The organism is Streptomyces sp. NPDC026515, assembly GCF_055567595.1.
On record NZ_JBVHQD010000001.1, the window covers coordinates 115343 to 171097 of the forward strand.

Annotated in this window: 51 protein-coding genes, 3 pseudogenes and 1 riboswitch (1 of these 55 running past the window's edge); of the genes and pseudogenes, 33 read left to right on the forward strand and 21 right to left on the reverse strand. The window is 72.0% G+C overall.

Annotation, left to right across the window (positions count from 1 at the left end):
• A complete protein-coding gene (locus ACZ4O3_RS00465; protein WP_362718320.1) occupies positions 1 to 1059 on the forward strand; it encodes an ABC transporter substrate-binding protein in 1059 nt (352 codons plus the stop codon).
• 6 nt (positions 1060 to 1065) lie between these two features.
• Here ACZ4O3_RS00465 and ACZ4O3_RS00470 read toward each other — a convergent pair whose 3' ends face one another.
• The 5 genes from ACZ4O3_RS00470 to ACZ4O3_RS00490 all read right to left on the reverse strand — a co-directional run bounded on the left by ACZ4O3_RS00470 (position 1066) and on the right by ACZ4O3_RS00490 (position 7366).
• Positions 1066 to 1746: a response regulator gene (locus ACZ4O3_RS00470; RefSeq protein ID WP_467720660.1), complete on the reverse strand. Its 681-nt coding sequence runs from the start codon at positions 1744 to 1746 to the stop codon at positions 1066 to 1068.
• On the reverse strand, positions 1743 to 3398 hold the full coding sequence (locus ACZ4O3_RS00475; protein WP_467720661.1) for an ATP-binding protein: 1656 nt from the start codon (positions 3396 to 3398) through the stop codon (positions 1743 to 1745). Before ACZ4O3_RS00475 ends, ACZ4O3_RS00470 begins: the two co-directional genes overlap by 4 nt.
• A 118-nt stretch (positions 3399 to 3516) precedes the next feature.
• Entirely contained in the window at positions 3517 to 4461 is a 945-nt protein-coding gene (locus tag ACZ4O3_RS00480; protein WP_467720662.1) for a sucrase ferredoxin, read from the reverse strand.
• Positions 4462 to 4526: 65 nt separating this feature from the next.
• Positions 4527 to 5789 (reverse strand): citrate/2-methylcitrate synthase, encoded by a 1263-nt coding sequence (locus ACZ4O3_RS00485; protein WP_467720663.1) that lies wholly within the window; start codon positions 5787 to 5789, stop codon positions 4527 to 4529.
• A 203-nt stretch (positions 5790 to 5992) separates the two neighbouring features.
• Positions 5993 to 7366 carry an NAD(P)-binding domain-containing protein gene (locus ACZ4O3_RS00490; RefSeq protein WP_467720992.1) on the reverse strand — a complete coding sequence of 458 codons (1374 nt, stop codon included), beginning with the start codon at positions 7364 to 7366 and terminating at the stop codon, positions 5993 to 5995.
• Positions 7367 to 7606: 240 nt separating this feature from the next.
• On the opposite strand from ACZ4O3_RS00490, the gene ACZ4O3_RS00495 reads away from it, so the two are divergent.
• Together ACZ4O3_RS00495 and ACZ4O3_RS00500 are read left to right on the forward strand one after the other, a co-directional pair.
• Positions 7607 to 7972, forward strand: a complete 366-nt coding sequence (locus tag ACZ4O3_RS00495) for an ArsR/SmtB family transcription factor (RefSeq protein ID WP_362728962.1) — start codon at positions 7607 to 7609, stop codon at positions 7970 to 7972.
• A 331-nt stretch (positions 7973 to 8303) separates the two neighbouring features.
• On the forward strand, positions 8304 to 8483 hold the full coding sequence (locus ACZ4O3_RS00500) for a hypothetical protein (protein WP_467720664.1): 180 nt from the start codon (positions 8304 to 8306) through the stop codon (positions 8481 to 8483).
• A 24-nt stretch (positions 8484 to 8507) separates the two neighbouring features.
• Here ACZ4O3_RS00500 and ACZ4O3_RS00505 read toward each other — a convergent pair whose 3' ends face one another.
• The 3 genes from ACZ4O3_RS00505 to ACZ4O3_RS00515 are packed head-to-tail and all read right to left on the reverse strand — an operon-like array spanning position 8508 to position 10647.
• Positions 8508 to 9566 (reverse strand): ArsO family NAD(P)H-dependent flavin-containing monooxygenase, encoded by a 1059-nt coding sequence (locus ACZ4O3_RS00505; RefSeq protein ID WP_467720665.1) that lies wholly within the window; start codon positions 9564 to 9566, stop codon positions 8508 to 8510.
• Positions 9563 to 10342 (reverse strand): aquaporin, encoded by a 780-nt coding sequence (locus ACZ4O3_RS00510; protein WP_467720666.1) that lies wholly within the window; start codon positions 10340 to 10342, stop codon positions 9563 to 9565. The genes ACZ4O3_RS00505 and ACZ4O3_RS00510 overlap by 4 nt, the downstream gene beginning before the upstream one ends.
• On the reverse strand, positions 10339 to 10647 hold the full coding sequence (locus tag ACZ4O3_RS00515) for an ArsR/SmtB family transcription factor (protein ID WP_362727015.1): 309 nt from the start codon (positions 10645 to 10647) through the stop codon (positions 10339 to 10341). Before ACZ4O3_RS00515 ends, ACZ4O3_RS00510 begins: the two co-directional genes overlap by 4 nt.
• 88 nt (positions 10648 to 10735) lie before the next feature.
• On the opposite strand from ACZ4O3_RS00515, the gene ACZ4O3_RS00520 reads away from it, so the two are divergent.
• The 6 genes and pseudogenes from ACZ4O3_RS00520 to ACZ4O3_RS00545 all read left to right on the forward strand — a co-directional run bounded on the left by ACZ4O3_RS00520 (position 10736) and on the right by ACZ4O3_RS00545 (position 15458).
• Positions 10736 to 11149, forward strand: coding sequence for an arsenate reductase ArsC (locus tag ACZ4O3_RS00520; protein ID WP_362727017.1), 414 nt, complete (start codon positions 10736 to 10738; stop codon positions 11147 to 11149).
• Positions 11146 to 12132: pseudogene (locus tag ACZ4O3_RS00525) on the forward strand (NAD(P)/FAD-dependent oxidoreductase). The gene ACZ4O3_RS00520 and the pseudogene ACZ4O3_RS00525 overlap by 4 nt, the downstream one beginning before the upstream one ends.
• Positions 12129 to 12394 (forward strand): annotated as a pseudogene (locus tag ACZ4O3_RS00530) (thioredoxin family protein); the annotation flags it as partial. The pseudogenes ACZ4O3_RS00525 and ACZ4O3_RS00530, both read left to right, overlap by 4 nt.
• Before the next feature lie 520 nt (positions 12395 to 12914).
• Entirely contained in the window at positions 12915 to 14276 is a 1362-nt protein-coding gene (locus tag ACZ4O3_RS00535; RefSeq protein ID WP_467720667.1) for an MBL fold metallo-hydrolase, read from the forward strand.
• Positions 14277 to 14328: 52 nt separating this feature from the next.
• Entirely contained in the window at positions 14329 to 14715 is a 387-nt protein-coding gene (locus ACZ4O3_RS00540; protein WP_467720668.1) for a rhodanese-like domain-containing protein, read from the forward strand.
• On the forward strand, positions 14712 to 15458 hold the full coding sequence (locus ACZ4O3_RS00545) for a sulfite exporter TauE/SafE family protein (protein WP_467720669.1): 747 nt from the start codon (positions 14712 to 14714) through the stop codon (positions 15456 to 15458). Before ACZ4O3_RS00540 ends, ACZ4O3_RS00545 begins: the two co-directional genes overlap by 4 nt.
• Positions 15459 to 15477: 19 nt before the next feature.
• Here ACZ4O3_RS00545 and ACZ4O3_RS00550 read toward each other — a convergent pair whose 3' ends face one another.
• Positions 15478 to 15765 (reverse strand): metal-sensitive transcriptional regulator, encoded by a 288-nt coding sequence (locus tag ACZ4O3_RS00550; protein ID WP_384993015.1) that lies wholly within the window; start codon positions 15763 to 15765, stop codon positions 15478 to 15480.
• 81 nt (positions 15766 to 15846) lie between these two features.
• On the opposite strand from ACZ4O3_RS00550, the gene ACZ4O3_RS00555 reads away from it, so the two are divergent.
• Positions 15847 to 16434 (forward strand): rhodanese-like domain-containing protein, encoded by a 588-nt coding sequence (locus tag ACZ4O3_RS00555; RefSeq protein ID WP_467720670.1) that lies wholly within the window; start codon positions 15847 to 15849, stop codon positions 16432 to 16434.
• Positions 16435 to 16658: 224 nt separating this feature from the next.
• Here ACZ4O3_RS00555 and ACZ4O3_RS00560 read toward each other — a convergent pair whose 3' ends face one another.
• The 4 genes from ACZ4O3_RS00560 to ACZ4O3_RS00575 form a co-directional block, all read right to left on the reverse strand.
• Positions 16659 to 18551, reverse strand: coding sequence for a phospholipase C (locus ACZ4O3_RS00560; protein ID WP_467720671.1), 1893 nt, complete (start codon positions 18549 to 18551; stop codon positions 16659 to 16661).
• Between the two features lie 186 nt (positions 18552 to 18737).
• Positions 18738 to 19961, reverse strand: coding sequence for an iron uptake transporter deferrochelatase/peroxidase subunit (gene efeB, locus ACZ4O3_RS00565; RefSeq protein WP_467720672.1), 1224 nt, complete (start codon positions 19959 to 19961; stop codon positions 18738 to 18740).
• Entirely contained in the window at positions 19958 to 21217 is a 1260-nt protein-coding gene (locus ACZ4O3_RS00570) for an EfeM/EfeO family lipoprotein (protein WP_467720673.1), read from the reverse strand. The genes efeB and ACZ4O3_RS00570 overlap by 4 nt, the downstream gene beginning before the upstream one ends.
• 118 nt (positions 21218 to 21335) lie before the next feature.
• The gene (locus ACZ4O3_RS00575) at positions 21336 to 21590 is read right to left on the reverse strand and encodes a hypothetical protein (protein WP_467720674.1); all 255 of its coding nucleotides are present in this window, start codon (positions 21588 to 21590) and stop codon (positions 21336 to 21338) included.
• Positions 21591 to 21662: 72 nt separating this feature from the next.
• Here ACZ4O3_RS00575 and ACZ4O3_RS00580 point away from each other — a divergent pair.
• Both ACZ4O3_RS00580 and ACZ4O3_RS00585 read left to right on the forward strand, forming a co-directional pair.
• Positions 21663 to 21845: pseudogene (locus ACZ4O3_RS00580) on the forward strand (citrate/2-methylcitrate synthase); the annotation flags it as partial.
• 86 nt (positions 21846 to 21931) lie between these two features.
• Positions 21932 to 22999: a CobW family GTP-binding protein gene (locus ACZ4O3_RS00585; protein WP_467720675.1), complete on the forward strand. Its 1068-nt coding sequence runs from the start codon at positions 21932 to 21934 to the stop codon at positions 22997 to 22999.
• Here the strand turns inward: ACZ4O3_RS00585 and ACZ4O3_RS00590 are convergent.
• Positions 22996 to 25452, reverse strand: coding sequence for a DNA gyrase/topoisomerase IV subunit A (locus ACZ4O3_RS00590; RefSeq protein ID WP_362725142.1), 2457 nt, complete (start codon positions 25450 to 25452; stop codon positions 22996 to 22998). The two genes, ACZ4O3_RS00585 and ACZ4O3_RS00590, sit on opposite strands and share 4 nt — an antisense overlap.
• A gap of 280 nt (positions 25453 to 25732) precedes the next feature.
• Here ACZ4O3_RS00590 and ACZ4O3_RS00595 point away from each other — a divergent pair, with 280 nt between their 5' ends.
• The 4 genes from ACZ4O3_RS00595 (at position 25733) to ACZ4O3_RS00610 (ending at position 30543) form a co-directional block, all read left to right on the forward strand.
• Positions 25733 to 27127 carry a M16 family metallopeptidase gene (locus ACZ4O3_RS00595; RefSeq protein WP_467720676.1) on the forward strand — a complete coding sequence of 465 codons (1395 nt, stop codon included), beginning with the start codon at positions 25733 to 25735 and terminating at the stop codon, positions 27125 to 27127.
• The gene (locus tag ACZ4O3_RS00600; RefSeq protein WP_467720677.1) at positions 27124 to 28512 is read left to right on the forward strand and encodes a M16 family metallopeptidase; all 1389 of its coding nucleotides are present in this window, start codon (positions 27124 to 27126) and stop codon (positions 28510 to 28512) included. Before ACZ4O3_RS00595 ends, ACZ4O3_RS00600 begins: the two co-directional genes overlap by 4 nt.
• A 192-nt stretch (positions 28513 to 28704) precedes the next feature.
• Positions 28705 to 28868, forward strand: a riboswitch (cyclic di-AMP (ydaO/yuaA leader).
• Between the two features lie 12 nt (positions 28869 to 28880).
• Positions 28881 to 29636 (forward strand): M23 family metallopeptidase, encoded by a 756-nt coding sequence (locus ACZ4O3_RS00605; protein WP_384992995.1) that lies wholly within the window; start codon positions 28881 to 28883, stop codon positions 29634 to 29636.
• A 211-nt stretch (positions 29637 to 29847) separates the two neighbouring features.
• Positions 29848 to 30543 (forward strand): GntR family transcriptional regulator, encoded by a 696-nt coding sequence (locus ACZ4O3_RS00610; protein WP_362717592.1) that lies wholly within the window; start codon positions 29848 to 29850, stop codon positions 30541 to 30543.
• A gap of 287 nt (positions 30544 to 30830) precedes the next feature.
• Here the strand turns inward: ACZ4O3_RS00610 and ACZ4O3_RS00615 are convergent, their stop codons facing one another.
• Positions 30831 to 31112: an HPr family phosphocarrier protein gene (locus ACZ4O3_RS00615; RefSeq protein WP_351326770.1), complete on the reverse strand. Its 282-nt coding sequence runs from the start codon at positions 31110 to 31112 to the stop codon at positions 30831 to 30833.
• Positions 31113 to 31288: 176 nt separating this feature from the next.
• On the opposite strand from ACZ4O3_RS00615, the gene ACZ4O3_RS00620 reads away from it, so the two are divergent.
• From ACZ4O3_RS00620 to ACZ4O3_RS00635, 4 genes are all read left to right on the forward strand, one after another.
• On the forward strand, positions 31289 to 34183 hold the full coding sequence (locus tag ACZ4O3_RS00620) for a bifunctional acetate--CoA ligase family protein/GNAT family N-acetyltransferase (RefSeq protein ID WP_467720678.1): 2895 nt from the start codon (positions 31289 to 31291) through the stop codon (positions 34181 to 34183).
• 87 nt (positions 34184 to 34270) lie between these two features.
• A complete protein-coding gene (locus ACZ4O3_RS00625) occupies positions 34271 to 34858 on the forward strand; it encodes a DUF5998 family protein (protein ID WP_362728005.1) in 588 nt (195 codons plus the stop codon).
• The gene (locus ACZ4O3_RS00630) at positions 34858 to 36051 is read left to right on the forward strand and encodes an alkaline phosphatase family protein (RefSeq protein WP_362728003.1); all 1194 of its coding nucleotides are present in this window, start codon (positions 34858 to 34860) and stop codon (positions 36049 to 36051) included. Before ACZ4O3_RS00625 ends, ACZ4O3_RS00630 begins: the two co-directional genes overlap by 1 nt.
• A gap of 40 nt (positions 36052 to 36091) precedes the next feature.
• Complete coding sequence (locus ACZ4O3_RS00635; RefSeq protein WP_362728001.1) at positions 36092 to 36739, forward strand: thymidine kinase; 648 nt, start codon at positions 36092 to 36094, stop codon at positions 36737 to 36739.
• A gap of 1 nt (position 36740) precedes the next feature.
• Here ACZ4O3_RS00635 and ACZ4O3_RS00640 read toward each other — a convergent pair whose 3' ends face one another.
• Positions 36741 to 37544 (reverse strand): VOC family protein, encoded by an 804-nt coding sequence (locus tag ACZ4O3_RS00640; RefSeq protein ID WP_467720679.1) that lies wholly within the window; start codon positions 37542 to 37544, stop codon positions 36741 to 36743.
• Between the two features lie 311 nt (positions 37545 to 37855).
• Between ACZ4O3_RS00640 and ACZ4O3_RS00645 the strand changes: the two genes are divergently transcribed.
• Positions 37856 to 38698 (forward strand): sulfurtransferase, encoded by an 843-nt coding sequence (locus tag ACZ4O3_RS00645; protein ID WP_467720680.1) that lies wholly within the window; start codon positions 37856 to 37858, stop codon positions 38696 to 38698.
• Positions 38699 to 38758: 60 nt separating this feature from the next.
• On the opposite strand, the gene sepH is transcribed toward ACZ4O3_RS00645, so the two are convergent.
• Positions 38759 to 39796, reverse strand: coding sequence for a septation protein SepH (gene sepH / locus ACZ4O3_RS00650; protein WP_384992976.1), 1038 nt, complete (start codon positions 39794 to 39796; stop codon positions 38759 to 38761).
• A gap of 520 nt (positions 39797 to 40316) precedes the next feature.
• Between sepH and ACZ4O3_RS00655 the strand changes: the two genes are divergently transcribed.
• Positions 40317 to 41057 carry a hypothetical protein gene (locus ACZ4O3_RS00655; RefSeq protein ID WP_467720681.1) on the forward strand — a complete coding sequence of 247 codons (741 nt, stop codon included), beginning with the start codon at positions 40317 to 40319 and terminating at the stop codon, positions 41055 to 41057.
• Here the strand turns inward: ACZ4O3_RS00655 and ACZ4O3_RS00660 are convergent.
• Together ACZ4O3_RS00660 and ACZ4O3_RS00665 are read right to left on the reverse strand one after the other, a co-directional pair.
• The gene (locus ACZ4O3_RS00660; protein WP_362728410.1) at positions 40981 to 42309 is read right to left on the reverse strand and encodes a D-arabinono-1,4-lactone oxidase; all 1329 of its coding nucleotides are present in this window, start codon (positions 42307 to 42309) and stop codon (positions 40981 to 40983) included. The two genes, ACZ4O3_RS00655 and ACZ4O3_RS00660, sit on opposite strands and share 77 nt — an antisense overlap.
• Positions 42269 to 43507 (reverse strand): MFS transporter, encoded by a 1239-nt coding sequence (locus tag ACZ4O3_RS00665; protein ID WP_467720682.1) that lies wholly within the window; start codon positions 43505 to 43507, stop codon positions 42269 to 42271. Before ACZ4O3_RS00665 ends, ACZ4O3_RS00660 begins: the two co-directional genes overlap by 41 nt.
• 162 nt (positions 43508 to 43669) lie before the next feature.
• On the opposite strand from ACZ4O3_RS00665, the gene ACZ4O3_RS00670 reads away from it, so the two are divergent.
• Together ACZ4O3_RS00670 and ACZ4O3_RS00675 are read left to right on the forward strand one after the other, a co-directional pair.
• The gene (locus ACZ4O3_RS00670) at positions 43670 to 44797 is read left to right on the forward strand and encodes a ferrochelatase (RefSeq protein WP_467720683.1); all 1128 of its coding nucleotides are present in this window, start codon (positions 43670 to 43672) and stop codon (positions 44795 to 44797) included.
• 8 nt (positions 44798 to 44805) lie between these two features.
• Complete coding sequence (locus ACZ4O3_RS00675) at positions 44806 to 45621, forward strand: inositol monophosphatase family protein (RefSeq protein ID WP_467720684.1); 816 nt, start codon at positions 44806 to 44808, stop codon at positions 45619 to 45621.
• A 153-nt stretch (positions 45622 to 45774) separates the two neighbouring features.
• On the opposite strand, the gene ACZ4O3_RS00680 is transcribed toward ACZ4O3_RS00675, so the two are convergent.
• Entirely contained in the window at positions 45775 to 45948 is a 174-nt protein-coding gene (locus ACZ4O3_RS00680) for a hypothetical protein (protein ID WP_362728889.1), read from the reverse strand.
• 416 nt (positions 45949 to 46364) lie between these two features.
• On the opposite strand from ACZ4O3_RS00680, the gene ACZ4O3_RS00685 reads away from it, so the two are divergent.
• The 4 genes from ACZ4O3_RS00685 (at position 46365) to ACZ4O3_RS00700 (ending at position 49916) form a co-directional block, all read left to right on the forward strand.
• Positions 46365 to 47018, forward strand: coding sequence for a response regulator transcription factor (locus ACZ4O3_RS00685; protein ID WP_362728891.1), 654 nt, complete (start codon positions 46365 to 46367; stop codon positions 47016 to 47018).
• Between the two features lie 5 nt (positions 47019 to 47023).
• On the forward strand, positions 47024 to 48286 hold the full coding sequence (locus ACZ4O3_RS00690; RefSeq protein WP_362728893.1) for a sensor histidine kinase: 1263 nt from the start codon (positions 47024 to 47026) through the stop codon (positions 48284 to 48286).
• A gap of 402 nt (positions 48287 to 48688) precedes the next feature.
• Complete coding sequence (locus tag ACZ4O3_RS00695; protein ID WP_003997302.1) at positions 48689 to 48985, forward strand: DUF4193 domain-containing protein; 297 nt, start codon at positions 48689 to 48691, stop codon at positions 48983 to 48985.
• A gap of 13 nt (positions 48986 to 48998) precedes the next feature.
• Positions 48999 to 49916 (forward strand): hypothetical protein, encoded by a 918-nt coding sequence (locus ACZ4O3_RS00700; RefSeq protein WP_384992960.1) that lies wholly within the window; start codon positions 48999 to 49001, stop codon positions 49914 to 49916.
• A 27-nt stretch (positions 49917 to 49943) separates the two neighbouring features.
• On the opposite strand, the gene ACZ4O3_RS00705 is transcribed toward ACZ4O3_RS00700, so the two are convergent.
• Complete coding sequence (locus ACZ4O3_RS00705) at positions 49944 to 50405, reverse strand: DUF3093 domain-containing protein (protein WP_362727556.1); 462 nt, start codon at positions 50403 to 50405, stop codon at positions 49944 to 49946.
• A gap of 58 nt (positions 50406 to 50463) precedes the next feature.
• On the opposite strand from ACZ4O3_RS00705, the gene ACZ4O3_RS00710 reads away from it, so the two are divergent.
• The 5 genes from ACZ4O3_RS00710 to ACZ4O3_RS00730 form a co-directional block, all read left to right on the forward strand.
• Entirely contained in the window at positions 50464 to 51048 is a 585-nt protein-coding gene (locus ACZ4O3_RS00710) for a PaaI family thioesterase (RefSeq protein WP_362727558.1), read from the forward strand.
• Positions 51045 to 51608 (forward strand): dUTP diphosphatase, encoded by a 564-nt coding sequence (gene dut / locus ACZ4O3_RS00715; RefSeq protein WP_362727560.1) that lies wholly within the window; start codon positions 51045 to 51047, stop codon positions 51606 to 51608. The genes ACZ4O3_RS00710 and dut overlap by 4 nt, the downstream gene beginning before the upstream one ends.
• A gap of 1 nt (position 51609) precedes the next feature.
• Entirely contained in the window at positions 51610 to 52371 is a 762-nt protein-coding gene (locus ACZ4O3_RS00720) for a DUF3710 domain-containing protein (protein WP_467720685.1), read from the forward strand.
• Between the two features lie 192 nt (positions 52372 to 52563).
• Entirely contained in the window at positions 52564 to 53733 is a 1170-nt protein-coding gene (locus tag ACZ4O3_RS00725; protein WP_467720686.1) for an alginate lyase family protein, read from the forward strand.
• Between the two features lie 167 nt (positions 53734 to 53900).
• Positions 53901 to 55755, forward strand: the 5' portion of a protein-coding gene (locus ACZ4O3_RS00730) for a DUF4118 domain-containing protein (RefSeq protein WP_467720687.1). It continues 725 nt past the right edge of the window; the window shows 1855 of its 2580 coding nt (coding positions 1–1855); the start codon lies at positions 53901 to 53903; its stop codon lies beyond the right edge, outside the window.

Here is a 55755-nt window from a genome sequence, read left to right on the forward strand (position 1 = left end):
ATGCGCAAGTCCGCCAGATACTCCACCCTGGCCGCCGCCGGCCTGCTCGCCCTGTCCTCCCTCACCGCCTGCGCCAACGACGCGGCGAGCACCGCCTCCACCGGATCCGGCAGCAAGGGTGACGGCAAGGGCACGAAGGTCAAGATCATGGTCGGTGGCCTGGACAAGGTCATCTACATGCCGGCCATGCTCACCCAGCGGCTCGGCTACTTCGACGCCGAGGGCCTCGACGTGGAGCTGCTGACCGAGCCGGCCGGTGTCCAGGCCGAGACCGCGCTCGTCGCCGGGCAGGTGCAGGGGACGGTCGGGTTCTACGACCACACGCTGGACCTCCAGACCAAGGGCAAGGCGGTGGAGTCCGTCGTGCAGTTCTCCCGCGCTCCCGGTGAGGTGGAGGTCGTCTCCACCAAGGCGGCGGGCGACATCACCTCGCCGAAGGACTTCAAGGGGAAGAAGCTCGGCATCACCAGCCTCGGGTCCTCGACCGACTTCCTGACCAAGTACCTCGCCGTCAAGAACGGGGTGAAGGTCAGCGACTTCTCGCCGGTCGCCGTCGGAGCGGGCGCGACCTTCATCTCGGCGCTCCAGCAGGGCTCCATCGACGGCGGCATGACGACCGATCCGACCGTGGCGACCATCCTGGACAAGAAGGCGGGCAAGGTCCTGCTGGACATGCGGACGCCGGAAGGTTCCCAGAAGGCGCTCGGCGGCCCGTACCCGTCGTCGAGCCTGTACATGCAGACGGACTGGGTGAACGGTCACAAGGAGACCGTCCAGAAGCTCGTCAACGCATTCGTCAAGACGCTCAAGTGGATGTCCACGCACAGCCCCGCCGAGATCGCGGCCAAGATGCCCGCCGACTACGCCCAGGGCGACAAGGCGCTGTACACGCAGTCCATCGAGAGCACGCTGCCGATGTTCACCGACGACGGCGTGATGCCCGAGAACGGCCCGGAGACCGTGGAGAAGGTGCTCAAGGCGTTCAACACGAACATCCAGAACGCCGATGTCGACCTGAGCAAGACGTACACCACGGAGTTCGTCGAAGCCGCCGAGTAACACGCCTCAGCCGCGGGTCGCCCACACATACCGGTGTTCGGGGCGGCCCGCGTCGCCGTACTTGAGGGTCAGCCGGGCCCGTCCCGTGCGTTCCAGGAGCTTGAGATAGCGCTGGGCGGTCTGGCGGCTCACCCCGGTCCGTTCGGCGATCTCCTGAGCGGACAGCGGGACCTCGGCGCTCATCAGGGACTGGCGCACCAGCTCGGCGGTGGTGGGGGAGTGCCCTTTGGGCAGGTCCGGCTCGGCCCTCGAGGACAGGGCGCCGAACATCCGGTCCACCTCGGCCTGTTCGGCCTCGCCGCCGCCGTCCAGGGTGCGCCGCAGCTCGGCGTACGCCTCCAGCCTGGCGCGCAGCCCGGCGAACGCGAACGGCTTGACGAGGTACTGCAGAGCGCCGTGCCGCATCGCCGCCTGCACGGTCGCCACGTCCCTTGCCGCCGTCACCATGATCACGTCGGTCTGGTGGCCGCGCCGGCGCATCTCCTGGACCACCGCGAGACCCGTGTCGTCGGGCAGGTAGTGGTCCATGAGGACCAGGTCGACACGGGGCAGCGCCGCCAGCCGGCCCAGCGCCTCGGCCGCGCTGTGCACCTCCGCGGCCACCCGGAAGCCCGGCATCTTCCCGACGTAGGCGGCGTTCACCCGGGCGACCCGGATGTCGTCGTCCACCACCAGGACCTCGATCATCGCGTCTCCTCGTCGGCCGGGACCAGCGCCGGCACCGGCTCCGCATCGGTCAGTGCCTCCGGGAGCGCGACCGTGAACTGCGCGCCCCCGCCGCCCGCCTCGCCCACGACCGCGCTGCCGCCCTGCCGTTCGGCGAGCCGGCGCACCAGCGAGAGTCCGATACCGCGCTTGCCGTGCGCGGGCGGTTTCTTGGTGGACCACCCCTCGGTGAAGACCAGCTCCCGCTGCTCCGCCGGGATCCCGGGCCCGGTGTCACGCACCCGGAGGAGGACCGCGCGGCCCTCGGCGCACAACTCGACCTCCACGCGCGCGTGCGGAGTGCCGGCGACCGCGTCCACGGCGTTGTCCACGAGATTGCCCACGACCGTGACCAGACCCCTGGGGTCGATCAGCCGGTCCGGGAGCCAGGTGCGGTCCGACACCCACAGGGCGACCCCGCGCTCGGCCGCGACGGTGGCCTTGCCGACCAGCAGGGCGGCCAGCAGCGGGTCGTGGATCTTCTCGGTGACCTGTTCGGCGGTGACCCGGTGGTCGCCCACCACCTCCCCGACGAAGTCCACGGCGTCGTCGTACATCTCCAGTTCCAGCAGCCCGAGCAGGGTGTGCATACGGTTGGCGTGCTCGTGGTCCTGAGCGCGCAGGGCGTCGATCAGCCCGTGTGTGGAGTCGAGTTCGCGGCCGAGCTGCTCCAGCTCGGTGCGGTCGCGCAGGGTGGCGACGGCGCCGCCGTCGTCGGTGGGCATGCGGTTGGCGACCAGGACCCGCTGGCCGCGCACGGTGAGCAGATCGGTGCCCGTCACCCGGCCGGCCAGGACATCGGTCGTACGGCCCTCGCCGAGGGCCTCGTCGGGAGACCGGCCGACGGCCTCGTCGCCGATGCCGAGCAGTCGTCTCGCCTCGTCGTTCAGCAGCCGGATGCGGCCGCCGCCGTCGAGCGCGACGACGCCCTCCCGGATGCCGTGCAGCATCGCCTCGCGCTCGGCGAGCAGGGCGGAGATGTCGGAGAAGGCCAGGTCGCGGGTCTGCCGCTGGACGCGCCGGGAGATCAGCCAGGCGGCCAGCGCACCGACTGCGAGGGCGCCGCCGGCATAGGCGAACAGGCCGGGGATGGCACTGAGCAGGCGTGCCCGGACGCTGTCGTACGCGATGCCCACCGAGACCGCCCCGATGATCCGGTGGCGCGAGTCGTACAAGGGCACCTTGCCGCGCGCGGAGCGGCCCAGGGTGCCGTTGTCGATCTGCATGACGTCCCTGCCGGCCAGTGCCTCGTCCGGGGAGGTCGAGACATGCCGGCCGATCTCCGAGGGCGTGGTGTGCGACCAGCGGAATCCCCGCAGGTCCATCACCACGATGTACTCGGCACGGGTGGCCTTCCGGATCCGTTCCGCCTCCCGCTGGACCGGGCCGGTCGTGGTCGGCCGGGTGGTGAGGACGCCTTCGGCGATCTGCGGGTCCTGGGCCGTGGTCTGCGCGATCGCGAGCGCCCGGCGCATCGCCTCCTGGTCCAGCTGTTTGCTCAGCGGCGCCAGGAAGAGCCCGGTCGCCAGCACCGCGACGCCCGCGGCGATCACCACCTGCATCAGCAGGACCTGCGAGAACGCCCGTCGGGGCAGACCGAAGCGCAGGCGGCGTGCGGGGGGAGTGGGGCTCATGCCCACGACGGTACGTGGGCGGGCGCTCCGGGCCGTAGGGGGTGTGGCGTGGATCTCTTGACTGTTTCATGGGGGAATCGGCCGTCGGGGCCGCGCCGGCACACCCGCCGAGGCCGCGTCAGCTCGCCAGAGCCGTCGTCGTCCCCAGCTGTCGCAGCGAGACCACGTCCATCCGGGCCGGCGACCCGAGCACCGACACCCCGCAGCTCTCCGGACGGGGCGGCAGGGAGGTGCCCTGTGCCACGCCCACCCGCCAGCGGCGGCCGTCGGTGTGGGCGACGGTGACGTCCCAGCGCGGGGCCGCGCCCGCGGTCCGTACGACGCTCAGCGTGTCCGCCGCGTACTCGCCCGCCGCCTCGCGCACGGCCAGTTCGGCCGCCTGGCCGGGCCGTTCCCAGGCGGAGCGCCCCCGGCAGCCTTCCAGCACCACACGGCCCTCCTGGAGGCCGTGCAGGACCTTCTTGACGGCATGGGCCTCGGCGCGGCCGTACGCGTAGCCGTGCGGCAGCACGAGCACCGTCGGCGAGAAGCGATGACCACCCAGATGAGTGACTTCCCAGGTGCCCGTCACTCCGGACGCGGCCAGATCGGCGGCGAGCGGGCGGCCGAGCAGGGCGCAGCAGCGGTCGCGCTTGCCGTTGGTGCAGACGAGCGCGAGGGGGCCGCCCGCGTGCGGCCGGCCGCCGAGCGCGGACCCGAACGAACGGTGGTCCCCCGCGCCGAGCGCGGCGAAGTCCAGGCCGAGCAACCGCTCCGGGTCGCGGGTGGCGGCGCCGTGCAGCCAGACGTTCCCGGGAACCGTGTGGGCCACGTACACCTGGCGCATCCCGGGGGTGCCGGGATCGGCGTGGCGGCCGGGGCGGCGGATGAGCGCGATCCGCACGCCGGTCCCCTGGGCGGCGGCCTCCAGGGCACGGCCCAGCGCGGGGTCCAGATGGCTCGAAGTGAGCGCCTTGGGACCCCACGGGCCGGGCTGTTCCAGCAGCAGCCATGTCGTCGCGGTGGCGGCGGTGCCGCAGACGGGCTCGTCGAGCAGCCGGGAGACGGTTGTGCACCTACTCACAGAGGTGAGCCTAACCTGACTCTGGGGTCGGCGACTTCCGGCCCCGCCCGCTCCCCCTCAGCGGGCTATTCCGGCTGCGGCAGCGGTTGCGGCGGCCTCGGGCCGACGTAGTGACCGCTGGGGCGCATCCGCAGCGGGCGTTCCCCGTACTCCTCCAGGGTGTGCGCGATCCATCCCGCCGTCCGTGCGACGGCGAAGATCGTCTCGCCCGCCGTGGCGGGCATGCCGCAGGAGGCCGTGAACACGGCCAGCGCCAGGTCGACATTGGCGTGCAGCGGAGCGTGCCGCGCGGTCGTGGCGACCACGTCCCGGGCCGCGAGCAGGGCGGGCTCCGCGCGGGGAACGTCCTCCAGAAGGCGGAACAGAACCCGCGCGCGGGGATCCTCGCCCTGGTAGAGCCGGTGGCCGAGCCCGGGGATACGGCGCCCCGCGCGGAGCTCGTCCGCGATCACGGGGACGGCGGTGCCCCGGGCGAGGACGTCGAGCAGCATCCGGTGGGCGAGGCCGCTGGAGGCACCGTGCAGGGGGCCTTCGAGGACACCGAGCCCGGCCGACACGGCCGCGTACGCGTGGGCGCGTGCGGAGGCGGCGAGCCGGACCGCGAGCGTGGAGGCGGCCAGGTCGTGGTCGACGAGCAGGGCGAGTGCCGTGTCCAGGACGCGCAGCGCGGCGTCGCCGGGGTCGACGCCGGTCAGCCGGCGCCACAGCCGGTGGGCCAGCGGGCCGTCGTCGGGCCGGCCCTCGCGCTGCACGGGCAACGCCGCGACCAGGGTGGGGATCAGCACGCGCGCGGTGCCGAGGACGGCGTCCTCGGACAGGTCGAAGCGCAGCGGGTCCTCGGCGGCCGAGGCGATCGTGGCGACCCGCAGCCGGTCGGTGGGGGAGGTGTGCTCCGGCAGCGCGTCGACGGCCCGACGGGCCGCGGCGACGGTGGCCTTCGGGGCGGTGAGGGTCGCGCCCGGGGTCATCCGGCCCGTCCACAGCCACTCGGCCACCTCCTCGTAGGAGTGCCGCACGGCCAGTTCGGCGGCGTCGACGCCCCGGAAGAAGTAGCGGTCCTTCTCGATCAGGGTGATCCGGGTGCGCACCGACAGCTCCCCGCCGGAGCCCGGAGTCCCCACGGCATCCCGCCTGTTGCGCTGGGCGAGCGCCTCGACCTCGCCGGCGTCGAAGGTGCTGGCGCGGCCACCGGGTGCACGCCTGCTGCTGAGCTGACCGCGGCTCACGTAGGCGTAGACGGTCTCGGGCTTCACCCCGAGCAGTTCGGCGGTCTCCTTGGTGGTCAGCCGCCGCGCGGGACTGCCGGGAGCGGGTTGTTGATCGCGCATGACGCCACCGTAGTCGTGTCGCATGCATGCTGATCCAGTCAACGTTGACAGCTGGCAGGTCAAACATGGACGGTCGAATCAAGTTCAGGCAGGACAGGTGGTTCTGCAGTCAGCGGGCAAGTCTCTGAAGAGCCGGGGAATCTCATCCTCGGGGTTGGCGATGGCCGGCTGGAAATCGGCTCCGACTCGCAGAGAGCGGGGTTTCAGCAGCCGCCGGAGGAGGCGGTCGGGGCTCCGATGCCGGTCTGGGGAGTGGCGGGGGCGGCGCAGCATCCGCCGCCCTGCTGCTCGGCGTTGTCGGGCTCGTCGAAGAGGCCCGCACCGCCGCACACTCCCGACTCGGGGAGGACCAGCTCGACGCGCTCTGCGGCCTCCCGGTCGCCCGCGACGGCGGCGGCGACCGAGCGGACCTGCTCGTAGCCGGTCATCGTGAGGAAGGTCGGGGCGCGGCCGTAGGACTTCATACCGACCAGGTAGATGCCCTGCTCGGGGTGGGAGAGCTCGTTGACGCCGTGGGGGTGGACGGTTCCGCATGAGTGGACGTTGGGGTCGATCAACGGGGCGAGGGCGGTCGGGGCCTGGAGGCGCTCGTCGAGGCCGAGGCGGACCTCGGAGAGGAAGGACAGGTCGGGTCGCAGGCCGGTCAGGACGATCACCTCGTCGACCGGGTCGAGGCGGCGGCCGTCTTCCGCGACCAGGACCAGCCGGTCGCTGTCCCGGTCCACCGCTTGTGTGCGGAAGCCGGTGACCGCGCTTGCGCGGCCGGCCTCCACGGCGGCTTTGGCGCGCAGGCCGAGTGCGCCGCGTGCGGGCAGCTGGTCGCCCTCTCCGCCGCCGTAGGTGTTCGCGCCCATGCCGCGGCGCAGGATCCACACCGCGTGCGTCCCCTCTTCCTCCTTGGCCAGGTCGGCGAGGAGGGCGAGGGCGGTGAAGGCGGAGGCGCCGGAACCGACGACCGCGGTGCGCCTGCCCGCGTAGCGGGCGCGTACGGCCGGGTCGCCGAGGTTGGGGACGCGGTAGGTGATCCGGTCGGCCGCGGTCTTCTCGCCGAGGGCGGGCAGACCGTCGGCGCCGGCAGGGCCGGGGGCGGACCAGGTGCCGGAGGCGTCGATGACGGCGCGGGCGGTGATCCGCTCCTCGCGTCCGTCGGCGTGCCGGATGTGGAGAGTGAAGGGCTGTTCGTCGCGGCCGGAGTCGACGATGCGGTCACGGCCGGCGCGGGCGACACCGGTGACCGTCGCGCCGTAACGGACCCTGTCGCCGATGACGTCGGCGAGCGGCTGCAGGTACTGCTCGGCCCAGTCGCCGCCGGTCGGGTAGGCGGTGCCCCCGGGGCGGACCCAGCCGGTGGGGGCGAGAAGCTTCTCGGCGGCCGGGTCGGTGACCTCGGCCCAGGGAGAGAACAGCCGTACGTGTCCCCAGTCCCGGACGGCGGTACCGGCGGTGGGACCCCCCTCCAGGACCAGCGGTTCGATACCGCGGTCGATGAGATGCGCTGCGGCGGCCAGACCCACGGGGCCGGCACCGATGACGGCGACCGGCAGCCGTCCGGTGGTGGACGCGCTGTTGGTGGACACAGCCACGAGGTTCCTCCCTTGTTTCGACATCTGTCGATGACTTGTGCGGGTCAGCATTACATCTGCATCGACATGCGTCAACATAGACATTCTTCGAATTAGACCGGACGGGTGACCGGCGTCACGCCGTCGGATCCGCCTCGGCGCGCACGGGTGCCGTGCGCCCGGCCCGGCGTTCGGCCCCGCCGGCGACAGGGCCGCCGCCTCCCGCCTTGCTTCGGCATGTGTCAACATAGACGCATGTCGAATGTCCAGGTGCTGCCGCTGGTCGAGTCCGGATCCTCCGACGGCGTGGCGCCCTGCTGCCCGCCGCTCACCGAGCGTCCGTTCACCGCAGGGGAAGCCGACGTTGCGGCGCGGATGTTCAAGGCGCTCGGCGACCCGGTGCGACTGCGGCTCTTCTCCGCGGTCGCCTCCCACGAGGGCGGCGAGGCGTGCGTCTGCGACATCTCCGACGTCGGCGTCTCTCAACCGACCGTCTCTCACCACCTGAAGAAGCTCAAGGACGCCGGCCTGCTGACCTCCGAGCGGCGCGGCACCTGGGTGTACTACCGGGTCGAGCCGTCGGTGTTCGCCGCGATGGGACGGCTCCTCGCTCCGCGCTGATCCCTCAGGTCACCCACGAGAAGGGAGCTCGCCGCCCCGCCGTCACGCATCCGTCTCCCGCCACCACCGACGCATGGCAACCGTCCGGACGGGCTCGCGACCGCGGTGAGCCGTACCAGGGGGGTGAACGGCTATGTGGACGCGACGTTCGAGACGGCCCACCGCCTCCAGGTGGCCGCCATCAGGACGGGCCCGGGCACACCCGTGGTGCCCACCTTCGAAGCCGTACCGGGCGGCATCGCCGGGGCGCGGGTGACCGGCGCGGGCAACGACCTGGCGCCGGGCGCCGGACTGCGTCCCGCGCCCGGCCGGGGCGTATCGGACCGTCCTGGTGACCTACGAGGTCGTGTGCGAGAGCGGCAACGGGGCCTCCGTCCTGCCGGCGTTGGACTCCTTCCTCGCCGGCCCCGTCGGCGAGGCGGGCCAGGATCTCCCGCACCGGGTGGGATGCGCGCCGGTGCCCGATGGGATCGCCGCCCGGGCCCGCGAGGTCGTCGCCGCCCTGTCCTGACCCCGCCTGGGGGGGGGCTTGCGTTCAGGGCCGGAGGAGTTCGGTGACCGCCCGTGCAGCATCGCGTGCCGGGCGGCCGACGCCGATGAGGGTGGCGGAGGCGGGGCCGGTCCAGTCGCCGTAGCCGAGCAGGTGCAGGCGGGGCTCGTCGGCCGCGCGCGTCCCGGCGGTGGCGATATGACCGCGCCGCCCCCGGAGCCGGAGCGGGGCGAGATGCGAGAGTACGGGCCGGAAGCCGGTGCACCAGATGATCGTGTCGGCATCCGAGCGGCTGCCGTCGGCCCATTCGACGCCGCGGGGAACCAGCCGGGAGAACATCGGGGCCGCTTTCAGCAGGCCGCGGTCACGGGCTTCGCGCACCGGCGGGACCGCGACGATGTCGCCCAGTGACGCGACGCCGCCCGTGTCGGTGCGGCCCTCGGCGAGGGCGCGGCGGCGGGCAGTGGCCGTGTCGAACAGAGCACGCCCGTCGACGTCGTCGGCGAGGAAACGGGGCGGACGCCGGGTGACCCAGGTCAGGTCCGTGTCGTGGGCGAGCTCGGCGGCGATCTGGGCGCCGGAGTTGCCGCCGCCGACCACGATCACGCGCCGGCCCGCGAAGCCGGCGGGGCTGCGGTACTCGGCCGTGTGCAACTGGCGTCCCCCGAACACCGCTTGGCCGGGGACGGCGGGGAGGAAGGGCCGCCACCAGGTGCCGGTCGCGCTGATCACCGCACCGGCGTGCCAGGTGCCGGCACCGGTCTCCACCCGCAGAAGCGAGCCGTCCCGGCGGACGGCGAGGACACGTACGGGGCGCTCGACGGGCAGCTCGTAGCGCTTCTCGTAGTCGGCGAGGTACTCCACCACATGCCGTGCGTCGGGGCAGGTCTCGCCCGGCTGGGGTGGCATGAGACGGCCGGGCAGCGAGGAGTAGGCGGCCGGGGAGAACAGGTGCAGGGAGTCCCAGGCGTGCTGCCAGGCGCCGCCCGGCGTGCTCAGGGCGTCGAGGACGACGAAGTCGAGGCCGAGACGCCGCAGGTGGTAGCCGGCGGCGAGCCCGGCCTGGCCGCCGCCGATCACCACCACCTGTGTGCGGTGGCTCATTCCGCCGGTCGGCCGGGCGTGAAGATGACCGCGACCAGGGCCAGTCCGACCACGGCGCCCACGAGTTGCGCGCCGGTGAAGCCCAGAACCGAACCCGGCGCGATGCCCGCGAAGGTGTCGGTGAAGGCGCGGCCGATCGTCACGGCCGGGTTGGCGAAGGACGTGGACGAGGTGAACCAGTACGCGGCGCCGATGTAGGAGGCGACCGCGACGGGCGCGAAGCGCAGCTGGTCCGCCCGTGACAGGCCGAAGATCAGCAGAATCAGACCGGCCGTCGCGACGACCTCACCCAGCAGCAGATGACCCGCCGACCGGTCGTGCGTGGACCACTTCACCAGTGGCTCGCCGAACATCGCGTCGGCCAGGACGGCGCCCGCGACGGCGCCCGCGATCTGCGCGGGCAGGTACACGGCCACCTCGCGCAAGGTGACCCCGGCGCCGCCGCGGCGGGCGGTCCACCACTCGGCGAGCGTGACCACGGGATTGAAGTGCGCGCCGGAGACCGGGCCGAGCAACAGGATGAGGATGCCGAGGCCGAAGACGGTGGCCGTGGAGTTGGCCAGCAGCTGCAGGCCGACGTCCTCGGTCAGCTCGGTGGCCTGGATGCCGGAGCCGACCACGATCGCCACCAGCGCCGCGGTGCCTGTGAGTTCGGCGGCGGCCCGGGCGGCCAACGGGGTACGGGGCGGGGTCGCACCCGGCGCGGGCGCCGCAGGCCCGGCCGCAGGCGCCGCCCGCGCGGCCTGTTCGGCAGGGGCGGCTTCGGCGGCAGTCACGGGCAGGCCCTCTTGTTCTGTGCGGCGGCGCGGGCGGACTCGGCCAGGTCGGCGAACTGACCGGCGAGTGAGGCGATGACGTCCGGGCGGAGCTTGTAGTACGTGAACCGGCCGCACGGCTCCGTCTCCACGACCCCGGCCTCGCGCAGCACCTTCAGGTGGTTGGAGAGGTTGGTCTGTCTCGCGCCCGTCTCCTCCACGAGATGCGTGGTGCACAGCGTCTCTTGGGCGAGCAGGGTCACGATCTGGAGCCTGAGCGGGTCGGCCAGAACCCGGATCAGATCAGTGTCGACTGACGTCAGCATGCACTGATACTGTCACATCAGCGGTGACTGACACCACCGGACGCTGATATGTCGTGCCCGTTCTGTTGCGAGACAAGAGAGACCTCTGATGTCCGACAAGCCCTCCGTGCTGTTCGTCTGCGTCCACAACGCCGGCCGTTCCCAGATGGCCGCCGCGTGGCTGACCCACCTGGCCGGGGACCGCGTCGAGGTCCGCTCGGCCGGCTCCGACCCCGGGGCGGGCGTGAACCCGGCCGCCGTCCAGGCCATGGCCGAGGTCGGCATCGACATCTCCGCCGAGGTTCCCAAGATGCTCACCGTCGACGCCGTCAAGGAGTCGGACGTCTGCATCACCATGGGCTGCGGCGACACCTGCCCCGTCTTCCCCGGCAAGCGGTACCTGGACTGGGACCTGGAGGACCCGGCGGGCCAGGGCGTCGAGGCCGTCCGCCCGATCCGCGACGACATCAAGGTGCTGGTCGAGGGCCTGATCAGGGAGATCGCACCGGAGCCCCAGGCGTGAGCACCGCAACCGGCGGCGTACGTGACGTCATCGTCATCGGCTCCGTCCCCGCCTGATACACCGCAGCCCTCTGCACCGCCCGTGCCTGGCTCGAGCCGCTGGTCTTCGAGGGTGCGGTCACGGCCGGCGGCGCGCCGGTGCAGACGACCGAGGCGGAGAACTTCCCCGGCTTCCCTGGCGGCATCATGGGCCCGGACCTGATGGACGGCATGCGGGCCCAGGCCGAACGCTTCGGCGCCGAACTCGTCCCCGACGATGTCACCGAGGTGGACCTGAGCGGCGCCGTCGGGACGGTCACCGGCAGCGGGGGGACGGTCCACCGGGCGAGGGCCGTGATCGTGGTGACCGGCTCGTAGCACCGCAAGCTGGGTCTGCCGGGTGAGGACGCGTTCTCCGGCCGCGGGGTGTCGTACTGCGCGACCTGCGACGGCTTCTTCTTCCGCGAGCACCACATCGTGGTGGTCGGTGGCGGCGACACGGCCATGGAGGAGGCCACCTTCCTCTCCCGCTTCGCGGCCTCCGTGACGGTCGTCCACCGCCGGTCCACTCTGCGGGCCTCCCAGGGCATGCAGAACCGGGCGTTCTCCGACGACAAGATCTCCTTCGTTTTCGACAGCGAGATCGCCGGCCTCACGGAGCGGGACGGCAAGCTCACCGGAGTCGTGCTGCGGGATGTCTTCACCGGTAGGACCCGCACCCTGGACGTGACAGGCCTGTTCGTCGCGATCGGCCACGACCCGCGCACTGAACTGGTCACCGGCCAGCTCGACCTGGACGGCGAGGGCTGCCTCAAGGCCGCCTCCCCTTCCATCCGCACGAACGTCCCGGGCGTCTTCGGCGCGGGCGACGTGGTCGACCACACCTACCGGCAGGCGATCACCGCGGCCGGCTCCGGCTGCGCGGCCGCACTGGACGCCGAGCGCTACCTCGCCGCACTGGCCGACACCGGCACCGCGGGCGGGCCGGCCGTGGCTGCGGTCTGACGTCCCGAAGGAAGACCACGGCTCTCAGGAACGTCACCGATGACTCCTTCGGACAGGACGTCCTCGACGACGAGAAGCCGGTCTTGGTCGACTTCTGGGCCGCCTGCGCGGCCAGTGCCGTCAGCTCGCCCCTTCCCTGGAGGCGATCGCCGCCGAGCACGGCGACAGGATCGAGATCGTCGAGCTCGACATCGACGGGAACTCCGCCACCGCCGCCCGCCGCGGCGTGAGGTCCATCTCGACGGTGAACGTCTGTCAGGGCGAGCCCCGCGGCCCCCTTCTTCTGGCGGAGGCACCCGGGGGCCAGTAGACGCGTCGTCGCCATCAGCGGCACCGACGCCGGTGTCGGCGCGGCCCTGCGCGCCCGCGAGCTGGATGCCGGCAGCGACGTCACCGTCGTGGTGGCCGATGCCCAGCCGAACTTCTCCGTCTGCGGCGTCCCGTACCACGTCAGGCGCGTCAGCGCGCGAGTCGCGCGGGCGGGCTCGGCCCTAGGGGTCGCGGTGAGGACGCCGAAGTCCTGGGCGGCGAGGGCGTATCGGGTGCGGGCAACGGCGGTGGCGAAGGCGGTGTCCAGGCGAGCCGTGCGGTCGTGACACGGGGCGGTGATGCCTGCCCTCGTGTCCGCTCGGGTGGACGGGGCGCGCGTCCCGTCGGGTGGACGACGTGCTCGTGTGGTGTCGGCCGGGGTTTCCTTACTTCCAAAAATACCCCCAGGGGTACTCGTGCTACCGTCGTAGATATACCCCCGGGGGTAATTCTTCGTCGGATGGGAGTACCTCATGTTCTTCGTCGACACGATCGAGGTGTCGGGGCTCGGCAACCGCAGCTATCTCGCCGGTGGTGAGCGCACGGCCGTGGCCGTCGACCCGCCCCGCGACGTCGACCAGGTCATCGCGGCCGCGGCCGGGCGCGGGGTGCGGATCGCGTATGTCGTCGAGACGCACGTCCACAACGACTACGTCACCGGCGGCCTGGAGCTCGCCCGGGTCACGGGCGCCGCCTATCTCGTGCCTGCCGGGGCTCGCGTCTCGTTCGAGCGGGTGCCGGTGCACGACGGCGACCGTGCGGAGGTCGACACCGATGCCGGCCTGGCGGTGCGTGCGCTGGCCACACCGGGCCACACCCCGCACCACACGTCCTACGTGCTGGAGGAGAACGGCACGGCGGTCGCCGTGTTCACCGGCGGCTCGCTCCTGATCGGCAGCGTCGGCCGCCCCGACCTGGTCGAGCCCCGGCTGACGGAACGCCTCGCCCGTGCCCAGCACGCCTCCGCGCACCGGCTGGCCGCCGAGCTGCCGGATGAGACGGCCGTGCTGCCGACCCACGGCTTCGGCAGCTTCTGCTCGTCCTCCCAGGCGGAGGGCAGCGACACGACCATCGGCAAGGAGAAGGCGTCCAACGAGGCCCTCACCCGGGACGTCGACACCTTCGTCGCCGACCTGCTGGCGAGCCTGGACGACATCCCCGCCTACTACACGCACATGGGCCCGGCCAACGCCGCCGGACCCGCGCCCGTCGACCTGACCCCGCCCGCCGTCGCCGACGCCGACGAGATCGCCGCCCGGCTGGCGGCGGGGGAGTGGGTGGTGGACCTGCGCAACCGCGTCGCCTACGCCGAAGGGCATGTCGCGGGCTCCTTCAACTTCGAGGCCGAGGGACAGCTGGCCACCTATCTGGCCTGGCTGATTCCGTGGGGCAAGCCGGTCACGCTGCTCGCCGAGTCGCCCGAGCAACTCGCGGCGGCCCAGCGCGAGCTGGTCAGGGTGGGCATCGACCGCCCGGCAGCGGCGGCCACGGGCGGGCCGGCCCGCTGGGTGCGCGAGGGCGAGGAGCCGGCCTCCTTCCCGAGGGGCACCTTCGCGGACCTCGCGGGGCGGATCGCGGACGTCGTCGTCCTGGACGTGCGCCGATCCTCCGAGCGGGCCGGCGGGTTCGTCGAGGGCTCGGTCCACATCCCCGTCCACGCCCTGCACCGCCGCCTGGACGAGGTGCCCGACGGCGAGGTGTGGGTGCACTGCGCGGGCGGGATGCGCGCCGCCGTCGCCGCCTCCCTGCTGGATGCCGCGGGGCGGGACGTCGTCGCCGTGGACGACTCCTTCGACGCCGCCGGCAAGGCGGGGCTCACCGTCCGTACGCCCTGACGCGGCGGCCGGACTTCCGTACCGACAGGGGACACAGGAGCGAGAGACCGAGATGAGCATATTCCGACGTGCCCGGGGCGGCTCCGGGCGTGTGAGCGTGCAGGAGGCGGCCGTGCGCACCGGGCACGGTGGCCCCGACGGTGCCGCCGACGCCGTCCTGGTGGACGTGCGCGAGCCGTATGAGTGGCAGGCGGGGCACGCGCCGCACGCCGTGCACCTGCCACTGTCCGCGCTGGCCGCCGGGGCTGGGCTGCCCGATCGCGCCCAGGCGCGGCCCCTGGTCGTGATCTGCCGCTCCGGGCATCGCTCACAGCGGGCCGTGGAACTGCTCGCCGCCCGCGGCTCGGCGGCCGTGGACGTGATCGGCGGGATGCGGGACTGGGCGGAGGCGGGGCTGCCGGTGGTCGACGGGCGCGGCCGGAACGGCACCGTCGCGTGAGCGCGGTCGTACTCGCCCTCGCCGCCGGCGCCGTCATCGGCGTGGCGCTCGGCGCGCTAGGGGGCGGCGGCAGCGTCCTGGCCGTCCCCGCGTTGATCTACCTGCTCGGCTTCAGCCCCGTCGCGGCGACCACCGCGAGCCTGGTCATCGTCACGCTCACGTCGGTCACCGCGCTGGTCGCGCACGCCCGGGAAGGGCACGTCCGATGGCGGACGGGGCCGCTGTTCGCGGCGGCCGGGATCGGCCCGGCGATGCTCGGCGGCGCGCTCGCCGCCCACGTCCCGGCGGCCGCACTGACGGCGGCCTTCTCCCTGGTCGCGGGAGCGGCCGCCGTGCGGATGCTGCGGTCCCGGCGGGCCGCGGAGGGCGCCGTGACCGTACGGCCGGGGCGCGCCGCGGCGGCCGGGGCCGGACTCGGCGCGGTCACCGGTGTCCTCGGTGTCGGTGGCGGTTTCCTCGCCGTACCGGCGCTGGTGGGCGTGCTCGGCATGCGGATGCGCGACGCGGTGGGCACCAGCCTGCTCGTCATCACCGTCAACTCGCTGGCCGCGCTGACGAGTCGGGCGGGTACGGTCGAGGGGCTGGACTGGACGGTCGTCGGCCCCTTCGTCGGGGCCGCGATCCTCGGAGCCTGGGACGGGAAGAGACTGGCCTCGAAGGTCTCGGGCCACACGCTTCAGCGGACCTTCGCCCTGGTGCTGCTGTCCGTGGCCGCCTTCATGCTCGTCGACGCGCTGGTGTGAGGCACACCGTGACGCGCGCTCACGCCAGGGACAGGAACAGCTTCTCCAGCCGGGCCCGCATCGCCTCCGGGTCCTCGCCGTTCTTACGGCCGGACTCCATGTCCGTCACACAGCGCTGAAGGCCCGTCGCGATGATCGCGAACCCGGCGCGGTCCAGCGCGCGCGAGGCGGCGGCGAGCTGCGTGACGACCTCCTCGCAGTCCCGCCCCTCCTCGATCATCCGGATCACACCGGAGATCTGACCCTGTGCCCGGCGCAGCCGGTTCAGCACGGACTTCAGCTCCGCACCCGCGAGATCAAGTTCCACGACCACTCCTCGAAAAATACCCCTCCGGGTACTGTACGTCCCGGTTCGGGACGGCGTCGACCACCAAGGATCACACCTGCCATGACACATTCCCCCGCCCCCGTCGCCCTCGGCACCGACCAGACCCGCACCCGCTTGCACGAACTCACCGTCATCGACGTGCGTACGCCAGCCGAGTACGCCTCCGGGCATCTGCCCGGCGCCGTCAACATCCCCCTCGACCACATCCGGCGTGCGCTGCCGGAGATACGGCACGCCGCCGAGCGCGGCGACGTCCTCGTCGTCTGCGCCTCGGGCGCCCGCTCCGAGAACGCCTGCAAGCTCCTGGCCGAACAGGGCATCACCACGGCCACCCTCGCCGGCGGCACCAATGCCTGGGCCGCCGAGGGGCACGACCTGCACACTCCGGCGGCCTGCGACACGCGGGCCGGCTGGAGCATGGAACGCCAGGTGCGCTTCACCGCCGGCACCCTGGTTCTGCTTGGCGTCGCCCTCGGGGCGTTCGTGCACCCGGCTCTCCTGCTGATCCCGGCCGGTGTCGCCGGCGGCCTGGTCTTCTCCGCCGTCACGAACACCTGCGGCATGGCGGCCGTGCTCGGCAGGCTCCCGCACAACCGCCCGCGCGGCGCCGACCTGGACGCCGCTCGCGCGGCCCTCCGGGGCCGCTGACGGCGCTCGGCCCCGGGCACCCGCGTACGCGGCGCGTGTGCCCGGCCGGGCGTACGGCACATCCGATCGTGGACGGCGACGAGGGCGGGGACGGACGAGATCCGGTCCGGCCACGGCGTTCGGGCGCTGGATCGCCGACGAGCGGGAGGAGATGACACGCAGGACGCGACGGTCCCGGCCTGTACCTGGCCGGGACCGTCGGGGTCGTCGCGGGAGAGCGGCGCCTACACGGCGGCCGTCGGAGCCCCCGCACGTGCCTTGCGGCGGCGCAGCGCGAACGCGGTGGTCATGGCTCCGGCGGTCAGGACACCGGCGCCGACGGCGATCGGCAGGGCCGGGGAGGTGGAGCTGCTGGCGGCGACGTTCTGGGCCTTGAGGTCCTGGACGTACGCCGGGTAAGGGGCGTGCGTGGATCCGGCGGACGCCGCACGGCCGTAGTGGTGCGGGATGGGCTTGACCGACCTGACCGAGCCGTCGGTGTTCAGCAGCACCTGCTTGTCGTTGGGGTGCCGGAAGTCGAACATGCCGGCCAGGCTGCCCGCGCGCCGGTCGAAGGAGGCGTCACCGATGCCGCCGGTGTGCCAGTTGTTCTCGATGAACTGGGTGATCGAGGTCTGCTCGGTGGCGGTGTGGTCGACCGAGTTCACCTTGCTGTAGGGGGAGATGACGAGCAGTGGCTGCCGGGTGCCGGGGCCGCAGCGGTCCGCGTAGCCGCCCTTGGCAGCCGGGCCGGCCTGGCAGTCGGGACCGTCGACGGCCTTGCCGTTGGAGCCCACGGTGGAGTTCGTGGAGCCGTTGAGGACCTTGGAGGTCACGTGGTCGTACCAGCCGTCGGAGTCGTCGTAGGCGACCACGACCGCGGTGGACTTCCACTCGGGCGACTGCTGCAGCTCGTTGATCTCCCTGACCAGGAAATGCTGCTCGTCGGTCGGGTCGGAATAGGCCGCGTGACCGTCCTGGTACTCGGCGGCCTTCAGGAAGCTGACCGCGGGCAGGTTGCCGGCCTTCAGGGCGGCGTCGAAGTCCGTGAGGTCGTAGTTGTGGTTGGCCCGGCCGTTGTGCCCGATCTCGGCGATGCTCTTCGGGGCCAGGTGGTGCGGGTTGGACGTCGACTTGTAGTACTCGAACGGCGAGTGGTGCGGGCTGTAGTCGACCACGGCGGCGCCGCCGACGTTGCTGTGCGTGGTGTCGCACTTGGCGTAGGCACCGGCCGTGCCGTCCCACGCGGTCGACGGGCGGAAGCCGCCCTGGAACCAGCCCCAGCTCACGCCCTTGGCGTTGAGCAGGTCACCGATGTTCTTGCCCTGCATTGCCGCGAGGGCGTTGGTGCTGGTGTGGTCCTTGTCGGAGCAGTCGTCGTAGGCCGGGTCCGGGTCGTTGGTGACCGTGCCGACGCCCTTGGCGTCCGGCGAGATCACGGTGTACGAGTCCGGGGTCGACGTCTGCTTCGGGTTCTCCGTGCCGGTGGAGGGGTCGGTGGAGATGACACCGTGCGTCTGACCGGAGACGAGGTTGAGCGCGCCCGGCGTGGACGGGCCGTAGACCGAGCTGAAGGAGCGGTCGTTGAGGGAGTACTGCTGCGCGTAGTTCCACAGCGCGGTGACGGTGTTGCCGTCGTAGTAGTCCATCACCAGGCCGGGCTCGCCGTAGAGCCCGGTGCACTTGCTGACCTCGGTGTTCTCGACGTACTTGTCGGCCCTGCCGCCGTCGGCCGCGTACTGCTCGGGACCGTAGGAGTGGTTCTGGTCGCAGGTCATCGCCTGCGCCGGGGTGAGCCGCCTCGGTGTGTAGAGGTTCGGGTTCTTCGTCAGCAGCCCGGAGTTGAGCAGGTTGTCGGCCTTCGGGGTGTGCCGTGCCGCCTTGAAGGCGGTGCCGTCGGTGTTGGCCGCCTGCGGGTAGGTGGCGAAGTAGTGGTCGAACGAGACGTTCTCGTCGTAGATCACCACCACGTGCTTGATCGGCGTGGCGGTGTGCGTGCCGCCGTGGCCGTGGCCGCCGTGCGCCGAGGCCGCCGCCGGGACGGCGCCGCCCGCCGTGGCGAGGGCGGCCGCGCCGATCAGGGCGCCTATGCGCGTCAGCCGACGTCGCGGGCCGAAGGTTCTTCCAATGCCGAGCATGCTGTGTCGCCTTCCGGGAGCACCGAGTTCCACTGCCTGGCCCATGCGTGACCATGACGTCTATGGCCGGATCCTGGGCAATGCTGACGACCGGTCGAGGGAGCGGCAATGAAGGGCGCACGAACGAATGGTCAGGAGATCCTCATGGTCTCTTGACCTTCTTTTGATCCGGGTGCGCTCGCCCGGTCACGTCAGCAGGCGGCGTCCCAGCCAGTCCGAGGCGTCCCGCACCCCGGGCAACGCGAAGAAGTAGCCACCGCCGAACGGCGAGACGTAGTCGACCAGCGGCTCCCCGGCCAGCCGCTTCTGCACGGTCTCGAACTGCCGCGCCAGGTCCTGCTGGTAGCAGCAGAACAGCAGCCCCATGTCCAGGTTGCCGTTGGCGTCCGTACCCCGGTCGTAGTTGTAGCCGCGGCGCAGGATCCGCTGGTCGGCGCTGGCGGTGGTGCGCGGGTTGGCCAGCCGTACGTGGCTGCTCAGGGGGATGATGTCGCCCTTGGGATCCTGGGCGTACTGGGGCGTGTCCTTCTCGTGTCGCCCGTCCAGGGGCGCACCGGTGTCGCGGGCCCGGCCGAACATCCGTTCCTGTTCGGTGATCGGGACCCGGTCCCAGAACTCCACCAGCATCCGGATCAGCCGTACGACCTGGTAGCTGCCGCCCCTGGCCCAGTCCGGTTCGCCGTCGCTCACGCCCACCCACACCAGGCGGTCCGTCTCCCGGGAGCTGGTGACGTCCGGGTTGGCGATGCCGTCCTTGAATCCGAAGTGGTTGCGCGGAACGCCGGAGGGGCGGGACGGGCTGATGAACCCGTCCATCCGCCAGCGCACCTGCATGCCACCGCGGGTGTGCCGGGCGACGTCGCGGAGGGCGTGCAGCACCGTGTCCGTGTTGGCTGCGCAGAACTGCACGCTCAGATCACCGTGACACCAGGCGGCGTCGAGGTCGTCGTCCGGGAACGACGGCATGGCGGTCAGCCGGCGGGGCTTGCGGGCGGCGAGTCCGTAACGGTCGTCGAAGAGGGAGGCGCCGACGCCGACGGTGACGGTCAGTTGGTCGGTGGGTATGTCCGGGCCGAGTGTGCCCGAGTCGGCGGGCGGCGCGGTGATGCCCAGTTCGTCCGGGGTGCCGCCGGCGGTGAGGAAGCGGGCCCGGTCGGTGAGCGTGCGCAGCAGCGCGGCCAGTTCGCTGCGGTTGTCGGCGGTGGTGTCGAAGGACACGAATGCCGTGGCGCGGGGTGCCGGGGTAGTGATGCCCGCCTGGTGCGGACCGTGGAAGGCCACGCGCTGCGGCGCTCCGGAGGGCGCGGCGGCGGAGGCGGTGCCGTGGTCGGCGGCGACCAGGCCGGCGCCGGCCACCGCCGCGGCGCCGGCCAGGAAACCCCGGCGCCCGACGTCGTTCACGTGCTTCACGAGGTCCTCCGTACGTCCGTGAGGGCGGCCACGTCGGCGAGCCGCTCGACCAGTTCACCGAGGTTCGCGTCGACCTTCTCCCGCTCGGCGAGGGTCAGCCGGTGCAGGGGTGTCCAGCGGCCGTCGTGGTCGAAGCCGTCCAGGATGTTCTGGGTGCGGTCCAGCCAGGAGTCGAGTCCGGCCAGGCCGGTGTCCCGGGTCCTCAGCAGCGGGCGCAGGAAGCCGAGGAGGGTGCGGGTGCCGTCGAGGTTGGCGCGGGCGGTGGCCAGGTTGGTGCCGCTGCCGTAGTCGGTGCGGCCGGTCAGCTCGAACTGCACGGTGTTCTCCAGGATCTCGTGCGCGCGCAGGCCGACGTCGGCCGGGTCCATCCGCTGGGTGGGCCAGCTGTCACGCAGCGCTCGTACTGCCTGGGCGAGTTGGTCGGTGGGGCCGCGCAGGCCGCTCGCCGACTCGCCGTGCCACAGCCCGTACTCGACCCGGTGGAACCCGGTGAAGCCCTTGTCGCGCACCCCGCCGGACAGCGCGGCCGTGGTTCCGTCGATCTCACCGTCGGCGTCGCCGAAGGTGCCGTACGCGGCGCCCATCCGCTCGTACACCAGATGCGCGGGCAACCACGCGGCACGGGCGGCCGCGAGGTCGCCGCGGTCGACGGCGTCGCGCAACGCGTCCGTCCTCTGCACCAGTTCGACTGTGCGGGCCTGGATCCACCTCTGGTAGGCGAGCGTGGGCGGGATGAGGTCCTGCTGGCTCACGGGCACGGCCGCCGGACCGCTCCTCACCTTCGCGCCGGTGAGGCGGACCGTCGGCCCGGTGACGGCGTCCGCGTCGTCGGGCAGGCACTTGAAGGCGTACGAACCGTTGCCCAAAGTCACCCGCAGCGGGCGCTCGGTGCCCGGAGCGAGGCCTTCGACCTCGCCGTAGACGGCGCCGGTCCTCGGGTCGGTGAGAAACACCTCGGCCGCCGAGCTGGAGGTGTTGCGCAGGTCGAAGACCTGGCGGCCGGGCTCGGGGCGGGTCCAGCCGCGCCCGCAGCCGGCGGTCGCGATCTCGACGGTGGTGTGCGGCAGACCGTCGGCCGCCGTCTTCCGGTGGGCGCTGCCGCCGGATCCCCCGGCGGCCAGCAGGACCGCCCCCACCGCGCCGGCGGCCACCAGGGCGCCGCCCGCGAGCAGCACGGCGCGCCGCCGGCCGACGGGGCCGGGCGAGGGCGGGGCCGATATGGAACCAGGATCGGCTTCGCGTGCGGCTTCGGGCACGCAGGGCCTCCAGACAGTCGTACGAACGAGGCGCCGTTGATCCTAAGCGCGCCGGAAGGCCACCACGGGGCCGCCGACCGCTCCCTGACCGAACGCGGGAACAGAATTCGTCCGCGGTTCACCGTCCCGTCCACCGGCGCCGTGGATCGGCAGAGGAGTGCCGGTGGCCGGCGGGGCGGACGAGGTGGAGGTGGACCTCACCGTCGTCCGCCACCCCGTACAGGTCGATCCGTACCAGTCTCCGGACGCGGGCCGGAACGCGGCGCGCGTGCCACAGGGCGTCGGTCGGCACGACCAGCGCGTAGCGGACGCGCGGGGAGTCGGCCGTCGTGCGGCGCGGCAGCCGGCCGTAGGCGCCTCGACGCCGGTCCACCGGTCCGTGGGGATGACGGGTGTCCAGCCGCCGACGACCGGACGGCGCCGGAAGGCATCGGTGACACGCTCCCACGCCGACGTCGAGGTCTACGCGGGCGTGGTCATGGAACTCTGCGGTCTGCCCCGGGAGATGTTCGCCCCGACGTTCGCGGCGGCCCGCGCGGTCGGCTGGAGCGCCGACATCCTGGAACAGGCGGCGGACTCGAGGATCATCCGTACGGTGGCACGGTACGCGGATCCGGAGCCGGGGGTGACGGCCGCGGCTCGGTGGGCCCCTGCGGCGGGTCGTTTCCTATCCTGGAGCGGCCCACACCCCCGCCCGCACGGAAGAGGCCCCCGTTGGAGCACCACCGCAGCCCCCAGCAGATCCCGGTCGTCGTGCTCGCCGGATTCCTGGGCTCCGGGAAGACCACGCTCCTCAACCACCTGCTGCACCGCAGCGGAGGCAGCCGAATCGGGGCGATCGTCAACGACTTCGGAGCCATCGAGATCGACGCGATGGCCGTGGCCGGCGCCCTCGGCGACTCCACCGTCTCGCTCGGCAACGGCTGTTTGTGCTGCGCCGTCGACACCAGCGAACTGGACCGGTACCTGGAACGGCTCGCCGACCCGGCCACCGGCATCGACGTGATCGTCATCGAGGCGAGCGGTCTCGCCGAGCCCGAGGAACTCGTCCGGATGCTGCTCGCCAGCGAGCACCCCGGCATCGTCTACGGCGGTCTCGTCGAGGTCGTGGACGCCGCCGAGTTCGACGACACGCGCGCGAAACACCCCGAGATCGACCGGCACCTCGCCCTCGCGGACCTGGTCGTCGTCAACAAGCTGGACCGGGCCGAGCAGGGGGGCGAGCGGGTCCTCGGCCTCGTGCGGTCACTCAGCGACCACGGGGCCGCCGTCGTGCCCGCCACCTACGGCCGAGTAGACCCGGAGTTCCTCTTCGACTGCCGGCCCGGCGAGGAGCGCGTCGGGCAGTTGTCCTTCGACGACCTGGAGCATCGAGAAGCCGGTGAGCACGCGGGACACCTGCACGACCGCTACGACAGCCTGTCCTTCGTCTCCGGCCGGCCCCTCGACCCGCGTCGCCTCATGGCCTTCCTCGACAGCCGGCCCGAGGGGCTCTACCGGATCAAGGGGTACGTCGACTTCGGGCCGTACGACACCGGGAACCGGTACGCCGTGCACGCCGTGGGACGGTTCCTGCGGTTCTACCCGGAGCCCTGGGGGCGCGCCGAGGAGCGGCTGACCCAGGTCGTGCTCATCGGCTCCGGCATCGACGCGGACGCCCTGCGCAAGGAACTGGACGCGTGCACGAACGACGCCCCACACGCCGACGAGCACGGCATGTGGGGCGTCCTGCGCTACGTACAGGGCCTGGAGGAAGACCCTGAGCAGGGCTACCAGCCCTAGACCGGGCCCGCCACCACCGACACCGTCTTCGGCAGGGACACGCCCGAGCCGTCCCGGCGCGGGTCGATCTCCGGGAGTTCGGCCGGCGTCCCGTTCTTCTGGGCCGCCTTCGCCGGGACCGGCCCCGCCCAGGCGAAGGCCAGGCAGTCCTCGCCCTTCAGGAACCGCTGGCAGCGCACCCCGCCGGTGGCGCGGCCCTTGCGCGGGTACTGGTCGAACGGGGTCAGCTTGGCCGTCGTCTGCACCGAGTCGTCGAGCGTGCCGCGGGAGCCGGCCACCGTGAAGACCACCGCGTCGGCCGCCGGGTCCACCGCCGTGAAGGAGATGACCTTCGCGCCCTCGGTCAGCTTGATGCCCGCCATACCGCCCGCCGGACGGCCCTGCGGGCGCACCTGGGAGGCCTGGTAGCGCAGCAGCTGCGCGTCGTCGGCGATGAACACCAGGTCCTCCTCACCGGTGCGCAGCTCCACCGCGCCGACGATCCGGTCGCCCTCCTTGAGGGTGATGACCTCCAACTCGTCCTTGTTGGACGGGTAGTCGGGGACCACGCGCTTGACCACGCCCTGCTCGGTGCCGAGGGCGAGACCCGGGGAGGACTCGTCCAGCGTGATCAGGCAGACCACCGTCTCGCCGTCCACCAGGGAGAGGAACTCGGACAGGGGCGCGCCGCCCGCGAGGGTCGGCGCGCTCGCCGTCTCCGGGAGCTGGGGCAGGTCGACCACGTTGACGCGGAGCAGACGGCCGGACGAGGTCACCGCGCCGATCTCGCCACGGGCGGTCGCCGGCACCGCCGACACGATCACGTCGTGCTTGGCCCGCTTGCCGTCGGCGTCCTCCGGGAACGGCTCGCCGTTCGTCGTGCGCGCCAGCAGGCCCGTCGAGGAGAGCAGCACCCGGCACGGGTCGTCGGCCACCTGGAGCGGCACCACGCTCGCCGGGACACCCGATGCCTCCAGCAGGACCGTGCGCCGCTCGGTGCCGAACTTCTTCGCCACCGCGGCCAGTTCGGCCGAGACCAGCTTGCGCAGCTCCGCGTCCGACTCCAGGATCCGGGTCAGCTCGGCGATCTCCGCGGTGAGCTTCTCCTTCTCCGCCTCCAACTCGATGCGGTCGTACCTGGTCAGGCGCCGCAGGGGGGTGTCCAGGATGTACTGCGTCTGGATCTCGGAGAGCGAGAAGCGCTCCATCAGGCGCTGCTTGGCCTCCGCGCTGTTGTCGCTGGAGCGGATCAGCCGGATGACCTCGTCGATGTCGACCAGGGCCGTGAGCAGGCCCTCGACCAGGTGGAGGCGGTCGCGGCGCTTGGTGCGGCGGAACTCGCTGCGGCGGCGGACCACGTTGAAGCGGTGGTCGAGGTAGACCTCGAGCAGTTCCTTCAGGCCGAGCGTGAGCGGCTGGCCGTCCACCAGGGCGACGTTGTTGATGCCGAAGGACTCCTCCATCGGCGTCAGCTTGTAGAGCTGCTCCAGGACCGCCTCGGGCACGAAGCCGTTCTTGATCTCGACGACCAGACGCAGCCCGTGCTCGCGGTCGGTGAGGTCCTTGACGTCGGCGATGCCCTGCAGCTTCTTGGAGTTGACCAGGTCCTTGATCTTGGCGATGACCTTCTCGGGGCCGACCGTGAAGGGCAGTTCGGTGATGACCAGGCCCTTGCGGCGGGCGGTGACCGTCTCCACCGCCACCGTGGCGCGGATCTTGAAGGTGCCGCGGCCCGTCTCGTACGCGTCCCGCACGCCCTCCAGGCCGACGATGCGGCCGCCGGTGGGCAGATCGGGGCCCGGGACGTGCTTCATCAGCGTGTCCAGGTCCGCGTTCGGGTACCGGATCAGATGCCGGGCGGCCGAGATGACCTCGCCGAGGTTGTGCGGCGGCATGTTCGTGGCCATGCCGACCGCGATTCCCGACGAGCCGTTGACCAGCAGGTTCGGGAACGCGGCGGGCAGCGCCACCGGCTCCTGCTCCTGCCCGTCGTAGTTCGGCGTGAAATCGACCGTGTCCTCGTCGATCGACTCGGTCATCAGGCTGGTCGCCTCGGCCATCCGGCACTCGGTGTACCGCATGGCGGCCGGCGGGTCGTCGTTGCCCAGGGAGCCGAAGTTGCCGTGGCCGTCGACCAGCGGGACACGCATCGAGAACGGCTGGGCCATGCGCACCAGCGCGTCGTAGATCGACGCGTCGCCGTGCGGGTGCAGCTTGCCCATCACCTCGCCGACCACGCGCGCGCACTTCACGTAGCCGCGCTCGGGGCGCAGGCCCATCTCGTTCATCTGGTAGACGATCCGGCGGTGCACCGGCTTCAGGCCGTCGCGGGCGTCCGGCAGGGCGCGCGAGTAGATGACCGAGTACGCGTACTCGAGGTAGGAGCCGCGCATCTCGTCCACGACGTCGATGTCGAGGATCCTCTCCTCGTACGAGTCGTCGGGCGGCGGGGTCTTCGTGCTGCGGCGGGCCATCGCTGCCGGCTCCTTGCTCATGCGTGAACGGGATCTGACGCTGACCATTGTGGACCGCGGTACTGACAACCCGGGCCAGGACCCGGTCTCCGCGGCCCGCCCCGGTGCCACGGAGGCTTTCGGGAGCGGGTCGGACGCAGGCTACGCGATCCGCTGTGGGCGTACGTGGTGCGGGAACTTCGCCGGGTTCCGGCACGCTTGCATACAGTGGCAGGACTGGCAGAAAAACCGCGGTTCGAGACGGCTTCCGCGAGTGAGTGACGCGAGTGAAGGGACGTACATGCCCATGGGTCACACGACCACGGCCGAGACAGGCTCCGGAGGCCTGACAGCGACCGAGCACCGCTTGGCCAACGGTCTGCGCGTGGTGCTCTCCGAGGACCACCTGACCCCGGTCGCGGCGGTCTGCCTCTGGTACGACGTCGGTTCCCGGCACGAAGTCAAGGGACGTACCGGCCTGGCTCACCTTTTCGAGCACTTGATGTTCCAGGGCTCCGCCCAGGTGAAGGGCAACGGCCACTTCGAGCTCGTACAGGGCGCCGGCGGCTCGCTCAACGGCACCACCAGCTTCGAGCGCACCAACTACTTCGAGACCATGCCCGCCCACCAGCTGGAGCTCGCCCTCTGGCTGGAGGCCGACCGCATGGGCTCGCTGCTCGCCGCCCTCGACGACGAGTCGATGGAGAACCAGCGGGACGTCGTCAAGAACGAGCGCCGCCAGCGCTACGACAACGTCCCCTACGGCACCGCCTTCGAGAAGCTCACCGCGCTCGCCTACCCGGAGGGCCACCCCTACCACCACACGCCGATCGGCTCGATGGCGGACCTGGACGCGGCCACCCTGGAGGACGCGCGGGCGTTCTTCCGTACCTACTACGCGCCCAACAACGCGGTGCTCTCGGTGGTCGGCGACATCGACCCCCAGGAGACCCTCGCCTGGATCGAGAAGTACTTCGGCTCCATCCAGGCGCACGACGGCAAGCCCGCCCCGCGTGACGGCTCGCTGCCCGACATCATGGGCGAGCAGCTGCGCGAGGTCGTCGTGGAGGAGGTGCCCGCGCGCGCGTTGATGGCCGCCTACCGGCTCCCGGAGGACGGCACGCGCGTCTCCGACGCGGCCGACCTGGCTCTCACCGTCCTCGGCGGCGGCGAGTCCTCGCGTCTGTACAACCGCCTCGTACGGCGCGACCGTACGGCCGTCGCCGCCGGCTTCGGGCTGCTGCGCCTGGCCGGTGCGCCCTCCCTGGGCTGGCTGGACGTGAAGACCTCCGGTGACGTCGAGGTCCCGGTCATCGAGGCCGCCATCGACGAGGAGCTGGCCCGCTTCGCGGAGGAGGGCCCCACGCCCGAGGAGATGGAACGCGCCCAGGCCCAGTTGGAGCGCGAGTGGCTGGACCGGCTGGGCACCGTCGCCGGCCGCGCCGACGAACTGTGCCGGTTCGCCGTCCTGTTCGGCGACCCGCAGCTCGCCCTGACCGCCGTCCAGCGCGTCCTCACGGTGACCCCGGAGGAGGTCCAGGAGGTCGCCAAGGCCCGCCTGCGGCCCGAGAACCGCGCGGTGCTCGTCTACGAGCCCAAGTCCCCCGAGACGGTCGAGGACGCCGACGTACCCGAGGACCCCGAGGCCGAGGCCACGGTCGAAGCCGGCGACAACAACGAGGAGGCGGCGAAGTGAGCGAGCTCGCCACCATGGACTTCCACCCGCAGCCCCAGGCCGGCGAGGCCCGGCCCTGGGCCTTCCCGGCCCCCGAGCGCTCCACCCTGGACAACGGGCTCACCGTGCTGCGCTGCCACCGCCCCGGACAGCAGGTCGTCGCCGTGGAGGTGCTCCTGGACGCACCCCTGGACGCCGAGCCGGCCGGCCTGGACGGCGTCGCCACGATCATGGCGCGCGCCTTCTCCGAGGGCACCGACAAGCACTCCGCCGAGGAGTACGCCGCCGAGCTGGAGCGGGCCGGCGCCACCCTCGACGCGCACGCCGACCACCCGGGCGTCCGGCTCAGCCTGGAGGTCCCGGCCTCCCGTCTGGGCAAGGGCCTCGGGCTGCTCTCCGACGCGCTCCGGGCACCCGCCTTCGCCGACAGCGAGGTCGAGCGGCTGGTCCGCAACCGCCTCGACGAGATCCCGCACGAGCTGGCCAACCCCAGCCGCCGGGCCGCCAAGCAGCTCTACAAGGAGCTCTTCCCGTCGGCCGCGCGGATGTCCCGGCCGCGCCAGGGCACCGAGGACACCGTCGAGAAGATCGACGCGGCCGCCGTACGCGCCTTCTACGACCGGCATGTGCGGCCCGCCACCGCCACCGCGGTCATCGTCGGCGACCTGACCGGCATCGACCTGGACGAACTGCTCGGCGAGACCCTGGGCGCCTGGCGCGGCACGGCCGCCCAGCCCCGGCCGGTGCCCCCGGTCACCGCGGACGACACCGGCCGTGTCGTCATCGTGGACCGCCCCGGGGCCGTCCAGACGCAGCTGCTCATCGGCCGCGTCGGCGCCGACCGGCACGACCGTGTCTGGCCCGCCCAGGTGCTCGGCACCTACTGCCTGGGCGGCACCCTCACCTCCCGCCTGGACCGCGTCCTGCGCGAGGAGAAGGGCTACACCTACGGCGTCCGTGCCTTCGGGCAGGTGCTGCGCTCCGCTCCCGACGGCAGCGGCGCCTCGATGCTCGCCATCAGCGGCTCCGTGGACACCCCGAACACCGGCCCGGCGCTCCAGGACCTGTGGACGGTGCTGCGCACCCTCGCCTCCGGGGGCCTCACGGACGCCGAGCGTGACGTCGCCGTGCAGAACCTGGTCGGCGTGGCGCCGCTCAAGTACGAGACGGCGGCGGCCGTCGCCGGCACCCTGGCCGACCAGGTCGAGCAGCATCTGCCGGACGACTTCCAGGCCACCCTCTACCGGCAACTGGCCGCCACCGGCACCGTGGAGGCCACCGCGGCGGTCGTGAGCGCCTTCCCGGTCGACCACCTGGTGACGGTCCTGGTCGGCGACGCGGCGCAGATCAAGGAGCCCGTCGAGGCCCTCGGCATCGGCGAAGTGACGGTCGTCGCCGCGGAGTAGCGGCACGCGCGCGCCCGGAGCCCTGGTGACCCTCGGGTCACCAGGGCTCTGAAATGTCCGAATTGAGGCGGAGGTTGCCTGTCTGCCCTGTGGGATGCGCGACAAAAACCGCGATCCGTTTGAGGATTGCGGGGACGCCCTCATAGGTTCTTCCGGACTGTCCGCCAGGCACCGAGCCGCGCCCGCGGCACCGGACAGTCATCGCCGAGTCCCCGTACGGCGCGAGCCAGGGGAGCCGGGGACCCATGCAGTCCCTGGGGTGAATCGGACGCCCGCGCGAGCCGCGAGGGCGCCCGTAGGAGACCTTCCTGCTCCGAACCCGTCAGCTAACCCGGTAGGCGAGAGGGAAGGAAAGGACCAGCCTCTACATGGCGTTCATGTGCGCCTCCGGGAAGCACCGTCGTCCCGGCCGGGTGAAGCGCACCACCGCGCAGGCCGCCGGTATCGCGGCCCTCACCACCACAGGTGTCATCGGCACCGTCTCGGCAGCCCCGGCGCTCGCCGCGGAGAACTCGGTCGAGCAGACCGGCCTCACTCCGGTGATCACGGTCAGCGACTCGGTCGCCGAGCAGATCGACGCCCAGGCAGCCGCGCAGACGGCGGCCGCCGAGCGCAAGGCGGCCGAGGAGGCCGCGCGCAAGAAGGCGGCAGCCAAGGCCAAGAAGGAGCGCGAGGCCGAGGTGCGTGCCGCGCGGGAGGCCGAGCGCAAGCGTCTCAACGCCTTCGTCGCGCCGATCTCCGACTCGTACGTCTCCACCGGCTACCGGACCGGCGGCTCCCTGTGGTCCTCCGGCGCCCACACCGGCATCGACTTCCACGCCGCCACCGGCACGGTGGTGCACGCGGTCGGTACCGGCACGGTCGTCTCCACCGGCTGGGGCGGCTCGTACGGCAACCAGATCGTCATCAAGATGGCCGACGGCATGTACACCCAGTACGGCCACCTGTCGTCGATAGGAGTCTCGGTGGGGCAGAAGGTCACCCCGGGCGAGCGGATCGGCCTCTCCGGCGCGACCGGCAACGTGACCGGCCCGCACCTCCACTTCGAGGCCCGCACGACCCCGGAGTACGGCTCGGACGTCGACCCGGTCTCCTACCTCCGCAAGCACGGTGTCGACGTCTGACCCGAACGCGGCGACGACCGTGTGACGTCACGCGGCGAGTGTGCCGAAGCCCCGGCTCCCGAGCCGGGGCTTTCGTCGTTTTCGTGAACCCGATGTCCAAAAAATATGCATGGATTCAGGGCCGCCGTCGGAAATTCCCGCTCATTGCAATAGAGTCACGGAACGGACGCCACTCGGCGGCGTTTCACGGGGATTAAGGCGGAGGTCGGACATGCGTATTCCGGCGCACTCGGTATGCACGGCGATCCGGGACGACATCGTCGCGGGTGTCTACGAGCGCGGCAGCCGGCTCACCGAGGAACTCCTGGCCCGCCGCTACGGTGTCTCGCGCGTCCCCGTCCGCGAGGCCCTGCGCACCCTGGAGGCCGAGGGCTTCGTCGTGACGCGCCGGCACGCGGGCGCGTGCGTGGCGGAACCGACCGAGCAGGAGGCCGCCGACCTGCTGGAGATGCGCCTGCTCCTGGAGCCGCTCGGCGCCTCCCGGGCCGCCCAGCGCCGCACCGAGGCCCACCTCAAGGTGCTCCGCGGACTGGTCAGGCTGGGCCAGGAACGCGCCCGCAGGGGTGGCAGCGAGGACCTGCGCTCCCTGGGCGGCTGGTTCCACGAGACGCTCGCCCAGGCCACCGGCAGCCACGCCCTGACCTCGACGCTCACCCAGCTGCGGCACAAGATCGCCTGGATGTACGTCGTCGACTCACCCGCCAACCCCGTGGAGTCCTGGGCCGAGCACGGCGCCATCGTGGACGCGGTGACACGCGGCGACGGCGAACGCGCGCGGGCGATCACCGCGCTGCACGCCGAGCGGTCCACGGTCTCCCACCGGCCGCGCTTTTCCGGCGGCACGGACCGGTCGGCCGGTGTGAGGACTTCGCAACATCCCGTAAACATGTCGGGCCTGCGGCATTAACACGGGCGCCGTATACAAAGAGATGTTATTCGGTGGAGCAGTATTTCCGACGCCCTCGGCCGGACTCCGCCGCCTTTATCTCGCGCGCGCCCGGAATTTCCGGAGCGTGTTATCGCCGTGCCCGGCGGGGAATTAACCGCGCCCGGTGCGCGGCCGGGTTCCGCATAAACGCCCCGTTCGCAAAAGGCGGCCGAGGCGGCTCGGTTTCCCGCCGCGCGGCGGGAACGGCGAGGCCGCGCCGCCCTGGCAGGGGTGGCGCGGCCTCGTTCGTGCGGGTGCGGTGGCGCTCAGACGGTCTCGGGGAGCTCCTCGAGACCTTCGCCGACCAGCTTGGCCAGGCGCTCGAGCGCGGCGTCCGCGCCCTCGGCGTCGGAGGCGAGGACGATCTCCTCGCCGCCCTGGGCGCCCAGACCCAGGACAGCCAGCATGGAGGCCGCGTTGACGGGGTCGCCCCCGGCCTTGGCGATCGTCACCGGGACGCCTGTGGCCGTGGCGGCTCGGACGAAGATGGAAGCGGGGCGGGCGTGGAGGCCCTCGGCCCAGCCGACGTTGACGCGGCGCTCAGCCATGTGATGCTGCCCTTCGGTGTTCAGGGTTGTCTAGACCAGTTTCCCATATCGTGAAGCATGCCCGGAGCGGACGTGAGTCCCCGCGGGTGTGTCGTCGGACCGCGGCCTCGGTCCGGCTTCCGTCCTCCACAGACTGCCTCGCGCCACTGTCGGACGCGAGCCGTACTCTGGGGCCCATGCAGACCCCGGCGGACCGACACGACCGGCACGCGTACCCCTCCCACTGGGAGGCGGACGTCGTGCTGCGCGACGGTGGTACCGCGCGCGTCCGGCCCATCACCGTCGATGACGCCGGCCGCCTGGTCAGCTTCTACGAGCAGGTCTCGGACGAGTCGAAGTACTACCGCTTCTTCGCGCCCTACCCCAGGCTCTCCGCCAAGGACGTCCACCGCTTCACGCACCACGACTTTGTGGACAGGGTGGGACTCGCGGCCACCATCGGCGGCGAGTTCATCGCAACCGTACGCTATGACCGCATTGGCGCCGACGGGATGCCCGCCTCCGCGCCCGCCGACGAGGCGGAGGTCGCCTTCCTCGTCCAGGACGCCCATCAGGGCCGGGGCGTCGCCTCCGCCCTCCTGGAGCACATCGCGGCCGTCGCGCGGGAGCGCGGCATCCGCCGGTTCGCCGCCGAGGTGCTGCCCGCCAACAGCAAGATGATCAAGGTGTTCACGGATGCCGGGTACACCCAGCAGCGCAGCTTCGAGGACGGCGTGGTCCGCCTGGAGTTCGACCTGGAGCCCACGGACCGCTCCGTCGCCGTCCAACGCGCGCGCGAGCAGCGGGCGGAGGCCCGTTCGGTACGGCGCCTGCTGACCCCCGGTTCCGTGGCCGTGATCGGCGTCGGCCGGGCGCCCGGCGGCGTCGGCCGCAGCGTCCTCGGCAACCTCCGGGACGCCGGCTTCACCGGCCGCCTGCACGCCGTGAACCAGGCCTTCCCCGACGATCTCAAGGAGGTCGACGGGGTACCCGCGCACCGCTCCGTGCGCGACATCGACGGACCGGTCGACCTGGCCGTGGTCGCCGTACCCGCCGAGCAGGTCCCGGACGTCGTCACCGACTGCGGTGAACACGGCGTCCAGGGGCTTGTCGTGCTGGCCGCCGGATACGCGGAGAGCGGCCCGGACGGCCGTGAACGCCAGCGCGAACTCGTCCGGCACGCGCGCACGTACGGCATGCGGATCATCGGGCCGAACGCCTTCGGAATCATCAACACCGCCGCCGACGTCCGGCTGAACGCCTCGCTCGCCCCCGAGATGCCCCGCCCCGGCCGCATCGGCCTCTTCGCCCAGTCGGGTGCCATCGGGATCGCCCTGCTGTCCCGGCTGCACCGGCGCGGCGGCGGCGTCACCGGCACCACGGGCGTGTCGACCTTCGTCTCGGCCGGCAACCGCGCGGACGTCTCCGGCAACGACGTCCTTCAGTACTGGTACGACGACGCCGAGACCGATGTCGTCCTCATGTACCTGGAGTCCATCGGCAACCCGCGCAAGTTCACCCGCCTCTCGCGGCGCACGGCGGCGGCGAAGCCGCTGGTCGTGGTGCAGAGCGCCGGTTCGGCGCCGCAGGGGCACGCGGTACGGGCCACCCGGCTGCCGCATGCCACGGTGTCCGCGCTGCTCCGGCAGGCCGGGGTGATCCGCGTAGACACGATCACGGAGCTGGTCGACGCGGGGCTGCTGCTCGCCCGGCAGCCGCTGCCGGCCGGGCCCCGGGTGGCGATCCTCGGGAACTCCGAGTCGCTGGGGCTGCTGACCTACGACCGGTGCCTGGCGGAGGGGCTGCGGCCCGCGCCGCCGCTGGACCTGACGACCACGGCGACCCCCGCCGACTTCCACCGGGCGCTGGCGGAGGCGCTGGCCGACGAGTCGTGCGACGCGGTGGTCGTCACCGCCATCCCGACGATCGGCGAGGGGGCGGTCGGGGACGGTGAACTGGCTGAGGCCCTGCGGTCGGCGGCCGAGGGGGCGCACGGGAAGCCGGTCCTGGTCGTGCACGTGGAGCTCGGGGGGCTGGCGGAGGCGCTTTCGGCCGCGGGCCGCACCGCACCGCAGGCACCTGTCATGGCACCCGGCGCCTTCGGCGGCACCCACCGGTTGCGCCCCGCACCGACGGAGACCGCGGCCCGGACGCCGTCCGCGGGAGCCGGCCGGACACCGCCCGCCGCCGTCACCGAGACCGCCCGGCCGCGTGCCCCTCACTCCTGCTCCCGGCTGATTCCCGCCTACCCCGCCGCCGAGCGTGCCGTGCGGGCGCTCGCCGAAGCCGTGAAGTACGCGCAGTGGCGGCGGGAGGCCACCGATCCCGGCAAGGTGCCCGAGTACGACGACATCGACGAGAGGGGAGCCGCCGGACTGATCGGCACGCTGCTGGAGCGCGGGGAGGGACTCACCCTCGGGACGGAGGAGACCTGCGCGCTCCTCGGCAAGTACGGCGTCGCCGTGCACCGGGCCCTGCCGGCCCGCACTCCGGAGGCCGCCGCCCGGGCCGCCGCCGACCTCGGCTACCCGGTCGCCCTCAAGGCCACCGCCCCGCACCTGCGGCACCGCGCCGACCTGGGCGGAGTACGGCTCGACCTGGCGGACGAGGAGCAACTGCGCCGGGCGTACACCGAGTTGACCGAGCTGTTCGGGTCGCCGGCGGAACTGCGCCCGGTGGTGCAGCGGATGGCCCCCCGGGGCGTCGACACCGTCGTACGGGCCGTCATCGACCCGGCGGCCGGGGCCGTGCTCTCCTTCGGGCTGGCCGGAGCCGCCTCACAGCTGCTCGGGGACACGGCCCACCGGCTGGTCCCGGTGACGGACCGGGACGCGACCTCGCTGGTGCGGTCGATCCGGACCGCACCCCTGCTGTTCGGCTGGCGGGGCTCGGCCCCCGTCGACACGCCCGCCCTGGAGGAGCTGCTGCTGCGCGTCTCCAGACTGGTCGACGACCATCCCGAGGTGGTCGCGGTCACCCTGGAACCGGTCGTGGTCGCCCGGCACGGCGTCAGTGTGCTCGGTGCCACCGTCCGCCTGGCGCCCCCGCCCGCCCGCGACGACCTGGGCCCGCGCACCCTGCCGGCCTACTGACCGCTCGAACCCCGCTCCGTGGTGGCTTTGCACCAGGGTGCGCCGACTGGCCCGGACCCCCCTTGCCCACGGATTAGGATGGACGCCATGGCCAAGACCAGTACGACGACCCAGGGGCTGCGCGTCGCGATCGAGCGCAGCGGCTACTACCCGGCCCTCGTGGCCGAGGCGGTGGAGGCCGCCGTGGGCGGTGAGCCGATCCGGTCGTATCTGGTCCACCAGGAGACGACGTTCGACCAGAACGAGGTGCGGCGCCATGTGACCGTGCTCGTCCTCACCGGGAACCGCTTCATCGTCAGCCACACCGACGAGCAGGCCGCCGACACCACCTCCCCGACGCCGTACGCCACCACCTCCACCGAGTCGGTCAAGCTCGGCCGGATCTCGTCGGTCGTGGTCAGCCGGGTGGTGGCCAACCCGGAGCAGTACACGCCGGGCACCCTGCCCCGCGAGATCGTGCTGACCATCGGCTGGGGCGCCGTCTCCCGCATCGACCTGGAGCCCGCGGCCTGCGGCGACCCCAACTGCGAGGCCGACCACGGCTACACGGGCAGCTCCACGGCGGACGACCTGAGCCTGCGCGTCAGCGAGGCGGGGGACGGCCCGGAGACGGTGCGCCAGGCGCTCGCCTTCGCCCAGGCCATCTCCGAGGCGACCGCGGACGTCGCGCACTGATGGCGTACGCCGCCTGGGATCACCCGGAACCGCTGGCCCTCGGCTCCGCACCGCTGCCCGAGTACGGCAGTGGTTCCCTCGCCGACCTGCTGCCCACCCTGGCCGCCGGCATGGCCGTACCCGGAATGACCGCGTCGATCACGGAACTGACCGCGGCCGACCGCAACTGCGTCTTCCTGGTCGACGGTCTCGGCTGGGAGCAGCTGCGGGCCCACCCGGACGAGGCGCCCTTCCTGGCCTCGCTGCTCGGCAGTTCACGCGGCGGCACCGGGCGGCCGATCACCGCCGGCTACCCGGCGACCACCGCCACCTCCCTCGCCTCCGTCGGCACCGGCCTGCCGCCCGGAGCGCACGGCCTGCCCGGCTACACCGTCCGCAACCCGGCCACGGACGAGCTGATGAACCAGCTGCGCTGGCAGCCGTGGACCGACCCGGCCGCCTGGCAGCCGTACCCCACCGTCTTCCAGCTCGCCGCCGACGCCGGTGTGCACTCCGCCCAGGTGTCCTCCCCGCACTTCGAACACACCCCGCTCACCAAGGTCGCGCTGAGCGGCGGAACGTTTCACGGGCGGCTCACCGGCGAGGAGCGGATGGACTTCGCGGCGGAGCAACTGGCCGCCGCCGACCGCTCGCTCGTGTACACGTACTACGCCGAACTGGACGGCGCCGGGCACCGCTACGGCGTCGACTCCGACACCTGGCGCGGCCAGCTGATGCACGTGGACCGGCTGGTGCAGCGGCTAGCCGAGCAGCTCCCGGCCCGCAGCGCGCTGTACGTCACCGCCGACCACGGCATGCTCGACGTGCCGTTCGACGAGCAGCATCGCATCGACTTCGACGAGGACTGGGAGCTGCGGGCCGGCGTCGCCCTGCTCGGCGGCGAGGGCCGGGCACGGCACGTGTACGCGGTCCCCGGCGCCGCGAACGACGTCCTGACCTGCTGGCGCGAGGTACTCGGCGAGCAGTTCTGGGTGGCCTCCCGGGACGAGGCGATCGCGGCCGGCTGGTTCGGCCCGCCGGACCGGTTCGACGAACGGGTGTACGGGCGGATCGGCGACGTCGTCGCCGCCGCGCACGACGACGTCCTGATCATCGCCTCCGAGCGGGAGCCCAAGGAGTCGGCGATGGTCGGCAACCACGGTTCGATGACCCCCGTCGAGCAGCTCGTCCCGCTGCTCGAAGTACGCTCCTAGCGACCCTTGGTCCCACCATCCGAAAGGTGCTCAACCTCCCATGCCCGAGCTGGTCTTCTTCTCCGGAACGATGGACTGCGGGAAGTCGACGCTGGCTCTGCAGATCGAGCACAACCGGTCGGCCCGCGGTCTCGTCGGCATGATATTCAGCCGTGACGACCGCGCCGGCCACGGCAAGCTGTCCTCCCGCCTCGGCCTGGTCACCGACGCCGTGGAGGTCGAGGACGGCCAGGACCTGTACTCCTACCTGGTCGACCACCTCTCGCAGGGCGGTCGCGCGGACTACGTCATCGCCGACGAGGCACAGTTCCTGGTGCCGGAGCAGATCGACCAGCTCGCGCGCGTGGTGGACGATCTGGGCCTGGACGTCTACGCGTTCGGCATCACCACCGACTTCCGCTCCAAGCTGTTCCCCGGCTCCCAGCGGCTGGTGGAACTGGCCGACCGGGTCGAGGTGCTCCAGGTGGAGGCCCTGTGCTGGTGCGGCGCCCGGGCCACGCACAACGCCCGCACCGTCGGCGGCGAGATGGTCGTCGAGGGCGCCCAGGTGGTGGTGGGCGATGTCAACGAGTCGGCCGGGAAGGTCGGTTACGAGGTGCTGTGCCGCCGCCACCACCGGCGCCGGATGACCGCCACGTCGGCCCGCGCGGCGGCCCTCTCCCCGGACGTCCTGCCCGTCACCACCTGATTCAGCGCGGGTTCTCGATCACCGAGAAGACCGCGCCCTCCGGGTCGGCCACCGTGCCGACCCGGCCGTGTGCGCTGTCCCGGGCCGGCTTCAGCACCTGCCCGCCCAGCTCGGCGACCTCCCGCAGGGTCGTGTCCGCGTCTGCCACCTCGAAGTACGTCAGCCAGTGCGGCCCCCGGTCCCGGGGCAGCGAGAGGCCGACCCCGTGGATGCCGGCCACCGGGCGGCCCTCGACGTGCAGGGTCACGTAGTCGAAGTCGGCGGACACCACGGGCTCCTCCGCGTAACCGAAGACCGCCCCGTAGAACTTGGCGACGCTCGCGGTCTCGAAGGTGAGCAGCTCGTTCCAGGCGGGCGTGCCGGGGACACCGGTGACGGCCGTGCCGAGGTGGGCGGAGGCCTGCCAGATGCCGAAGACCGCGCCCGCCGGGTCGGAGACGATGGCCATCCGCCCGGCCTCTGCCGCGTCCAGCGGGCCGACGCCCACCGTGCCGCCGCACAGCCGGGCCGTCTCGGCCGTCAGGTCCACGTCCGCCGAGGCGAAGTACGGCGTCCAGGCGATCGGCAGTCGGCGATCCGGCGGCAGCTGCCCGATGCCCGCGACCTCCTGTCCGTCGAGCAGCGCCCGGACGTAGGGGCCGAGCTGTTGCGGCCCGGGCTGGAACTCCCAGCCGAACAGGGCCTCGTAGAACTCCTCGGTCGCGGTCAAGCCGTGCACCATCAGACTCACCCAGCAGGGGGTGCCGGGCGTGCGCAGAACGTGTGTACCGCCGTTCGGGCCGGCCGATCCCCGTACCTCGGTCATCGTCACTCTCTCCCCGGCCCCTCGCGGTGGCCGTGTCGCTTCCGCTCTCCGGACCGGCTGTGCCGCAGCCGCGGGCACGCCCCGTGCCGATGCTCGCACCCTCCGTGGCGGCCCACGGCCAGGCAGCGGCGGCCCTCGCCGTGAGGATGCCTGGTCTGCCGTTTCTCGCCCGTTTCCGGCCGACTGCCGCCGGGTGTCCATCGGCCGTACAGCATGTGCCCGATCCCGCACGCCCGGTGATCGAGCCTGTCCGGCCGAGCACAGTAGTCGTACCTGGACGATGCGGCCACCCCTGACGTAAGGATGGGGCCATGGAAGCCATCATCACCGCAAGCGAACTCGCCGACGACCTGGCCGGCCCCAATCCGCCCGTCCTGCTGGACGTGCGCTGGCAGCTGACCACGCAGGGCGGCGCGGCCTTCGACGGCCGGGCCGAGTACACCGCCGGGCACCTGCCGGGCGCCCGCTACGTGGACCTCGACGCGGAACTGGCCGCCGCGCCCGGCGAGCGCGGCCGGCATCCCCTGCCCGACCTGGCCGTCTTCGGAGCCGCGATGCGCCGTGCGGGTGTGTCCGCGGACCGGCCGGTGGTCGTCTACGACGGCGGGCACGGCTGGGCGGCGGCGCGCGCCTGGTGGCTGCTGCGCTGGACGGGTCACCCGGACGTGCGGGTCCTGGACGGCGGGTTGCCGTCCTGGGGCGGTGCTCTTTCGGCTGACGCGGTGGAACCGGCCGAGGGTGACTTCGAACCCGCGCCCGGTGCGCTGGAGTTGCTCGACGCGGACGGGGCGGCCGCGCTGGCCCGCGCGGGTGTGCTGCTCGACGCCCGCGCGGGGGAGCGGTACCGGGGAGAGGTGGAGCCGATCGACCGGATCGGCGGCCACATCCCGGGCGCGGTCTCCGCGCCGACCTCCGAGAACGTCGGCCCGGACGGCCGTTTCCTGCCCGCCGGGGAGCTGAGTGACCGTTTCAAGGCGCTGGGCGCCTCCGGGGCGGCCCCGGTGGGCGTCTACTGCGGCTCGGGTGTCTCGGCCGCGCACGAGGTGCTGGCGCTGGCCGTGGCGGGCATTCCGGCGGCGCTGTACGTCGGTTCGTGGTCGGAGTGGTCCGCGGACCCGTCCCGTCCGGTCGCGGTCGGCCCCGACCCGCAGTAGCGGGAGCCGAAGAGGGGGCACGCGCGCGTGCCCCCTCTTCGTACGGTCGTACGGCTCCTGCTACTCCTGCTTCTTGCGCCGCGTCCCGAAGACGATCTCGTCCCAGCTCGGCACCGCGGCCCGGCGGCCGGGGCGGACGCCGTCGGCCTCGGCCTGACGGTCGGTGGCGCCGATCAGCCGGTCGCGGTGGCTGCCGACGGAGCGGGGCATGAGGACGTCCGCGTAGGCGGAGCCGGCCGAGGCCGCGGGGGCCGGCGGCTCCTCCGCCGCCGGTTCCGGTGCGGGCGGCTCCTCCGGGACGGCCTCGGCGGGGCGCTCCGGGACCACCATGTCGCCCCGGAAGCTGGGCACCGCCTCCAGCAGGCTGGTCAGCGAGTCCCGCTCGCCGGCCGTCTCCTCGACCGGTTCGGACGACTGTGCGGGCAGGCTCGGCCGGTCCCGGTCGCCGGTACGGTCCAGCGGGCGGTCGCGCGGCAGCCGCGCGATCCGCGGAACGAACGGAAAGCTGGGTTCCGGTACGGCGAGGTCGTCGGACTCGCCGATCAGCGAGCGTGCCTCGTCGTCGACGGCCTGCACGAGCCGCCGGGGCGGGTCGTAGGTCCAGCTCGCCGAGTGGGGTTCGCTCGCGACCCGGTAGACGAGGAGGACCTCCCAGGTGCCGTCGTCGCGCCGCCAGGAGTCCCACTGCACGGTGTCCTTGTCGGCGCCGCGCAGCACCAGCCGCTCCTGCACGGCCTCGCCGAGCAGCGGACCGGAGTTCTCGCCCGGCCGGCGGACCGGCGTCTTGCGGGCTCGTTCGGCCATGAAGGCGCGCTCGGCCAGTACCGGACCCTCGAAGCGCCGCACCCGGTCGACGGGGATCCCGGCGAGCTGGGCGACCTCTTCCGCGGTCGCGCCCGCCCGTATCCGCGCCTGGATGTCTCGGGGCCGGAGATGGCTCTCGACCTCGATCTCGATCTGGCCGAGCCGGGGCCGGTCGCCGCGCACGGCGGCACGGAGCCGTTCGTCGATCGGAAGCGTGTACTCCGTAGAGTCGGCAGCCTTGAGCACCAGTCGTGTGCCGTCATTGGAGACGGCCACGACACGCAGTTCGGGCATGGGGACCTCCCGGGTGGTGCCTGCCGACGTCACGTGCGTCGCTGCTTCCGCTAGTCGAGTGTGGCCTGCCCGGGTGCAGCCTGCCACAACCTTGCCGAGTTGCCCGGCGTGTCGGGCACGGGCCCGGGTACGCCGTTATGGCACGGTTACCTATTCGCAACGCTAAGTGACCAACTCCGTCACCCTGTGCAACTAGCCCCCTCCCGGCGGTCCCGTAAGGCCGCGGACGCCCTGGCGGGAGACCGGACCCAGGGCTCGCAACAGTACTCCATTCGGGCCACGTGCGTGGATTGGCGCGCCGCCCAACTTCTGGCAACGAGCCTTCCCCGGCCGCCGATTGCCCATTCCGGGGCGATCTTGAACGTGGCGTACTTCACGCATTCCGTAGAAACGGAACTAATGGTTTCGTCCGTACGTCCCTTTCTCGTGCGGTTGGTCGAACAAGTACGGGAAGGGCAGGCAAGGTTCGGGAATGCGTGAAAGGCCCGGTTCCGGTGACCAGGCGAGTACGGGAGAGGGGGTGACGGGGCGTCCGAGGCGGATCGGCCTCAGCGTGCCCCAGGTCGCGGGCAGCGCGGTGGCCGCGGTGGTGGCCGCCGAACTCGCGTCCTGCGCCGGGGTGTACGGCACGGTCCTCGGCGCCGGCGTCGTCAGTGTGATCGCCACCTGTGACGGCACGCTGTTCCAGCACTTCCTCAAGCGCACCGGGGAACGGCTGCGCGACGCGACGGTGACCCCCCGGCCCCGGGGGCAAGGGTCCCCGGCGCCCGGCGAGTTCACCGAGGGCACCGTCCACCGGGCCCGGGTGCGGAGCCGGCGCCGCCCGGTGGTCGCGGCGGCCCTGGTGTTCGCGGTGGCCATGGCCGGCATCACGACCTGTGAACTGGTCCAGGGCGGCAGTTTCAGTGGCGGCTCCGCCACGACGGTCAGCGGCGCCGTCACCGGCGGCACCGTGCCCGAGAAGCCCTCTGAGCCCTCTGAGTCCTCGGGTTCCCCGGGCCGGCCGGGCTCTTCCGGCCCGAACTCCGGTGACGGGACGGCCACTTCGCCCACTCCGACGCCGTCCTCCTCCCCGGATCCGGCCCGGACGCCCGCGAGCGGGGGTGCCGCGACGCCGGCACCGTCCGCGACCGAGTCCACGGGCGGGGAGCCGAGTACGGCCCCCTCGCCGACCGCGTCCTCGGCTACTGGCCCAGAACCCTCCGCAGATAGTCGTTCTGGAACAGCCGGTCCGGATCGAGCCGATCCCGCAGCGCGGTGAACTCGCCGAACCTCGGGTAGGCCTTGGCGAAGTACTCCGCGTCCCTGGTGTGCACCTTGCCCCAGTGCGGGCGGCCCTCGTGCGCGGTGAAGATGCGCTCGGCGGCGGTGAAGTACGCCTGGTACGGCGTGCCCCGGAACATGTGGACCGCCACGTAGGCGCTGTCCCGGGCGGAGGCGGTGGACAGGGCGATGTCGTCGGCCGGAGCGGTGCGGACCTCGACCGGGAAGTTGACCCTGAGGCCGGAGCGGTCGACCATCGCCTTCAGTTCCCGCACCGTGTCCACCAGGGCCTCGCGCGGCACGGCGTACTCCATCTCCACGAAACGTACCCGGCGCGGGGAGGTGAAGACCTTGTAGGGAATGTCCGTGTACGTCCGTGCGGACAGCGCCGTGCTGGAGATGCGGGCGACCGTCGGGACCACGGCGGGCACCGCCCGGCCGAGCAACTGCACCCCGTGGAAGAGGCCGTTGGAGAGGAACTCGTCCTCGAACCAGCCGGCCAGCCGACCCACGGGCTGCGCCGGGCCCGCGCTGCGGTTGTTGCGCTTGGTGTTGGTGTTGCCGGTGTGCGGGAACCAGTAGAACTCGAAGTGCTCGTTCTCGGACCAGAGCTGGTCGAACTCGGCGAGGACGCGGTCCAGGGGCATCGGTTCCTCGCGCGCGCCGAGCAGGAAGAGCGGCTCCACGGCGAAGGTGATCGCGGTGACGATCCCGAGCGCGCCGAGGCCGATCCGCGCGGCCGCGAAGACCGCGCGCTCCTCCTCGGTGCCGTCCGCGGAGCAGGTGAGCACCGAGCCGTCGGCGGTGACCAGTTCGAGTGCCCTGATCTGGGCGGCGAGCGAGGCGGACTCGCGGCCCGTGCCGTGGGTGCCGGTGCTGGTGGCCCCGGAGACCGTCTGCTCCATGATGTCGCCCATGTTGGTCAGCGACAGGCCCTCGCGGGCCAGGGCCATGTTGAGTCTCCTGAGCGGGGTGCCGGCCTCGACCGTGACGGTCATGGCCTTGCGGTCGATGCCGCGGATCCCGGTCAGCAGCTGAGGGCGGACCGAGAGGCCGTCGGTCGCGGCGATCGAGGTGAAGGAGTGGCCGCTGCCGACCGCCTTCACCTTCAGGCCGTCCTCGGCGGCCTGCCGTACCGCCGCAGCCAGTTCGTCCACGGAGGCGGGAGTGACCTCCCGCGCGGGGCTGACCGTGACGGTCCCTCCCCAGTTACGCCACGTGCCGCTCTTCCCGCTCGCTGTACTGCTCAACGGTGCCTCCCCGACCCGTGACCGGCCTGTTGAGCCGGCGGTAACCGAGGAAACCGACCGCGACCGCGACGGCCCCGGACACGGCCGGAACCCCGTACCCGGTGCGGGCCCCGGCAGCGTCGATCACCCAGCCGGCGACCGAGGAGCCGAGCGCCACCCCGACCGCGAGGCCGGTACTCACCCAGGTCATCCCCTCGGTGAGCTTCGCGCGAGGTACGTGCTTTTCGATGAGGGACATCGTCGTGATCATCGTCGGTGCGATGGACAGGCCCGCAACGAACAGCGCCACGGCCAGAAGCGGCAGGTTTCCGACCAGTAGGAGGGGGATCATACTCACGGCCATCGCACATATGCCCAGCAGCCACCTGCGTTCCGGCTTCCCCGCGAACCGCATCAGACCGAAGACCGCGCCGGCCAGACAGGAGCCGGCCGCGTACAGCGCGAGGACCACGCTCGCGGCACCCTTGTGGCCGCGTTCGTCGGCGAAGGCGACGGTCACCACGTCTACCGCGCCGAAGATCGCTCCGGTGGCCACGAAGGTCGCCACCAGCACCTGGAGACCGGGCGCGCGCAGCGCCGAACCGCGGGTGTGGTGCTCGCGCGGGTGCGGCGCGGGCTCGGTGGCGCGCTGGGCGGTCAGCCAGAAGACGCCGGCGGCCAGGAAGCAGGCGGCCAGCAGCGGCCCCGCCTCGGGGAACCAGACCGTGGACAGGCCGATGGAGATGATCGGCCCGAAGATGAAGCAGACCTCGTCGACGACCGACTCGAACGAGTAGGCGGTGTGCAGCTGCGGGGTGCCCCGGTAGAGGGCGGCCCAGCGGGCCCGGATCATCGCGCCCAGGCTCGGCACCGCGCCGATCCCGGCGGCGCAGACGAACAGCACCCAGTCCGGCCACCCGAAGCGCGCGGCGAGGAGCAGCCCGGCCGCCGCCGTGAGCGCGAGGAGGGTCGCGGGACGCAGCACCCGGCGCTGGCCGTGCTGGTCGACCAGCCGGGAGACCTGCGGGCCGACCGCGGCGGCGGACAGCGCGATGGTGGCCGAGAGGGCGCCGGCGAGCCCGTACCGCCCGTCGATCTGGGAGATCATCGTGACCACGCCGATGCCCATCATGGACAGCGGCATCCGGCCGACGAAGCCCGCGGCGGAGAAGCCCTTGGTGCCGGGAACGGCGAAGAGGGCACGGTAGGGGCTGGGCACGAGGGTCTCCGACGGGGCTGAGTAAGGCGTGACTGCGGTGTGTACAGCTTACGAGCGAGGGGACCCCGATGCACCTGGCCGGCTCTTGGGATAAACCTCCCGAATCCGACTCTTAATGCTCCTGTTTCCGGCCGGTCAGTGACGGGTGACAGGATCGGACACATGTCAGACGCGCTCGATGCCACCCCCTACGACGCCCTGCTCCTGCTCTCCTTCGGCGGCCCGGAAGGCCCGGACGACGTGGTCCCGTTCCTGGAGAACGTGACGCGCGGGCGCGGTATCCCGAAGGAACGTCTCAAGGAGGTCGGGCAGCACTACTTCCTCTTCGGCGGGGTCAGCCCGATCAACGACCAGAACCGCGCCCTGCTGGACGCTCTGCGCAAGGACTTCGCCGAGCACGGCCTGGACCTGCCGGTCTACTGGGGCAACCGGAACTGGGCGCCGTATCTGACGGACACCCTGCGCGAGATGGTCGCCGACGGGCGCCGCCGCGTCCTGGTCCTCGCCACCAGCGCCTACGCCTCCTACTCGGGCTGCCGGCAGTACCGCGAGAACCTCGCGGACTCCCTGGCCGAGCTGGCGGCCGAGGGCCTCGAACCGCCGAGGGTCGACAAGCTGCGGCACTACTTCAACCATCCCGGCTTCCTCGACCCGATGATCGACGGGGTGCTCCAGTGCCTCGCCGATCTCCCCGAGGACGTCCGCGCGGGTGCCCACATCGCCTTCACCACGCACTCCATCCCGACCGCGAGCGCCGACACCTCGGGACCGGCCGAGTCCCACGGGGAGGGCGGCGCCTACGTCGAGGAGCACCTGGACGTGGCGCAGCTGATCGCCGACGCGGTCCGCGAGCGCACCGGTGTCGACCACCCCTGGCGGCTCGTCTACCAGTCCCGCTCGGGCGCCCCGCACATCCCGTGGCTGGAGCCCGACATCTGCGACCACCTGGAGACGCTGCACGGCGCCGGGGCCCCCGCCGTCGTGATGGCCCCGATCGGCTTCGTCTCCGACCACATGGAGGTCCTCTACGACCTCGACACGGAGGCCATGGCCAGGGCCGAGGAGCTGGGTCTGCCGGTACGGCGGTCCGCGACCGTCGGGGACGACCCGCGGTTCGCCGCCGCGGTCCGGGACATGGTCCTGGAGCGCGCGGGCGTGGAGAACGGGCGGGAGGTCACGCCGTGCGCGCTGGGCGCGCTGGGCGCGAGCCACCACCTGTGCCCGGTCGGCTGCTGCCCGTCCCGCACCCCCCGCCCGGCCGCGGCCGGCGCCGACAGCCCGTACGCGTGAGGAGCCCCGTGACCGACGCCCTGCACTCCGACCTGCTCAGGCTCGCCCGGGAGGCGGCCGCCCGCGCGGGCGAGCTGCTCCGGGACGGCCGCCCGGCCGACCTCGCCGTGGCCCGGACCAAGTCCAGCCCGATCGACGTCGTGACCGAGATGGACATCGCGGCGGAGAAACTGATCACCGACCTGATCTCCGGCCACCGCCCCGACGACGGCTTCCTCGGCGAGGAAGGCGCGTCGGCCGAGGGCACGAGCGGGATCCGCTGGGTGATCGACCCGCTCGACGGTACCGTCAACTACCTGTACGGGCTGCCGACCTGGGGGGTCTCCATCGCGGCCGAGCAGGACGGCGAGACCGTGGCGGGGGTCGTCGCGGCACCGATGCGCGGCGAGACGTACCACGCGGTACGGGGCGGCGGGGCCTGGGCGACCGGGGCGTGGGAGGGCGAGCGGAAACTGCGCTGCCGCCCGGCGCCGCCGCTGGACCAGGCACTGGTGTCGACCGGCTTCAACTACGTGACCGAGGTCCGCACCCATCAGGCCGAGGTAGCCGCCCGGCTGATCCCGCTGCTCCGCGACGTACGCCGGAGCGGGTCGGCGGCGGTCGACCTGTGCGATGTGGCCTGCGGCCGGCTGGACGGGTACTTCGAGCGCGGACTGAACGCGTGGGACTGGGGCGCGGGCGACCTGATCGCGCGGGAGGCCGGCGCGTCGACCGGTGGCCGCCCCGGAGAGCGCCCGTCCCGGGATCTGACGATCGCCGGCACCCCGGGTGTCTTCGAGCCGCTCCAGCGGTTGCTGGAGGACTTCGGCGCCTGGCACGACTGAGCCCCGGACGCCGGGCGTGGGGGACCGGTTTTCTTCTGGTGCGGATGAGTCGAACGTCGTTGCGGTGGGTAGGGGCCACGGCATGAGCGGGGCCCCGGCGCTGGATTCGCCGGGGCCCTGCTCCTGTGCCGGTGAGCTGCTGCTGCGGGACTGTCAGACGCTGGTCACGCCGACTTCCACGCCGTGTTCGGCGGCGAGGCGGCGCAGGTCGTCGAGCTCGGCCTGCTCCACTTCGACAAGGAAGTCGTCGCCCTCGTCACGAGCCCGGGTGATGTCGGACTCGGTCGCCTTTATGCGCTGCAGAAGTCCTGTGGTGAATGCGTCCATGCTGCGCCCCCTCGTCCTGGGTCGTGGGTCGGTGGCACGGGGGTGTGCCGTTGAAGGGGCGATCACGTCTCTCGCGGGTGCCCAGCGCTGCCCAGCCGGGCGGCGACGGTGCCGGACACCCCCGTCGTCCACTCTGCTGTAGCGGCGACGTACGTACCGCATGGTGCTGCGGCACATGCAGAGCGTGATCGCGGGGTGTACATGCCGTCCTCCCCTCGCTCCCTTCGCTGGAAACCTCAACCGGAGGAGAAAATCTGGCATTCCCGCCCGGCGGCGCCGATCCTGTTGCCGCAGCCCTCGTCTTACTGCCGACTTATGGCCGAAAAGGGCAGGATGGAGGTCACACACCCCACGAAGGCCCCTGCCCGCGTGCGCCGCTGCGCGCTACGCGGGTGGACAGAGGAAGGACAAGCGACGTGCGCGTACTCGTCGTCGAGGACGAGCAATTGCTCGCCGATGCGGTGGCCACCGGACTGCGCCGGGAGGCCATGGCCGTCGACGTCGTGTACGACGGCGCGGCCGCCCTCGAGCGCATCGGCGTCAACGACTACGACGTGGTCGTCCTCGACCGTGACCTCCCCCTCGTGCACGGCGACGACGTCTGCCGCAGGATCGTCGAGCTGGGCATGCCCACGCGCGTGCTGATGCTCACCGCGTCCGGTGACGTCAGCGACCGTGTGGAGGGCCTGGAGATCGGCGCCGACGACTACCTTCCCAAGCCCTTCGCGTTCAGCGAGCTGATCGCGCGCGTGCGCGCCCTCGGCCGCCGCACCAGCATGCCGCTGCCCCCCGTCCTGGAGCGCGCCGGCATCAAGCTCGACCCGAACCGCCGCGAGGTCTTCCGCGACGGCAAGGAGGTCCAGCTCGCGCCGAAGGAGTTCGCGGTCCTGGAAGTGCTGATGCGCAGCGAGGGTGCGGTGGTCTCCGCCGAGCAGCTCCTCGAGAAGGCCTGGGACGAGAACACCGACCCCTTCACCAACGTGGTGCGCGTGACCGTGATGACGCTGCGCCGCAAGCTGGGCGAGCCCGCCGTGATCGTCACCGTCCCCGGCTCGGGTTACCGGATCTGATGACCGTGGCCGCCACTCCCGCGCCTCCGCAGGCACCCCCCAAGCCCACCTGGGACCCCCGGAGACCGCAGCCGGTCTTCCCGTGGCTGCGCCCGACCATCCGGATACGGCTCACGCTGCTGTACGGCGGCATGTTCCTGATCGCCGGCATCCTGCTGCTGTCGATCATCTACCTGCTCGCCGCGCAGGCGATCAGCACCGGCAATCAGCCGCTGTTCAAGATCGTCAAGTTCTCGTCGCTCCAGGTCTCCAGCGACAACTGCCCCGCGATCAACATGGCCAGCACCACGTCGCAGAGCGTGCCGCTGCCGGACTTCAACCAGGCGATCGCCCGGTGCGTGGACCACCAGCGCCAGGCCGCCCTGGACGACCTGCTGAGCCGTTCGCTGCTGGCCCTGCTCGGCCTGGCCGTGATCGCCTTCGCGTTCGGTTACGCGATGGCCGGACGGGTGCTGTCCCCGCTCGGCCGGATCACCCGCACCGCCCGCGCGGTGGCCGGCTCGGACCTCTCCCGCCGGATCGAACTCGACGGCCCGGACGACGAGCTCAAGGAGCTCGCGGACACCTTCGACGACATGCTGGAGCGGCTGCAGCGGGCCTTCACGGCCCAGCAGCGTTTCGTCGGCAACGCCTCCCACGAGCTGCGCACGCCGCTGGCGATCAACCGCACGCTCCTGGAGGTGCATCTGTCGGACCCGGGGGCACCGGTGGAGCTGCAGCAACTCGGCAAGACCCTGCTGGCCACCAACGAACGCAGCGAACAGCTCGTGGAGGGCCTGCTGCTGCTCGCCCGCAGCGACAACCAGATCGTCGAGCGCAAACCGGTCGACCTGGCCGAAGTGGCCACCCAGGCCGTCGACCAGGTGCACGCGGAGGCCGCGGCCAAGGGCGTGGCCGTCCGGGGCGTGCGCAAGCCGGCGGTCGTGCAGGGCAACGGCGTCCTGCTGGAGCGGATCGCGCTGAACCTGGTGCAGAACGCGGTGCGCTACAACGTGCCCGAGGACGGCTGGGTCGAGGTCGACACCGAGATCCAGCACGGCCAGGCGGTACTGTCCGTGTCGAACACCGGCCCGGTGGTGCCGGCGTACGAGATCGACAACCTGTTCGAGCCCTTCCGGCGGCTCCGTACCGAGCGGACGGGCAGCGACAAGGGCGTCGGCCTCGGCCTGTCCATCGTCCGGTCGGTGGCGCGGGCGCACGGCGGTCACATCGCGGCACAGCCACGCGAGGGCGGTGGTCTCGTGATGAGGGTCACCTTCCCCGTCTGATGCCGTTGCAAGATCGCGACACACGCGGGGGATGTTCGCTTTGCGCGGAATTTTCGCTCGGTGTGTCGTGGTACCCCTTGTGTGATCGATCACAAGGGCGTATTTCAGGCCATCTACTCTCCGTGATCACGGCGGGGGGAATAAAGCCGGGAAAATCCCTGTTTTCACGGGTCTTGATCACGGGAAGTACAGGGTGAGGCGCCTTTGAGGTGCCTCGTGAGGACCGTGTACGGTCCCCATCGCCATTCAACCCGATCACTCTCGGGGGATCCGGTTGGGTGTCGATTGAGTAACAGACCTTGATGTGAGGCAAAATCTCCGCCTCAGGTCGGGCACAAGTCCGGCCTCTCACGCGTTACGTGCGCTGGAGACACCGCAGACACCCAGAGGGGGAGAGCGACCATGGCAACCGATTACGACACTCCACGCAAGACCGACGACGACGTCGACTCGGACAGTCTTGAAGAGCTGAAGGCCCGGAGGAACGACAAGTCCACGTCCTCGGTGGACGTAGACGAGTTCGAGGCCGCCGAAGGCCTGGAGCTGCCCGGCGCGGACCTCTCGAACGAGGAGCTGGCCGTCCGGGTGCTGCCCAAGCAGCAGGACGAGTTCACCTGCATGAGCTGCTTCCTGGTGCACCACCGCAGCCAGCTGGCCCGGGAGAAGAACGGTCAGCCGATCTGCCGCGACTGCGACTGAGGAGGGGTCGGGCATGACTGGCTCGACCCCACCCCGGAAGCGCCGTTTCCCCCTGCCGGGAGCGGACTCGGGGCCGTCCGACGGCCCACGCGCGCGTGACGACGGGCGAGGCTCATCCGATCCGGGAGCCTCGCTCGAACCGGCGGCCGACCGGGGTGACCTCCCGGCGCCGGCGGACGAGCCCGCGCCCGTCGGCAGGCGACGGGCCGGGGCCATCCGTGACAAGGCCGTGAACCTGGCCCGGGAAGGTGCCCGTAAGGGCGGCAGCCGGGCGAGAGCGGGGCTGGCCTACCTCGCGGACCGGATCATCGAGATCGCCCCTCGTGTCCCCGTACGCGACCTCGGGACCCTGCGCCGGCAGTTCCCGGACCTCGGGCCCGAGCAGCTCGCCGACAAACTGGTGGCGGGTGCGGCGGGCGCGACCTCGGCGGTCGGCGCCGGGGTCGGCGCGGCGGCGATGCTGCCGGTGCCGCCGGCGATGCCGACCGAGCTGGCCGCGGAGATCACCGGGGTCGCGGCGATCGAGCTCAAGCTGATCGCCGAACTCCACGAGGTCTACGGCGTGCGGCCGCCGGGCGGTCTGAAAGCCCGCTCCACCGCGTATCTGGCCTCCTGGTCGGGGGAGCGCGGAATCGACGTGATGAAGCCGTCGACGATCAACAACGCCCTCGGCGGGCACATGAAGCGCGAGCTGCGCCAGCAGATCATGAAGCGGATGGTGCGGGACCTGCCCAACCTGATGCCGTTCATGGTGGGCGCCGCGGTGGGCGCGGTCATGAACCGCCGGGACACCAGGAAGCTCGCGGCGCGGATCCGCGCGGACCTGAGAAAGATCCAGGTGCCGTGGGAGGAACTGCCGGAGCTGCCGCCGCTGGAGAAACCGGCGGAGCCGCTGCCGATCGCCGAGCTGCCGGAGGACTTCGGAGGGTGACGGCCGGCGGCGGGAACCGGGCGAGGCCTACCGGGCCTGCTTCGCCGCCTCGATCGCCGCCGCCAGAGCCTCCGGCTCCCGGGTCGACAGGTACAGGTACGGCGTCGGGTCCGCCGGGTCCGTGACCTCCACGCGCAGGGCCCTCGGGATGTAGGCGCGCAGCAGGAGGAAGGCGCGGACGTCGGCCTTGTACGTGCGCCAGGCGCGCGCCTCCTCCGGGTCCAGCACCTCCGAGGCGCCGAGCGCGGACACCGGGATCTTCGCCTCGCCCGCGATCAGCGAGTCGCCCACGACCCGGATCCGCGGTGAGCCGTACGAACTGGCCACCACGGCCGCCGCCGCCGTGCCGCCCACCAGGCCGCCGAGCGTGGGCAGGGTGCCGAACGGCAGCAGGACCAGGGCGCACGAGACGCCGAGCAGGAAGCTGAGGAACCACCACGACCGGGGGGCCGTGAGGCGTTCTTCGTACGGGGTGGCGGAGAGCTGCATGGAGCCAAGCTTGGCACGGTGTCCGGATTCACCGGACGCGCGGGTAAGGTCTGCGCCTGTGAGTGGTAGTTCCGCAGCTCTTCAGCCTCCCGCCAGTGCCAGGAAACCGGTGCGGCACCCCGACGCTCCCGCGCCCGGCGAGCTCATCGGCGCCCACTACGAACAGTGTTTCGGGTGCGGCCACGGGCAGTCGCACGGGCTGCACCTGGAGGTGCGGGCCGGCGAGGGAGTCTCCCTCACCGCCGAGTTCACCGTGCGGGCCGCGCACCAGGGCGCCCCGGGCCTCGCGCACGGCGGTGTCCTCGCCACGGCTCTCGACGAGACGCTGGGCTCGCTGAACTGGCTGCTGCGGAAGATCGCCGTCACCGGACGGCTGGAGACCGACTTCGTACGACCGGTGCCCGTGGGCACCACGCTGCACCTGGCGGCCGAGGTCGCCGCGGTGGCCGGCCGGAAGATCTACTCGACCGCCACCGGGCGCCTGGACGGCCCGGACGGCCCCGTCGCCGTCCGTGCCGAGGCGCTCTTCGTGGAGGTACCGGTCGAGCACTTCACCGACCACGGCCGCGAGGAAGAGATCAAGGCCGCCATGAACGACCCGGACCAGATCCGGCGCACCCGCGCCTTCGAGGTGAACCCGTGAACCCCGCATCCTCCGCGAGCCCGCTCGACGTCCTGATCCGCCGTGTCGACCAGGACGTACCGCTTCCGGCGTACGAGCACCCCGGCGACGCGGGAGCCGATCTGCGCACCACCGAGCCGTGCGAGCTGAAGCCCGGCGAACGGGCCGTCCTGCCCACAGGGGTGTCGATCGCCCTCCCGGAGGGGTACGCGGCCTTCGTACACCCTCGTTCGGGGCTCGCCGCCCGGTGCGGTGTGGCCCTCGTGAATGCCCCGGGGACGATTGATGCCGGGTACCGTGGGGAGATCAAGGTGATCGTGGTGAATCTCGACCCGCGCGAGGCCGTGCGGTTCGAGCGCTTCGACCGGATTGCCCAACTGGTCGTCCAGCAGGTCGAGAGGGTCCGCTTCCAGGAGGTGGCGGAACTTCCCGATTCGGCACGGGCCGAGGGGGGCTTCGGGTCCACCGGCGGGCATGCCGCGGTGGACGACGTGAGCGGCACAAGCGGTCAGGCCGCCGAGGGCGGTCGGCCGGGTGGGAATCGATACGCTTCGGTCGTATCCGACCGGGAAGGACAGTGACGTGTTCGGACGTCGCAACAAGAAGGGTGCCGCCGAGGATGCGGCCGGCGAGGCCGAGCAGGTCGTCGACAGCATCGACACCGAGGCGGACGAGGAAAAGGGCGAGCGCGAGCGCGTGCGCCTGGAGCCGGAGCCCCGGCCCGACGGGCCGTGGGACGCCACCGAGGTGCGGGAGCCGGGCGAGGGCCGGGTGGACCTCGGCGGGCTGTTCGTGCCCGGCGTCGACGGCATGGAGCTGCGGGTCGAGGTCGCGGGTGACGCGATCGTCGCGGCGACCGTGGTGCTCAAGGACAGTGCCGTGCAGCTGCAGGCCTTCGCCGCGCCCAAGCGTGAGGGCATCTGGGGCGAGGTGCGCGAGGAGATCGGCTCCGGCATCACCCAGCAGGGTGGCATCGTCGATGAGGTCGAGGGCCCGCTGGGCTGGGAGCTGCGTGCTCAGGTGCCGGTCCAGCTGCCGGACGGCACGGGCGGCTACCAGGTCGTGCGGTTCGTGGGTGTGGACGGACCGCGCTGGTTCCTGCGCGGTGTGATCTCCGGGCAGGGCGCGGTGCAGCCGCAGGCCGCCGGGCTCCTGGAGCAGATCTTCCGGGACACCGTCGTGGTCCGCGGCGAGGGCCCGATGGCACCCCGTGACCCGATCGTCCTGAAGCTGCCGAACGACGCCCAGATGGTTCCCGAGGGCGTCCAGCAGGAGGAGTCCTCGCGCTTCTCCGGCGGCATGGGCCAGCTCCAGCGCGGACCGGAGATCACCGAGGTCCGGTAGCGGAGCCGAGAAGCGGCAGGGCCGTACCCCGAGTCCGGGGTGCGGCCCTTTCACATGCGCGGGTGATCCGGTGTGAATGACCCCGCCTTACTTCACACCTTGACGGAAGTCTGGTCCGTACCTACGGTCTCGGCACGCCTATGTTCACAGAGGCGCTCCAAGTTCACATACGAGAACTAGAACGGAGTCGCTGTGCGTCGCATCCCCCTGCTCGCGGCCGCGGGAGCCCTGCTCCTGGGCGTCTTCACGGCCCCCGCCGCCCACTCGGCCCCCAGCACCTTCGTGCACCCGGGAGTCACCGTCTCCAAGTCCCAGCTGGACTTCGCCCGCGCCGAGGTGCTGGCCGGCGCCCAGCCCTGGAAGTCGGCCTACGACCAGATGATGGCGAGCAAGTACGCCGACCTGAACCGGACGCCCGCCCCCAGGGCAACGGTCGAGTGCGGGTCGTACTCGAACCCCAACTACGGCTGCACCGACGAGCGCGAGGACGCGATCGCCGCCTACACCGACGCCCTTGCCTGGTACGTCACCAAGGACGCGCGCTACGCCCAGAAGGCGATCCAGATCATGGACGCCTGGTCGGCCACCATCACCAGCCACACCAACAGCAACGCGCCCCTGCAGACCGGCTGGGCCGGCTCCTCCTGGCCCAAGGCCGCCGAGATCATCAGGTACACGTACACCGGGACCTGGGCGAACGAGGCCCGCTTCGCCACCATGCTGCGCGACGTCTACCTCCCCACCGTCATCAAGGGCTCCAACTCCAACGGCAACTGGGAGCTGACGATGATGGAGGCCGCCGTCGGCATCTCCGTCTTCCTGGAGGACAAGGCGTCGTACGACACGGCCATGGCCAAGTTCCGCACCCGCACGGCCGCCTACGTCTACCTGGCCTCCGACGGGTCGGTGCCGAAGACCGTGCCCAGCCAGAACCTCGACACCACCGCCAAGATCGTCTCCTACTGGCAGGGCCAGTCCACCTTCGTCACCGGCCTCACCCAGGAGACCTGCCGGGACTTCACGCACACCGGCTACGGCATCTCCTCGATCTCGCACGTCGCCGAGACCAGCCGGATCCAGGGCCAGGACCTCTACGGCACGGACGTCGGCGAACGGCTGCGCCAGGCGCTCGGCTTCCAGGCCAAGTACCAGCTGGGCACCGCCGTCCCCAGCTGGCTCTGCGGCGGCTCCCTGACCCTCGGCCTCGGGCCCGTCACCGAGGTCGGCTACAACGCCCTCCACAACCGGCTGGGCATCGCCATGACCAACACCCAGACGCTCACCCAGAACAACCGTCCCGCGGGCACCAACAACCTCTTCACGGCCTGGGAGACCCTCACCCACGGCGACAACCCCAACTGAGCCGCGCCGAGCTCCTGACGTGCCCCGCGGCCCCTCGGCAGGGCCCGCGGGGCACATCAGGGTTCTGTCAAAGATGCCCGCCGCCGGACCGCCCGGCCCGTTCGCCTGGACTGTTGGCCGTAAGGTCGACGCTGCGTAGGCGGCGGTAAGCGGAAGACAATGGGACCATGGCACGCGGCAAGCTTCGGATCTATCTCGGTGCGGCACCGGGCGTGGGCAAGACCTACGCCATGCTCTCCGAGGCCCACCGGCGTGTGGAGCGCGGCACCGACTGCGTGGTCGCCTTCGTGGAGCACCACGACCGGCCGCGCACCGAGGTGATGCTGCACGGCCTGGAGCAGCTCCAGCGCAGGGAACTGCAGTACCGGGACACCGCCTTCACCGAGATGGACGTGGACGCCGTGCTGCGCCGCGCCCCCGCCGTCGCCCTGGTGGACGAACTCGCCCACACCAACGTCCCCGGCTCCCGCAACGCCAAGCGCTGGCAGGACGTCGAGGAGCTGCTGGCCGCCGGGATCGACGTCGTCTCCACCGTCAACATCCAGCACCTGGAGTCCCTCGGCGACGTCGTCGAGTCCATCACGGGCGTGCGCCAGCGCGAGACCGTGCCCGACGAGGTGGTACGGCGCGCCGACCAGATCGAGCTGGTCGACATGTCGCCCCAGGCGCTGCGCCGGCGCATGGCGCACGGCAACATCTACCAGTCCGACAAGGTCGACGCGGCCCTGTCCAACTACTTCCGGCCGGGCAACCTGACCGCACTGCGCGAACTGGCGCTGCTGTGGGTGGCCGACCGGGCCGACGAGTACCTGAAGCAGTACCGCAGCGAGCACCGGGTCTCGAAGATCTGGGGCTCGCGGGAGCGGATCGTCGTCGGGCTGACCGGCGGACCCGAGGGGCGCACGCTGATCCGGCGGGCCGCGCGGCTGGCCGAGAAGGGCGCGGGCGGCGAGGTGCTGGCCGTCTACATATCCCGCAGCGACGGCCTGACCTCCGCCTCCCCGAAGGAACTCGCCGTCCAGCGCACCCTGGTCGAGGACCTGGGCGGCACCTTCCACCAGGTCGTCGGCGAGGACGTCCCCGCGGCCCTGCTCGACTTCGCGCGCGGGGTCAACGCCACCCAGATCGTGCTCGGCTCCTCGCGCCGCAAGGCCTGGCAGTACGTGCTGGGGCCCGGCGTCGGCGCCACGGTCGCCCGCGAGTCCGGGCCCGACCTGGACGTCCACATCGTCACCCACGAAGAGGTCGCCAAGGGGCGCGGACTGCCGGGGGCCCGGGGGGCCCGGCTCGGGCGCGGCCGGATCGTCGCGGGCTGGCTGGCCGGCCTCGCCGGGCCGGCCGTGATGGCGGTGCTGCTGAACACCGTGGATCTCGGCCTCGCCAACGACATGCTGCTCTTCCTGACCCTCACGGTCGCGGCGGCGCTGCTCGGCGGGCTCTTCCCGGCGCTCGCCTCGGCGGCCTTCGGGTCCCTGCTGCTCAACTACTTCTACACCCCGCCCCTGCACCGGCTGACCATCGCCGATCCGAAGAACATCGTGGCGATCGTGGTCTTCTTCGGGGTCGCGCTGTCCGTCGCCTCGGTCGTGGACCTCGCCGCCCGGCGTACCCACCAGGCCGCCCGGCTGCGTGCCGAGTCCGAGATCCTCTCCTTCCTCGCCGGCAACGTGCTGAGAGGGGAGACCAGCCTGGAAGAGCTCCTGGAACGGGTCCGGGAGACCTTCGGCATGGAGTCCGCCGCCCTCCTGGAGCGGTCGGGCGACGTCGAGCCGTGGAGCTGCGCGGGCCGGGCCGGCATCGGCCCCGCCCTGGCCCGGCCCGAGGACGCCGACGTCGACGTACCCATAGGCGACCACATGGCCCTCGCGCTGACCGGCCGGGTGCTGCCCGCCGAGAACCGCCGGGTGCTCGCCGCCTTCGCCGCCCAGGCAGCCGTCGTGCTGGACCGCAGGCGGCTCCAGGAGGAGGCCGAGGGGGCCCGCGCGCTCGCCGAGGGCAACCGGATCCGTACGGCCCTGCTGG

Bases quoted from the DNA above. Each gene is read 5' to 3' on its own strand.
- ACZ4O3_RS00465 (WP_362718320.1), top strand. From the start codon at position 1: ATGCGCAAGTCCGCCAGATACTCCACCCTGGCCGCCGCCGGCCTGCTC.
- ACZ4O3_RS00470 (WP_467720660.1), bottom strand. From the start codon at position 1,746: ATGATCGAGGTCCTGGTGGTGGACGACGACATCCGGGTCGCCCGGGTG.
- ACZ4O3_RS00475 (WP_467720661.1), bottom strand. From the start codon at position 3,398: ATGAGCCCCACTCCCCCCGCACGCCGCCTGCGCTTCGGTCTGCCCCGA.
- ACZ4O3_RS00485 (WP_467720663.1), bottom strand. From the start codon at position 5,789: ATGCGCGATCAACAACCCGCTCCCGGCAGTCCCGCGCGGCGGCTGACC.
- ACZ4O3_RS00495 (WP_362728962.1), top strand. From the start codon at position 7,607: ATGTCGAATGTCCAGGTGCTGCCGCTGGTCGAGTCCGGATCCTCCGAC.
- ACZ4O3_RS00505 (WP_467720665.1), bottom strand. From the start codon at position 9,566: ATGAGCCACCGCACACAGGTGGTGGTGATCGGCGGCGGCCAGGCCGGG.
- ACZ4O3_RS00515 (WP_362727015.1), bottom strand. From the start codon at position 10,647: ATGCTGACGTCAGTCGACACTGATCTGATCCGGGTTCTGGCCGACCCG.
- ACZ4O3_RS00520 (WP_362727017.1), top strand. From the start codon at position 10,736: ATGTCCGACAAGCCCTCCGTGCTGTTCGTCTGCGTCCACAACGCCGGC.
- ACZ4O3_RS00535 (WP_467720667.1), top strand. From the start codon at position 12,915: ATGTTCTTCGTCGACACGATCGAGGTGTCGGGGCTCGGCAACCGCAGC.
- ACZ4O3_RS00540 (WP_467720668.1), top strand. From the start codon at position 14,329: ATGAGCATATTCCGACGTGCCCGGGGCGGCTCCGGGCGTGTGAGCGTG.
- ACZ4O3_RS00555 (WP_467720670.1), top strand. From the start codon at position 15,847: ATGACACATTCCCCCGCCCCCGTCGCCCTCGGCACCGACCAGACCCGC.
- ACZ4O3_RS00560 (WP_467720671.1), bottom strand. From the start codon at position 18,551: ATGCTCGGCATTGGAAGAACCTTCGGCCCGCGACGTCGGCTGACGCGC.
- ACZ4O3_RS00590 (WP_362725142.1), bottom strand. From the start codon at position 25,452: ATGGCCCGCCGCAGCACGAAGACCCCGCCGCCCGACGACTCGTACGAG.
- ACZ4O3_RS00595 (WP_467720676.1), top strand. From the start codon at position 25,733: ATGCCCATGGGTCACACGACCACGGCCGAGACAGGCTCCGGAGGCCTG.
- ACZ4O3_RS00605 (WP_384992995.1), top strand. From the start codon at position 28,881: ATGGCGTTCATGTGCGCCTCCGGGAAGCACCGTCGTCCCGGCCGGGTG.
- ACZ4O3_RS00610 (WP_362717592.1), top strand. From the start codon at position 29,848: ATGCGTATTCCGGCGCACTCGGTATGCACGGCGATCCGGGACGACATC.
- ACZ4O3_RS00615 (WP_351326770.1), bottom strand. From the start codon at position 31,112: ATGGCTGAGCGCCGCGTCAACGTCGGCTGGGCCGAGGGCCTCCACGCC.
- ACZ4O3_RS00620 (WP_467720678.1), top strand. From the start codon at position 31,289: ATGCAGACCCCGGCGGACCGACACGACCGGCACGCGTACCCCTCCCAC.
- ACZ4O3_RS00625 (WP_362728005.1), top strand. From the start codon at position 34,271: ATGGCCAAGACCAGTACGACGACCCAGGGGCTGCGCGTCGCGATCGAG.
- ACZ4O3_RS00630 (WP_362728003.1), top strand. From the start codon at position 34,858: ATGGCGTACGCCGCCTGGGATCACCCGGAACCGCTGGCCCTCGGCTCC.
- ACZ4O3_RS00635 (WP_362728001.1), top strand. From the start codon at position 36,092: ATGCCCGAGCTGGTCTTCTTCTCCGGAACGATGGACTGCGGGAAGTCG.
- ACZ4O3_RS00640 (WP_467720679.1), bottom strand. From the start codon at position 37,544: ATGACCGAGGTACGGGGATCGGCCGGCCCGAACGGCGGTACACACGTT.
- ACZ4O3_RS00645 (WP_467720680.1), top strand. From the start codon at position 37,856: ATGGAAGCCATCATCACCGCAAGCGAACTCGCCGACGACCTGGCCGGC.
- sepH (WP_384992976.1), bottom strand. From the start codon at position 39,796: ATGCCCGAACTGCGTGTCGTGGCCGTCTCCAATGACGGCACACGACTG.
- ACZ4O3_RS00670 (WP_467720683.1), top strand. From the start codon at position 43,670: ATGTCAGACGCGCTCGATGCCACCCCCTACGACGCCCTGCTCCTGCTC.
- ACZ4O3_RS00680 (WP_362728889.1), bottom strand. From the start codon at position 45,948: ATGGACGCATTCACCACAGGACTTCTGCAGCGCATAAAGGCGACCGAG.
- ACZ4O3_RS00695 (WP_003997302.1), top strand. From the start codon at position 48,689: ATGGCAACCGATTACGACACTCCACGCAAGACCGACGACGACGTCGAC.
- ACZ4O3_RS00700 (WP_384992960.1), top strand. From the start codon at position 48,999: ATGACTGGCTCGACCCCACCCCGGAAGCGCCGTTTCCCCCTGCCGGGA.
- ACZ4O3_RS00705 (WP_362727556.1), bottom strand. From the start codon at position 50,405: ATGCAGCTCTCCGCCACCCCGTACGAAGAACGCCTCACGGCCCCCCGG.